The organism is Priestia sp. SB1 (assembly GCF_038898415.1).
In genome coordinates this window covers 333,994-391,097 of the sequence record NZ_JBBJSS010000006.1, presented here as the reverse complement: position 1 = coordinate 391,097, position 57,104 = coordinate 333,994, and the positions used below count along the sequence as shown (strand labels likewise).

Sequence of the window (57,104 nt, the reverse complement as noted above, 5' to 3'; positions counted from 1 at the left end):
TCATCTCCGGACGGGTTATCTTCAAATATCATTTCATCTTCAAACATTCGTCTTCCCCCTTACTATAAATACGGTTCCTGAATGGAAAAAGTTTCATCTTTATAGTAGTCTTATGATAGGATAGCTAGTTACTATTCATACATATGAGTGAACAAGGAAAAGGAGAGATCAACATGGGGAAATACAAAGTTGTTATGTCTGGAAAGACGTGGCCAAACGCTTACGAAAAGCTAGCGGAACACTGCGATATTCAAATGTGGGAAGGAGAAGGGAAGATTCCACAAGAAACGCTGCGCGACTGGCTTCGTGATGCTGACGGCTTTTTTAATATCGGCCACATTACAGTAGATGAAGAGCTGTTAGAAGCAGCCCCGAACCTGCGCGTTATTTCTCAATCAGGCGTAGGGTATGACAGTGTAGATGTCGAAGCGTGTACAAAAAAAGGCGTGCCGTTTAGCAATACGCCAGGAGTGCTAGTAGAAGCAACGGCAGACTTAACGTTTGGTCTCTTATTGTCAGCAGCTCGCCGCATTCATGAAGGCTATGAAAAAGTGAAACAAGGAAACTGGGAAACGGTATTTGGCGTTGATTTATTTGGAAAAACGCTTGGTATTGTTGGAATGGGCGATATCGGAAGCGCCGTTGCCAGACGAGCAAAGGCATCGGGGATGAACATCGTTTACCACAACCGAAGCCGCAAGCATGAAGCCGAAAAAGAGCTTGATGCCGTATACCTCTCATTTGAAGAGCTGCTTCACACAGCTGACTGTATCGTATGCTTAGTGCCGCTTTCAAATGAAAGCAAAGGCATGTTTGGAGAAGCGGAATTTAAAGCTATGAAAAACAGCGCGTATTTTGTGAACGCAGCGCGCGGGGGATTAGTGGATACGGAAGCACTGTACGAAGCGCTGAAACATGAAGAAATTGCGTATGCCGCACTGGACGTAACAGACCCAGAGCCGCTTCCGGCAGATCACAAGCTGCTGCAGCTTTCAAATGTGCTAGTAACGCCGCATATTGGAAGCGCTACGTACGAAACGCGCAATCGCATGGCAGATCTAGCCGTCCAGAACCTGCTTTTAGGTCTTGAGAAAAAGCCTTTAGTGACGTGCGTGAATGAAGAAGTGAACTATAAGTAAGAAGAGATTTTTTGTTAAAAGTATTACAGCTTATTTTTTCAATTATTACCGTTGGACTGGCTCTTTATATGATGCTCACTCACAATGACCAGTTCCTTTCGCTTTTAAATATACTCCTAGGCTTAACCATGCTAGTTTTAGGAGCAATTGAGTGGCAAAAAAGAAAGAAAACCAGCGCGTGGCTGCTGTTTTTCGTTGCGCTATTCAGCTGGTTTGGCGGTCTTTATCGCATGACGATTTAAAAACGCTTGGCATTTGCCAAGCGTTTTTTTAATGTTCTTTTAGCTGCGTTTCTAACACGTTTTCAATAACGGAAGCTACTCCGTTTTCATCGTTTGTTAATGTAACGTCATCAGCTAGTGCTTTAATTTCTGCATGCGCATTTGCCATAGCGATTCCTTTTCCAGCTCTTTGCAGCATCGATACGTCGTTAAAGCTGTCTCCAATGGCAATGGTATCGTGAAGAGAAGCGCCAACCTCTTTTACAACGTAGTTTAATGCGTTTCCTTTTGACGCATCTTTGTGTTCGAGTTCAAAGTTATGATCAGCGGAAGAGACAAGGGTCATGTCGTGCTGCTTGCTAAAGTGATCCCAGCCTTTTTTTCGTTTTTCATCATCAAATGAAAAAGCCAATACGTTATAAAGCTCAGCGTTTGTATTTAAAATATCTTCATACGATGCAACAAAGGCAAATCCCGTTTGGCTGTACTGCTTAGCCGCCGCGTGATGAAGTCTTTCTTCGTCCACGTTTTTATTGGCGCTTTTTACTCGGTCAATTTCAATGGCCAGCAGCTCACGGCCTGAGTTTGGCGTATAAATGGCATGTTCAGCAAACACTTCATAATAAAATTCGTTTGCATCCAGCCACTGAAGCGCTTCTTTTACGTGATGGGCATCAATTGGAACAGAATGTCTGAGCTGTCCGTCCGGGTCATGAATAGTCGCTCCGTTTGCGGCAATCACCCAAAGGTTGGAAAGCTCAGCTTTTTTTAAAATTTCCTGCACGTCGAAATAAGCGCGTCCCGTAGCAACCACGACTTCAACTCCGTGTTTTTGCGCTTTTTTAATTGCTTCTGCATTAATTGTGCTAATTTCACTGCTGCTATTTAAAAGAGTTCCATCTAAGTCTGTAAAAATCATCTTCATAAACTATCTCTCCCTTTGATTATTATTACTTGTTTTTGCATGTTTTATCTTGTTTATCCTACAATAAACGAAAAAACACTGATAATCAAGCGTTTTTACATTGTTTTTACAAAAGAAACAAGTATAATAAAGTAAAAAGCAGAAAGAAAACAGGTGAACAAGCAATGTTAAAACAAGAAAGACGCAAACAAATTATGAATTTGCTTGAAAAAGAAGGGCGCATTGTAGCTACGACGCTTAGCCAAACGCTGAACGTTTCAGAAGATACAATCCGCAGAGATCTGCGGGAAATGGACGCGCTTGGTCTGCTGCAGCGCGTACACGGAGGAGCGCTTCCGCGTTCCACGTCTGCGGTTGATTACAAAGAGCGTAAACGTGAATTGATGGATGTTAAGCATTCACTTGCCGTTGCGGCGCTTCCGTTAATTAAAGACGGGCAGGTGCTCTTGATGGACGGAAGTACAACAAATATTCAGCTCGTCAAAGCTTTTCCAAAGAATTTAAACGTTACGGTTATTACAAACAGTCCGTTAATTACCGTTGCACTAGCGGAACATGACTTTGTAGAAGTTGTTTCTCTTGGAGGAACGTTTCGAAAAGAATCGATGGTTACAGTAGGACAAAGCGTGGTTGATACGCTTAAGCAAATTCGAGCGGATCTTTGTTTTTTAGGCGTATACGCAATCGATCCTAAAATCGGTATGAGCATTCCTTTGCTTGAAGAAATGCACATCAAAAGTCAAATGATAAAAAGCGCGAGTGAAGTAGCGGCTATTGTAACAGCAAAAAAGCTCAATACGTCTTCAACGTACACGTTCAGCTCAGCCAACTCACTAGATTGGCTCATTACAGAAGAACATGTGAACGAAACCGTGTTAAATGCTTATCGCGAAATCGGCATTGAAGTGATCACAAATAAATAGTAGTTTTGGTAAGGAAGTATATGGTAATGTAGAGTAAAAAAGGAGCTTGAGCGATGAGCGAACAAATAGATGTTACGCAGGAATTAGCGAAGCTTCAGCAAAGAGTCGAACACCTAGAGGAAAGAGTGGAAAAAGCAGAGTCCAGGCAAGGCCCTTTATGGTTTCTATGGGAAGCTATACGATCAATTTTAATTGGACTATTTATTGTAGGACCTGTGGTCGCCATTATTTTTGGCGTGTTAGGGGCACTATCCGGAAAATAAAAGACCCGTTTCTTTATTGAAACGGGTTTTTTATTATTATTTGTTTTCTGAATCAGAACGAAACTTCGTGCTGACAAAAATGATAATGGCTAATAGAATCACAATTGGCAGCCAAATAATTTCAAATTTATAAGCTGGCTCTGCAAGTGCGGCGATAACAGCGCCAAAGCAGTAAAGCACAAGAGACAGCGCGCGAAGAATCGCATCGGTGTTAAACGTTTTGCGGTAGCGAGGGCTGCGAAAACGTGCCGTTACGTCTTCAAAGAAGTTAGCAAGCGTCCCTGTTAATACAGTTGTAGAAATTCCGGCTACGCCAAGCTTTCGAGCAGCCGTTGTTTGAAGACCCATTGCTGAGCTTAATAAGAAAATAAATAAGTAAGTTAAGTGTAAAGAAGGAGAAAACGAAGATAAAAGTGCAAAAACAAGTAAAATCAATCCTTCTATTCCAAGGGCAATCGTTACGGCTTTAGGCCAAAACGTTTTTTCTTTGTTTCCAACTAGGATTGCAGCTCCTACAACTCCTACAATAAAACCTCCTAAAGCTGTGAGGGAATGAAAAACAGTTGTTTCAAGCGAGTTTCCGATTGCTAACCCAAGCAGCACGATGTTTCCCGTCATATTTGCAGTAAAGATATGGCCAAGGCTTAAGTAGCCAATCACATCGACGATACCTGCTGTTACGCAAAGAACGAGCAAAATAATGTTTCGATAAGTAGAATTCGTCACGGTAAGTCATCCTTTCTTTTTATACCAACTAAACAGTTTACCGTGAAGAAAAAAATCTGTCCAGAGAGTTGTCCTACAAATTTTCAAGTGTGTCCCACCCAAAAGCCACTTCAGATAGAGATGTACCATCAATGATAACGTCGGCGCTATCGATTCTTTTTCCGCCAAGCGCTTCATAAAATTGACAGGCACCGTTTTGTTCAAAAGCCCATGTGAGCATCGTATGTATATCACGGTCTACAAGCTCTTGCGCTATTTTATGCATAAGCGCTTTGCCAATTCCTTTTCGCTGATGCTCTGTGAGTAAATACATGGCATACAGTTCTCCGGTATAGGAAGGATGCTTGTTGGTTCTTTCTTTACCATAAGAAGCAAAGCCTACGATTTGACCGTTTTCTTCTGCAACGAAAACAGAATTTGATTCCAGCTGCTTTTTCCAGACGGCTTTTCGTTTTTCAGCGTTCAACGAATGTAAAAAAGAATCCGGAACAAGTCCTTTATAAGTCGATTTCCAGCTTTCTACGTGTACGTGGGCAATGCCCGCTTCGTCACCAATTCTCCCTTGACGTATCATCTGCTCACCTCGTTTTTTTTTTTTTTTTTCTATATTTTAACATAAACTTAAAGGTGATATCCCCGTTTTTCCGTTTTCTTTGTATATATATAGTAGCTATTTTACATAACAAAGGAGATGACGTAATGAGTAAATTATTATTAAAAGATCAGCCGTTACTTGTACTGCCGGCGCTTGCAGTCAAAGTAGGAGTGAACGGAGCGCTGTTTCTTCAGCAGCTTCACTACTGGCTTGAAAAAAGCGTGAACGTGCAGGACGGATATACGTGGGTATACAATACCAATCAGCAGTGGCTGCAGCAGTTTCCGTTTTGGTCGCTTTCAACGATTCAACGCATCATTTCAAAGCTTGAAAAAGAAGGGTTGATTATAAAAGGAAAATACAACCGCTCTAAATTTAACAACACGGTTTGGTACCGAATTGATTATGAGCAATTAGAAAAGCTTATGCCAAGCGATGAATTTGAAGAGCTCGGAGATGTCAATTTGACAGAAAGGGCTAGTCAAATTGAAGCAGCGGAGCCGGTCACAGTGAAAGCGTCATTAACAGAGACTACAGCAGAAAATACAAATCAAATAAAAAGAGAAGAAGACGCGCATGACGCTTACGCCCAAACGTTGGAAGTCGCTTTTATTGGTAGAAGAAAGCGAGGGATGTATCCTTCAGCGAATGACTTGAAGCATATGTACGAAGTCGCAAAAAGCGAAATAACACTAGAAACGGCGCTATCAGGACTGCATGAAGCATTCGATCACTACGAGCCTAAATACAGCGGTGATACGATTCGAGCGTTTGCTTATATCAAACAGCATCTTTTTCATAAGCATTATGTAACATCACAGCGTACGCTAGCGAGTCAACAGACTGACAAGCCGATTTCCTACGTCAATAAAAAGCGTGTCGTTCGCAGAGAATTGACGCCGGATTGGCTAAGAGAAAATGAAGAGGCAGCGCCTTTAGCTTCAGCTTTTAAAGACGATGCTCACTTTGAAGAAGAAAAGAAAAAGCTGGCAGAAAGTCTTCGCGAGCTGGAGCAAGAATTAAAAAATAATTGAAAATACCACTGGACTTTTATAAGATAAAAGATAGTAAACCTTTTGAAGACGAAAGGTTTACTTGGTAAAAGAAAAGCGGCTTTTAAAGAAGGTGCGCCATAAACGTGATAAAATTTTTGTTTTTGCTGTTCATGCCTACAATCTTTGTTTTTTTCGGTTTGTGGCTTATCCAAAATGTGTTGGTAACATTTGTTTGCTTTTACGGCTGGATGTTTATGATTTTATATGCGAATAATAAAATTAACTTTAAGGTAGCGCTTACAAAAAAATCTCTGTATGTGGGAACTCTGAGCGGAGTTCTATGTGCCGGTGTGATAATTGGAAGCAGCCTGCTTTTTTCTGGTAAAATCTCTCATGTGAAAGACATGCAAGCGGTTTTGCAAATATGGGGATTTAGCGGGTGGAAAGTTATCGTTTTAGCCGTCGTTTTAATTTTTATTAATCCTGTTTTAGAAGAAATGTATTGGCGAGTGTATATACAAAATAAAGTAAAAAAGCATGTTTCTGTACTTGCTTCAAGCGCTGTCACATCAAGCTTTTATACGCTTTATCACGTATTCATTATCCTTCCTGTTTTTGTATTTCCGTTTAATATGATCTCGGTAATAGGTGTCTTTTCAGCAGGTATGATGTGGGCGTATATAAGAGAGCGATATGGTATCAAAGGGGCCATCATCAGTCATGCGCTAGCGGATGCGGCGATTATGATTGTATACGGATTATATGTAAGATAGTGGTATTATATCAAAAAACCATGAATCGTTATTCATTTATAACTTGTTTTCATGGTATAATAACAATAATAGTAAAATTTTATCAACACATTTGAATTGAAATAATGTATACTTGTAATACAAAGATTGAAGCGTTTACATAAATCGGAATACACATAGTTAATCTGGGTCCGATGAACACTAAAAAAAGAGAGAGAGATAATTACTTGGAGGAGGAATAGAAGTATGTTTGTACCTATTGAGCGTAAAAAAGTATCTAGTCAAGTGCTTGATCAATTAAAGAAGATGATTAAAGAGAAAACGTTCCCGCCAGAGTCTCGTTTACCGTCGGAACATGAACTGTCAAAAATGTTTGGAGTGAGCCGCGCACCAATTCGTGAAGCGCTAAGCGTTCTTTCTGCCAGTGGATTGATTGAATCAAGACAAGGCGGAGGAAGCTACGTAAAGCGTGTAAACTTAGTGGGGATGCTTGATCCAATGACGTTTGAAATGGTTGAAGCAGATCAGGTTCTTGAATTAATTGAAATGCGTATTATCATTGAGTCGCAGGCAGCAAGCTTAGCCGCGCTGCGCCGCACAGATGAAGAACTGATTGAAATTAAAGAATCGTTAGAAGCATTTAAAAAGACGGTTCATAACAGTGAAGAGATTGGACATGAAGCAGACTATCGTTTTCACCATGATATCGTGAAAGCAGCTCATAATTCATTCCTTCTTCATGCTGTAGAAGATTTAGGGCATTTATATCGAAAAGCGCTTGCTTATTCATTAAATAAAAGCCAAAAAGAAAATCGCAAGCAAACGGATGCTGACCATGAACGCATTTTTGAAGCGATTAAAAATGGAGAGCCAGAAGAAGCAGCAGAAGCGGTCCGTGATCACTTAGAGCACGTTCGCCAAAAAGTAATGGTATCTCAATAATAAAAAAACGACAGCCCGAGTGGCTGTCGTTTTTTATTACTCAGACCATTCATGTGAGGAAATAGCACACGATGGAAACGAAAATTTATGCTTAAGCCGGTGCAAATGTGCCGGCTTTTTTGTGTGTGGAAGGAGAAAATATCTAATTATACTCTTTTGTCGTTTGGCTGGCTGATTATCGCAGGGATTTGTATTATTGTCGGGCCTGTGGTGGAGTTCGTGAGGGAGAAGAAGGATAGAGATACAGTTTAATTTGTCAAAACAATACGAATTTCAAATGTGTTAGTTATAAAAAAGATCACAAATCATATTCTAGTGAATGTGGTTTGTGATTTTTTTGTAAAGATATTTAAAATTAGGTTAATTTTATAAAACTCCACCATGGATTTAAGTGGAATTTTATCGCTGTATTTGATGATCTTTTGACGTAAATGAAAGGAGGTGAAGTAATTGCATATCGTCTCTTTAGAAAAAGCATGTTATGCAGAACTTCAAGCAGTAGGTTCAAAAGCTTACAATCTTTCAAAAATGATTCAGCACGTTTCTCATATCCCTAAAGGATTTGTTTTGACATCTCACGCATTACTTTCCTTTTTAACATTTAACCAAATAGAAATAAAAACAGAAGATAGCAGCGTCATAGAAAAGAAGATTCAAAGCGGTACGTTTTCTGCAGCTCTGCAAAAAGAAATTGTTTCTTCGTATGCTAACGTTCAAGGTGCTGGTATAAAAGCCGTAGCCGTAAGATCTTCTTCCGCACTTGAAGATTTGGAAAATGCGTCTTTTGCCGGACAGTATGAAACGATATTAAATGTAAGAAACAGCGAAGAACTTTTGGCAAGTATAAAAAGATGCTGGGCTTCTTACTTTTCATCCATGGTTCAAGCGTATGCCGAAGATAAGGAAATTTCGCTTTCTAATCCCCAGATGGGTGTCCTTGTACAAGGAATGGTTGAAGCCGATGTATCGGGAGTAATTTTTAGCGTAAATCCTATTACAGAAAGTGAAGATGAAGTGGTCATTAACGTGGCGTACGGCTTAGGAGAAGGAATCGTATCAGGTGGTGTTACGCCGGATTTATTTATTATTCATAAACAGACAAGGAATATAATGAAAGAACTAGGATTAAAAGAATATAAGCTAGTGTCAGGTTTTACAGGAATAACAAAAGCGATGACAACGAATAAAGAAAAAAATGAATTTTCTATATCAGATGAAACAGCACTACAGCTGCTTCGTCTAACGAATCAAGTAGAGGAGTATTGCCAGTACGCTGTAGACATTGAATTTGCCATAAAAGATGAAAATATTTATCTGCTTCAAGTAAGACCGGTTACTACATAATGAAAAGGAAAGGGGAAATCAAATGAACGTATTATCTGCATTTCAAAACGACCTATTTTTAAGTGAGGAAGAAAAACAAACGGGGTTTTGGGTACAAGATAATTTACATATCGCACATGCACTAAGCCCTTTATACGCTTCTTTTCAGCTTCCGGCAATGACGTATGGGACAAAGCAAGGTTTTGAAACGTTAAAACTGCCTATTGCTCAATTTGTAGTGAAATTAGCTGATGGAAAAATGTATCAGCAAAATATCCCGTTTCCCGGTGACATAAATTATCGCTTAAAGGAGCACCAAGAAGCAGTGAAGCCGCTGTTGCCTCGACTTAAACCTAGATTATACGAGTACGTTAATGAGGTGTTTTTACCTTTTTATACGGAAGTCAAAAGAAATGCGGAACGTCCTTTATCTTTAAAAGAAGCAGGGAAAAAAGTAAAAGAGCTGCATGATTTTTATAAAAAAGCTTGGCAGCTTCACTTTGAAATTGTCATGCCAAGAAGTGATTTAGGAATGATTTTAGAAGAGCTATATGGAAACTTGACCGGAGACGCGAATACCGCCTACGTATATGATCTGCTGGAAGGCGTGATGAACAAGTCACTTGAAACGGATCAAGCACTGTGGGAACTAACTGACACGGTAAAGCGTTCCGGCCCGTTAAAACAAGCTTTTACGGAACAAAGGTCAGAAGAAATAGAAGCAAATCTATTAGGCACAGCTGAAGGCAGAGAATTTTTAAAGAATCTGCAAAGCTTTTTAAATGAGTATGGCTATCGTTCTGCAAATTCGCACGAGTTTATTGATGAGACGTGGGTAGAAAATCCTTTACATGCGCTATCGATTATTGCTGGCTATGTGCGTAAAGATTACGACTTCAAGAAAAATTATGAAGACGTCGTAAAAAAAAGAGAAGAAAGCTACTTTGATGTACTCGCAAACATGCCGGAGTGCGAAGAAAAAGAGCAGTTTAAGCTGTTTTATGGATGGGCTTTGGACGCATGGGGGTTGGACGAAGATCATCATTTTTATATCGATGCGATGCTGCCTGCTACAGCAAGACTTTTTTTGCTGAATGTAGGAACTCTTTTAGCTGATCACCAAGTGATTCATCAGCCTCAAGATATTTTTCATTTTTATTACGATGAATTGCTGGAAGTATTAAAAAAACCCGTGGCATCTCATGAACTTATCGCCAATAGAAAGCAGGAGTTTAAAGAAAATCGTCATAAAAAAACGCCGCCTGCTTATGGAACGCCTACTCAAACAGGAGAAGATCCTTTATTGGAGCGGGTATTCGGAAAAATGGGGCCTCCAGAAGTAGATGAAACGCAAAAAATCTTTAAAGGAAGTGCCGCTTCAAGAGGTGTTTATACGGGAGTGGTAAAAATCATTTCAGATCCAAGTCAATTTTCTAAGCTTAAACAAGGAGATGTTCTTGTGTGTGAAACAACAGCACCTGCTTGGACCACGTTATTTTCGCTTGCTGGCGCGATTGTAACCAATGCAGGAGGAATTTTATCTCATGCAGGAACAGTGGCTCGTGAGTATAAACTTCCAGCGGTTCTTGGCACAAAAGTAGCCGTGGATCTACTAAAAGACGGAGATGTTGTTACCGTAGACGGAACTAACGGAGTGGTGACTATTGAACAGCAGTAAGCCGTCTTTGATTATCTTTTCTATTTTAACGGGAACTTTTTTAATTCCCGTTAATTCCACTATGATTGCGGTAGGCTTACCGTCTATTGCCAAAGCGCTTCATCTTTCCATCGTACATGTATCAGTAGTGGTAACTATTTATTTAATTGTGATGGCAGTTGCTCAGCCCATTGCGGGGAAACTTGGGGATTTATATGGAAATAAAACGATGTTCGTAGCTGGAATGATTATTTTTCTAGTGGGATCTGCCGCCTGTGTGTTTTCATATAACTTACTTTCGCTCACCGTTTTTCGAACGCTGCAAGCATTAGGAGGTGCACTGGCTACTCCTAATGCAACAGCGATTATGAGACACAGTTTACCAAAAGAAAAGCTTGGAAGAACGCTTGGGTTATTTGGATTATCAATGGGGCTAGGAGCAGCTGTAGGGCCTGTATTAGGTGCTTTTTTAATCAAGTATCTTGGATGGACGTCGATTTTTTGGTTTAACGTTCCTTTTGCTGTGCTATCGCTGATTTGTTCATTTATATACGTGCCGTCTAACGTAAAACAAAAAGCAAAAATGCTGGATATAGGGGGCGCTTTATTGCTTGGAGTAAGCATGACGAGCTTTACGCTAATGCTGACGCACCGTGATTTGTTTAATGCTTGGACTATTTTTATATGCATAGCGTCTATCGTTCTTTTCATTGTGCAAGAACGCAAAGTCCAAGAGCCGCTGATTGATTTTAAGCTTTTTAAGGTTCGTCCCTTTTTTTCGTCAAATCTTTCTATTCTATGCAGTAATTTTATGATGTATAGTACTATTTTGTTTGTTCCTCTTTTGCTAGAGAAGCAGTATGATATTCGTTTAATTGGTTTGCTTCTTTTCTTTTTTTCATTAGCCATGTCTATTTCTTCTTGGCTAGGAGGATTGTTAGCGGAAAAGGTAGGAAAAGAACATCCGATCCGATTATCGTTTCTTATTTCACTGCTTGCGGCGATGCTTTATTTCCACTTAGCGAATGCATCCATTTCTTATACCATTGTATCTTTATTAGTAGGAGGAGTGGGAGCAGGAATTGGTGTTTCATCTATGCAGGCTATGAATATTCAATCTGTCAAAAAAGAGCAATCGGGGACTGCATCGGGCATTTATTCCACTTTTCGTTATATTGGAGGAATGTTAGCGTCAGCTGCGGTGAGCCTGTTAGTAGGTACTACTGGTCTATTGGTGGTTTTGTGTATAGCTGGAATAGCAGGATTCCTTGTGTCGTTAGTTGGAAAAGAAAAGCAAGTTTCCTTGTCCAAAGACGTTTTTAAATAAAAAGGGAATAGCCAGCGGAGAAGCAGACATTCGTTTTATTGCGCGTGCTGAAAATGATGATGTGCTGGTCCAAAGGCTATTCTATTTTTAAGTGATCGCTCTTTTTTCAATTTTACACACCCACCGGTAATACTGCACCACCATCCAAAACAACAGCGGATTTAAGAGGAGCGAATACCACCACGTCCACCATCCGTAGTGAAAATAACCCCAAGGAGCAGGGAGAAGAGCCACTACTTCATAAAGTAAAACAGCAACCGACCAAAATAAAATATAGGCGGCTTTTTTTGTGAGGTTCCCGGCAAGGGGATAGTAGGTAAGAAAAAGCATGTTTACAGGCGGAATGAGAACAGTATAAGCAAAAATACCTTGCCAGTCCGTCTCTTGTGTAAAATACCAGTATCCGTGAAATTTGAAATTAATAAAGACGTCAAAGATGTGCTGAGCAGCAATGGTGAACATCCAAATGTGTACAATTTGATTTGCTGTGAAGCGCTTGTTTGTTTTAAAAGCAAGAACGTTAAATACTAAAATAGAAAGAATTAATCCAATCATATTGGTTCTCCTTTTGGCTTCTTGACTATATTGTATAATTTTAGGAGGTTAAATCCAATAGAGAAATGGACATACTACGAATTTTCTGCGGTCTTTTTCACATTTTTTGTATACGGGAAAATCATTGCAAATACAATCACTTCACCAAAAGGAAAATAAAGCGTTTGGCTGTAGGCAACGCGAAGCACCGGAGCGATGCCTTTTTCAAGAATCGGCCGCAGGCTTGTAAAATCAATGAGGCCGGAAACAAAAATAAGAATAAAGCCAGCAACGGCGAGTACGTAAATGAAGAAAAACAGCAGTTCCGCCGAACGTGCCATTACTTCAATTCCTTGGCGAACGGTATAGATAATTCCGAGCATCAGTAAAGCGTTCACTATAAAAAGCGGCGTATCGGGATAGACGAACGTAAGAAGCATCGCGCCAAAATCGCGCAGCACCCGCGCGGCTCCATTCGCAAAATATAATATGTAAAGAAAAGCAAGTATGCGTCCCGGCACTTTTCCAATAATTTTTTCGATATACTCCGTCAGGGCTAAATCCGGATAATAGCGGTGCAAGCGAGAATACATGAAAATAAGTGCATAGCTGCTGATCATACCAACTAAAATAGCAATCCAAGCATCTTGCTTAGCGTCCATTGCTAAGCCGACCAAAAAGGCGCTGCCAATCTCAAAGAGCGTAATTAACACAAACAGCTGCCATCCGCTAATTCGAGCTTTTTCCACTGCCTATCCGCCTCCTTTTCTACAGCTAGTATGCGCTTTTTAACGTGAAGCATATGCATCATGTAAGTAAAGAGTTGGAAAGGGAATAGGGATATTTTGTTAAAAACTAAGTGCGCTAGCCGAAGATATAAGAGAGAAGTACGTAAAAGGAGAGAGCGTATTGGATTTATTTGAAGTTATATTGAGTATCCATATTGGACTCGGAATGATTTGTTTGCTTTCAGGAGCGGTGTCCATGTTAGCGGCTAAGAAAAAAGGAGGGCATACCAAATGGGGAGAAGTGTACCACGGTGTTTACGCAGCCCTAGCAGCTACAGCTATCATGTTAGCGATTTGGAAATGGAATGAAATTGCCTATTTATTTTATATTGCGGTCTTTTCATACGGATTAGCGGTATACGGGTACTTAGCACGCAAGCAAAAATGGAAGAGCTGGCTTCAGCATCATATTCGCGGGATGCTGGGGTCTTATATCGGAGCGGTTACCGCGCTGCTTGTGAATATTGGAGACAGTATTCCGCTGTTAAATATGCTTCCGCCTCTTTTTTATTGGTTTTTGCCAACGATTATTGGCAGTCCGCTTATTTACATAGTGGGAAGACGCTATCGAAAAAATCCTTCCGTTTCTAAAAAAATATCATACTAACGAAAAAAGCCTTTTCTCTATAAAAGGCTTTTTTCTATGGCGAACATTTGTGCTATGATAGAGAAGCAAGGAGGATACAGCATGAAAGAAAATCATCAGTTTACCATACATACAGATAAAGAAAAGCTTGATATAGATGTCATCTACTCGTACCTTCATCATGAATCGTACTGGGCAAAAGGAATTCCGCTTCATCTTGTTCAAACATCTATTGAACATTCCGTTTGTTTTGGCGTCTATGATGAGTGCGATAAACAAGTAGGGTTTGGACGGATCATTTCAGATTTTGCGACGTTTGCTTACTTGGCGGATGTGTTTATTCTTCCGCACGCGCGAGGCAACGGCCTTGGAAAAGCATTGGTACAAGAAATGATTCGCTATGAGCCGATTCAACACGTACGAAAAATTTTACTAGCGACAAAAGATGCTCACGGTTTGTACAGTCAGTACGGATTCAAAGAAGTCAAAAACAAGCAGCTGTTTATGCAAATTTTTAAAAAAGGCATGTACGAGCGGGCGCTTTATTCAAAGGAAGATAAAATACTGCCTGGAAAAGAGGGATAGGTATGGCTGAAGAGTTACGTAAAAGCGTATTTAATGAAGCGTTGATTACGCACTTAAGCGACACTTTTTCACGTGAAATGAGCTCATTTGATCAAAAAGCGTTTCATAAGCTGGTTTTTCAACAGGACTGGGAAGACTTAGCGCTGAAAGAGCGCATGAGAAGAATTACGCTTTCCATGCATGAAGTGCTGCCAGATGATTATGAAGAAGCGCTTCATATTTTATATAAAGCGGCTCCAACGGTAGGAGGGCTTCAAGGCACGGTTTTTCCAGATTACGTGGAACTATACGGATTAAACGATTGGGAAGCTTCCATAAAAGCACTCGCGTTTTTTACGCCGTTTTCCACATCAGAATTTGGGGTGCGTCCGTTTTTAATTCAAGATAAAAACCGAATGCTTGAACAAATGATTGAGTGGGCAGGAGATGAAAACTATCATATTCGCAGATTAGCAAGCGAAGGGAGCCGACCTAGACTTCCGTGGGGACAATCAGTACCTGCGTTAAAGCAGGATCCAAAACAAACGCTGCCGATTTTAGAGCAGTTAAAACGAGATGAATCGCTCTATGTCCGCAAAAGCGTAGCCAATCATTTAAACGATATTTCGTACATAGAAAAAGATTGGATGCTTGATGTGATGAAAAGCTGGTACGGAAAAGACGCTAAAACCGACTGGATTGTTAAACACGCGTGCCGTTCACTGCTGAAAAAAGGAGATGCTGAAGCTCTGTCTCTTTTTGGCTATGGAGATGACCCAGGCGTAATTGTCACAGGTCTTGGCTTACATCCACATACGATTACAATCGGTGATAGCATTGACTTTTCATTTGAGCTATCCGTGGAAAAAACCATGCCGCTTCGCATAGAGTATGGAATTCATTACGTAAAAGCAAAAGGAAACCGCACTCAAAAGGTGTTTATGCTAAAAAATGTTCAAGCAAAAGCAGGCCAAACGCTTACCGTCATAAAAAAGCATGCATTTAAAGATTTAAGTACAAGAAAACATTACAGCGGTACGCATACGCTTTCTGTTATTGTAAACGGAGTAGTAAAAGCAGAAGCGGACTTTGTGATAGAGTAGCTCTTTCCTTATGGAGAGAGTTTTTATTGAAGAGTTTAACTATATGAAAAAAGGAAAGGTCGATGTGCACTACGATCTGGGCGCGACTGTTAAAAACAAAGAAATGCCTCTCGCTCCGTCCGATCAGAAATTAAAAAACCTCCAAAAGGTGGCGAGGCATGGAAAGCTCGTCATTACAAGAAATAACAAAGAAATTGGTCGATATGATTTAGAGACGTTAGAATCTGTAAAGAAATGATCAATAGCTGCATGGAGTATGGGCAGCTAAATTACGGACAGTGGGGGCTCAATGAAGGGCTAAAGTTTATAGCAGTTCATACATAAAAGAGAGGCTGGACCAAATGTATTTTAGCCGAAGGGAAAAATGAACCATTGATTAACATGTTTGATTAGGGGTTCGTTGTTTTGTTAGGTTGAACAAGAAGTCCGAATTGTTAATCCAGATTATTTGTCTTTAGATTGAATTGATTCTGCTATGTCTCAATCCTTTTTTATATAAATGCACTCATTTGATACATTAAAAATAGTCAAAAAGGTTCAGCTCCCTTATCTTGAAGTTATTTCCTTAAACGGTATAATTATTTATGTAACATTTTAAATATTTAAAAAATTTAAAATGTCTAATCAAGGGGATGGGGAGGAGTAAATGAATGAAAAAAACTGTAAAACGAACGGCCGTGCCGGCGATTTTGTCAATTGGATTATTGCTGTCGCCGCTTGCGGTACAAGCTGAGATGCCTTACTACGGAAAAGACTACAGTCAGCCGGAAAAAATTAAAGCGCTTTATCCAGAAATAAAGGTGGATGAAGCAACGCCGGCATTTCTGAAAGGGCAAGACGCATTTACGACTCAAGAAGAAATGATGAGCTATGTTCAAACGCTTGCTCATAAAAGTCCGTACGTAAATCTGAAGATTATCGGTAAATCACAGCAAGGGCGAGACATTCCGGCTCTATATTTTTCAAAGGAAAAGAAGTTTGCTGATGGAAAGACATCTAAAAAGCCAACGATTTGGCTTCAAAGTCAAATTCATGGTAATGAACCGGCAAGCGGTGAATCCGTACTCGCCGTTGCAACGCGTTTGACACAAGACTTTGGAAAAGATGTGTTAAATAAAGTCAACATTGTCATTGTGCCGCGCATTAATCCTGACGGATCTTATGCATTTAAACGTCAGCTAGCAAATAATTTAGACGGAAACCGCGACTACATAAAGCTTGAAAGCCCGGAAGTACAGAGCGTACGAGCTGAATTTAACCGTTTTTCACCAGAAGTTGTCATCGATGCTCATGAATATACGCCTTACAGCAGCGGATTTAAAAATATCGGTAAAGAAGGCGTGTGGAAGTATCACGATATTTTACTGCAGTCCGGTCGAAACTTAAATATTCCGCAGAACATTCGCGACATGTCGGATGAGTTGTTTGTGAACAGTACGCTTACAGCCATTGAAAAGCAAGGATATTCAGGAGAAGTATACTATACGTCTCAAGTGAATAAACAAGGACAGCTGGAAGTAGAAGAAGGCTCAGTTGAACCGCGAATCGGCCGAAACTCACTAGGCTTGTATCCATCGTTTTCATTTTTAGTCGAAAGCAGAGGAATCGGCATTGGTCGAGAAGATTTTCCGCGGCGAGTGAGTGCGCAAATTGCTACACAAGAAAAGCTGATTACACAAACAGCCAATCACGCCAAACAAATTAAGGCGCTGATTGCCAAAGAAAAAGCGGCGCTTGTCAAAAAAGGCAAAAATGCAAATGATCATGATCCAATTGTGGTGAACAGTGAAAATAAAAAAATACCAAACTCTACGTTAGAAATGGTCGATGTAGAAAGCGCGTCTGTTAAAGAAATTCCTGTGACGTACTACAGTGCAAAGAAAGCAACGCCGACGCTTGTCCGCGAACGTCCGACTGCTTACCTTTTAAAACCGGGACATGAAGAGTTAGCAGAAAAACTGCAGGGACAAGGCGTAAAAGGCTTCAAGTTAACGAAAGAAACGGCTCTTTCAGTAGAAGCGTATAATGTCAGCAGCCGCATTGAAAATGAAGTCTACGAAAATAAACCAAATGTGGACGTGCAAACAATCGTCAAGTCAAAAACGGTGACGTTCCCAAAAGGAAGCTACGTCTTTTTAACATCTCAGCCGCAAAACAATTTATTGTCTCTATCGCTTGAGCCAGAATCTGTGGACAGCTTCACAACGTTTGGTTATTTGCCTTCAGAAGTAGGACAAGAACTTGATGTTTACCGGTTTACGCGTTCCATTGAAAAATCGCCTTTGCAAAAAGAATCCCGTAAATAATGAAAAAGCGTGGAGCTTGGCTTCACGCTTTTTCATTATGATCACGTGACTGCTGTCGGTTTTTTCTTCTTCTAGAAAAGAAATAAATAAAAAAGCCGGCTAATACAAGAAGTGTAATAAGAAGAATACTAGTAGGAAAGTAAAGAGAGCCTATCTGAATGCCCAAGTAGTTTAACATTATCATAACTTCCTTTCTTGATAAAAAATGGTTTATTTTACTAAATACCCTTATAAGCTAATAGAAAACGTTTCAGCTGTTTTAGTAGGGAATGGATTGACTCTGTGCGCCAACAACCACGACATGACCTTGTCTCATCTCTTCTATATACCGGTTTGCCTCCCTGTTAGATAAGCCGAGTGAAGCCATCTTTGAAAGAAGCTCATCTTCTCTTGAAAGAAGCATATTGACCGCCGTTTCAAAAATACCTTGCTCTGCCATTCTGTACTTTTTTGTATGTGTTGCCTCCGTTAAATGCTGAGCCCATTCTTTATCGTAGGCCAGCAGATAAATCTCTTTGCTTGTAAATCCTTTCTTTAAAAAAGAACGGATGACGCAGACTGCCTCCTCTTGGTTTTCTGCTACTTGAATGTGTTTCATACACGAACCAAACCTCCTGATAAAAGATATTTCCGAAATACATCTTCTACTCATCATGTAGCCTTTGTTTCCAACTTTAAACTTGTTTTCTATGAATTTTCTCAGATAGTAAAAGAGAATAGAAACATCATAAATTTTCAAAAAAAGATGTTTGAACTTCAAAACAGAAGGCTAAACCTAGACTATACTAAAAAGTTCCATCAAAAATAGGAGGAGATTAAAATGAATTTACAAGATCAACAAACACAAGGCCAGCCCGAGCAAACGCAAGACCGCCAGCCGGGTATCGAAAGTGAGATGAATCCTCTCCCTATTTATGAGGATGACAATTACATTGGTACAGGAAAATTAAAAGGAAAAGTAGCGCTGGTTACCGGAGGAGACAGCGGAATTGGACGAGCTGTATCCATTGCTTATGCGAAAGAAGGAGCGGACGTAGCCATCGTTTACTTAAACGAACATAGCGACGCCGAGGAAACAAAAGCCCGCATTGAAGAAGAAGGTGTAAGATGCTTGCTGATTGCAGGAGACGTAGGAGACGAATCATTCTGTAACGAAGCGGTAGAAAAAACGGTGAGTGAGCTTGGGAAGCTTGATATCCTTGTGAACAATGCAGGAGAGCAGCATCCAAAAGAAAGCATTAAAGAAATTACGAGTGAACAGCTTGAACGAACGTTCAAAACGAACTTTTATTCATACTTTTATTTTACGAAAAAAGCGCTTGATTATTTAGGAAAAGGCAGTGCCATCATTAATACAACGTCCATTAATCCTTACCGCGGGAATCCTCAGCTGATCGATTATACGGCGACAAAAGGTGCAATTAACGGCTTTACGCGCAGTATGGCGCAAGCGCTTGTCAAAGACGGTATTCGTGTGAACGGCGTAGCGCCGGGACCAATCTGGACACCGCTTATTCCGTCTACTTTCTCAGGCGATAAAGTAGGAGAATTCGGTACAGACACACCGATGGGCAGACCTGGACACCCTGTGGAGCACGTGGGCTGTTATGTGCTGCTAGCTTCAAATGATTCATCTTATATGACGGGTCAAACGCTTCATGTCAACGGCGGAGATTTCATGAACACATAATTGCTTCACCTATTATAAAGGAGGAGAAAACGATGGGAGAGCGCCAGAAAAGATCTATTTCAAATGCACCAAAAAAACGAGATGAAACGGAGCAGCGTGTAACAGATCAAGACGAAACGTTGTTTGAACGTTTCAAAGAAGAAGAAACAGTGGATCCTATGCCAATGGAAGATATAAGACTTGAACAAAAAGAAGAGAAAAATAAAACGAAAACAAAAGATGAATCGGGTTCTGAAAACATTCATCATCGAAAATAAAAAAACAGCCTTCTCGGGCTGTTTTTTTTATCTGTGTTTCTATATTAATGAGCATTAGAAGCAATGACAATTTTTGAATCATCTTCTAATGCCTGAGCAAGATTCGATTTAATTCGTATATGGTCAAAACTTAAACCAAGCTGCATCGCAGTAGTGGCTAATTCAGGACGAATGCCCGATAAAATCGATTTAACGCCAATTAAATCAAGCGCATTTATCAGCTGAAACAGCTCGTGCGCGACCATTGTATCGATCATCACCACTCCTGACAAATCAATATACAAATGAGAGATTTGCTTCTCGGCACACTGTTTTAACGTGCTTTCTAGGATCATTCTGGCCCTTGCCGTATCAATATCTCCAACTAACGGTAAAAGAGCCACGTCTTTTTTAATCACAATAACAGGTGAACTTAATTCATGAATCATTTCCTGCTGAGAGCGAAGGCGGTTTGAGGCATATTCCTGCGCTTCTGTGATGAATTTCAAAATAATAATATCAAATACCCGTACTACTTTTTCATTCCACATATCGATATGCTGCTGAGTGATGTCATCATGAAGTTCTGCAAATCGGCGAATATACTCGCAGTATTGTTTACGGACGTTCATAAATTCTTTAATAATACTTTGAATGGGGGTTCTGAGATGCTGTTGGTCTTTGGCAACTTTATTTAGCCACGTGTTAAAAGATTCAAAAAAGCTTTTTTCATCTTCTATAAAGACGTTGCTAATATATAAATGAAATTCATAGTTTTGCGCTTTTAAGCGTTGAATGACGTCAGGGTCATTAGAGGTATATACGCCTTCAGAAGATGTTTTATCCAAAGATTCATACCATTCTTCCGTCATAGTTGGTGCGCTTTCTAGCAGATAAGAACGTAAAGCGATATCTTTCTTCACTGTTATTCTCCTCTCAAACTGATAAAACATGCGCAGGTGCGCAACGTATTTATTATAGCATCTTTTTTATAAAGATGGATATGAAATGTATGTTTATTTTGCGTGTGAGGTTTTAAGTGATTGTATATAGGGAAAAATTTTAATAAAAGGGGAAAGAGGGAAAGTATGAATACCGTGACGAGCGATCAGTGGAAATGGTATCAGTTTGATTTAGAAGAAGCCGATGGAATAGCTGATATAATCAAAGACTATCAGTATCCAAGAGATGAATGGTTTTGCCATCAGCTTCAAAAGAAAAACTCTAATCATATTCAAGTAGATGTAATAGGAGAAAGTGAGCTCATTTATGGTTCACTCATTTATCATAAGAAGTCATTTGATCAAAGGGATTACGATTCGTTTCATTTTTATATTACCGAGGAGTTTATTATAACCGCGGGACTGGATTTGAAAATCCTCGAACAAACCAACCATGAACGAATGATTGAACGCATGAAGCAGTCTGCTAATACGGCGGAAAGTTTTTTTATTCTTTTAGGTGAAATTATGAAAAAGCACTTAAATGGGTTTGATCAGTTTGAAAGTCATTTCAGAGAGCTTCTGTGGGAAGTGCGCCATAATAATAACATCGACGTGTTAGATGACATTCATAAAGCGCGCTATGACCTGCTTATATGGACAAATTTAATCAGTTCTGTTCGAGAAGTTACCATGGGAATCGAAGAAGCGTTTCATAAAAAAATTAACCAAACGATTCAATATCAGCGGATGTGTAAAAAAATAGAAATTGGCCTCACGCTAATTGAACAATATCAAAAAGAATTTGACGCGTTAATTAAATTAGAAGAAGTTGTGTCTACTCACAGAGGAAATGAGATTATGAAAGCTTTAACGCTGCTGACAGCCATCAGTACGCCTTTAACGGCTTTTGGAGCCCTTTGGGGAATGAACTTTAAAGGGATGCCGGAGCTTGATTTGAAGTTTGGCTATATCTATGCACTCATTTTAATTGTGCTTTCGACCATTGCCATTTATCTCTATTTACGAATGAAAGGGTGGACGGGCGATCTCTTAAAAGGAAGAAAAAAGAACTCATTTTTTAAATAAGCTTTAATAAAAGAGGTTGAGACATAACGAAATGAATCCAATCTAAAGGCGAACAAAGGAGATACATGAGCTAGACTGCTTATGACACCGCAGTTGATTTCCGTACAAGGCTTCGCTTTCCGCGGGCGGCCGGTGAGCCTCCTCGTAGGGTCTCATCTGTTCCGCTTTTCCCGCAGGAGAGTCTTCGCCTTGCCCTCCAATCAACTGCTAGAAGGAACAAAACAGATCAAACTATATTCACCATCACAAAAAAACGAACCACTCATCAAATATATTAATGAGTGGTTTGTTTTTCACTTGGGCTAAATCTCAGCCTCTTTGTTGTTTGTTATCCTCGCCTCCACGTCGTAGGCTCACCTGAACGAAGGCATCTTGGGAATAAATCGTTTTCTTTTAGCTTTACTTGATTGCCGTTTTCGTCGGTATAGCGCCCGGTTTGCGGAACCACTTCTCCGGTTGAAAAGGCGTCATCTACGGGCTTCCACGTCGTTGATTCACGTGTGTGCGGGCAAGGTGTAAAAAGATCATCTTTTTGAAAGAGTTTAATTTCACCTTCCGCACAAATGTAAGCGCCCGATTCTGGTACAGCTTCACTCGTTCGATAAATGTTCTGTACGGTCTTCACATACATCCAACCTTTCTTTTTGATTAGTTGTATTTTAATGTTCCTGTCGTGGCGTCCATGTACGTGCGGTCTTCTATAATATCCGAGTCGTCTAGCTTTCTAAACGGAGCGCAGTAGCAGACAACACCCGTCTCGATTTCAATTTCTTGAAATCCGTATGCACGGCAAAGGTATTCGCCGACCTCGCTTGGAGCTGGATGGGTATCAAGCTCATCTAACGCTTCATTAAACATCTCTAAAAATTCTTTTTTTGAAAATTTTTTCTCATGATGCAGTGTTACTGGATCTCCAGAATCTGTTCCTTGTGCTAACGCGTAAAAATACATCGCCCTCACTCCTTACATATATATAGTCGTGCTTTTGCTGAAATGTAGAAACATTGATTGTTAGTAAGTAAATTCCCTTAAATAAACAAAATAAACGCATCTGGAAGAAAACGGTTTCTTTATGAGCGTTCTCTCAAAGAGAATTCAGTGCTATCAGCGTTTGATAGCAAGCTGCCACAGGGTGATAATCGGTTTTAGGAGCCGGGCTTTTTTTCGAGTTGTAGCGTTCGTTTTGTTGATTTAACAGCTGATACCAGCCTCCATATGTGTGATCGATAAAGTGTTTCTGACAGTAGGAGAACAGGGCGTCGTATGCTTTCCAATATCCGCTGTCTCCGGTTTTTATCCCGAGCAGTGAAGCCGCAGAAATGGCTTCGGCCATCACCCAGTAGTTTTTATCCGGGTCAATGACCTTTTCTTGAGGAGACAGCGCAAAGTAAAGACCTCCGTACTTAGCATCCCAGCCTCGGTTCCAGCCCTTATCAAACAAATACTTTGCACGTTCTGTCATCCAGTTTTCCGAACGGTGCCGATCAAGCCATAAAAGCAGCTTGCTCCATTCAAACTGATGTCCTGGTATAAAGCCGTACGGACGAAATTCATCTTTTGTATTGTTTTTATTGTAGTCCCAATCCGGCTGCCAGTCTGTATTATAATGCTCCCAAATCATGCCGCCAGATCGTTCAGCAAGCTGCTGAGTAACACCTTTTGCAAGCGTGTACGCCCGGTCTACGTATTTTTTATCTCTTGTTGCTTCAAAGGCAGAAAGCATCGCTTCACACATATGCATGTTTGCATTTTGGCCTCGATAGAAAGAAGAAGCTGACCACGATGCGTCCCATTCGTCTCGGTAAAAGCCGTGCGCATCTTCCCAAAAGTACTTTTCCATCACGTCATAGACCTGTTCAATTGTTTCTTTTGCTTCTAAAATACCGGCTTGATACGCGATGGAAGAAGCTAAAAGAGCAAAAGCGTGGCCGTATGCTTGTTTAGAATCATCTTTGACTTTTCCGTCATCGGCTATTTCAAAAAAATACCCGCCGTGCTCTCTATCATAATGGTTGTTTTGTAGAAAACGAATGCCGTGCTGAGCTGCTTCTTTGCACCAATCCTGTCCGTCTAAAAGAGCCCCTACACTGAAGATATAAATAAAGCGCGCCGTACTTACCAAGTGCTTTGAATGCGTGTTGTTGACGGTGCCGTCGTCGTAGTATTCATGGATATACCCGCCGTTTTTTTGGTCAATACAAGCTGGGTAGTAGAAATGAAGCGTATCAAAAATATGCTGTTTTAATGTGTGAGGTTTTCGAAACGCAGTTGAGGAAAAATCCGTTGCCGTGTTCATTTTATCACCATCTCAATCTTTGTTTTTAATTGTTTTTTACCCTAAGCCGTTGGTAGTAAACGTAAGGGTTTTTTTGCTGTTTTTGCTCTATTATTCTATTTTTGTTGAAAATGTATCAGTTTGGAAACAAGTTTGAAATATTTTGATATACTTTTGACACGATTATCCGGTATTCTAAAAGTACGTGCTAGCTGGAACGAACAAATGTACAGAGCCTCTAGACGTCAAATGATTTTATTTAGTGTGGCTAGTTTAAGATTGAGCTTAAACATCGGATCCTGTTTTCACTTAATCTATTAAACTGGCAACATGTATTTCTATTATATTTTGCAAATGAGGTATAAAAAATGACAGAAGTGAACAAACAAAGATTTTACAAAAAATTAGCGGTAACAGGTCTTGCTTTTACACTTGTAGGAGCTGGAACTCTAGGTCTTCATTCCTTACATTTTACGGGTGAGCCAACTGTCGCAAGCGCAGCAGCGGAAACCTATACAACCACGGCGAATTTAAATATTCGAAGCGGTCCATCGACGTCCAACGCGATTATTGCGACAGTTAAACAAGGCACACAGCTAACGGTAGTTGGACAAGCAGCAAGCGGCTGGCTGAAAGTAAGCTATCAAGGCAAAACGGGCTACGTAAGCAGTGAGTATGTTAAAAAGTCAGGGAGTTCAACGACCAAAACTTATGTAACAACGGCAAATTTAAATATTCGAAGCGCTCCATCGACGTCAAGCGCGATTGTTGTAACGGTCAAACAAGGCACGCAGCTAACGTCGACAGCACAAGCAGCGAACGGCTGGCTAAAAGTAAGCTATCAAGGCAAAACGGGTTACGTGAGCACGCAGTACGTAAAAGAATCAACGGGTTCTTCTGAACCGGCTCCAGCTCCAGCTCCGGAGGCTTCTGTCTATGTGGCAACGGCGAATTTAAATGTTCGAACAGCTGCTTCAACTTCTAGTGCGGTTATGGCAACACTGAAAGCCGGCACACAGCTCGACGTAACGGCTAAAGCAGCAAACGGCTGGCTGAAAATTACGTATCAAGGGAAGGTTGGCTATGTAAGCGGTCAATACGTACGAGCATTAGCTGGGATGAAAGTGGTTTCGAACCCTGAAAGTATACAAGTTGTTGTGAATAAACAAAACAAGCTTCCGGAAAACTACGTTCCGAAAGATTTAGTATATACAACGATTCCGTTTACATTCAAAGAACAAACGGAAAAGAAAAAAATGCGCAGTGAAGCAGCCGCTGCTATTGCACAGTTATTTGCGGGTGCGAAAAAACAAGGCGTTACGCTTCTTGGCGTATCAGCTTACCGTTCACATGCAACGCAAAGCGCGCTTTTTAGTTCGTATGTTCAACGAGACGGTTATGATAAAGCGGCAACTTATAGCGCGTTGCCAGGCACGAGTGAACATGAAACAGGTCTTGGAATTGATGTAACAAAAGGAGACGGCACATGTGCTGCTCAAGACTGCTTTGGCGGAACAAAAGAAGCAGCTTGGCTCGATGCCCACGCAGCCGAATATGGATTTATTATTCGTTACCCAAAAGGGAAAGACGCGGTAACGGGCTATAAATATGAGCCGTGGCATTTGCGCTATGTAGGCAAACCAGTGGCGCAGGCGATTAAGAGTAAAGGCATTACGCTTGAAGAATATTACGGAATTAAGTAGGTTTAAAAAAGAGGCTGGAATAAAAGTAGCTTAGTTGACGGAAGATCCGAACGCGTTTGATTTAGAATCAAACGCGTTCGGATCTTTTTATTGTTGTGGTAAAGATAGCTTTCATGTATGTAGGTGCTTCTAGTGGTTTGTTATGCCTCAATCTCTTTTATTTTTGTTCATCATGTTTACCCTTCTTGTGAAGGAGGGTAGGTAATGATACAAAAGAACTACTGTTTGTACATTTAAAGTTGAGTTTGTGTGTGAAAAGATCTAGTGTATATTTCATACAGAAGTGTAAAGTACAGGGGGCGTTCATCTGTGAAAAAACGAAGGAGATGCATCCTATCATGTTGAAAGATCATATGTTTGAATTTTATTTTGATCAAATGAATGAGCTGGTTTTTTTGGCGGAAGTAAAGAACCAACATCTTTATTATAAAAAAATGAATAAAGCGGCTGCTAAGCTTGTACGGTACCATGGAGAAGTGGGCATGCGGCTAGAAAGCGTACTCTCTGAGCGAGCGTATCACTCTCTTTACCCTTACTATATAAAAGCGGTGGAAACAAAAAAGCCAGTTACCTACCATGACATAAATACCTTCTCAGATGAAGCTGAAGCGTTTGAAACAACGCTTACCCCCATTTTTAATGATACCGACAATAGTACGCACCTATTAGTGATGAGTAAAAATATCCAAAAGTTAAAAAAAGATTTAGCCCAAAGTATGGAGCGGTATAAGTCGCTTTTTATGAACCATGAAAACGCCATATGTATGATGGATCTAAGCGGTAAAATTGTTCAAGCAAATCCTGCCTGTGAGCAAATGTTCGGCTACGATACGCAGAATATCATCAATAGTTCTTACATGCAGCTTCTAGAAGAGCTGAAGATTGATGTTCGTGCTTTGCCTCTGCATCACATCATATACGACCAAAGCTACAGCAAAGAAATCCAAGCGTGGCACAAAGAAAAAGGAATGATTTATTTATATGTTACAAACGTGCCCATCATCGTGGAAAATGAATGGATGGGTATTTACTTGATTGCTCAGGACGTTACGAAAGAAAAGGTAGCTGAAATAAAGCTGGAAAACACGGTGAAAGATTTAGCAAACATGAAATATGCCCTTGATGAGTCCGCAATCGTAAGCGTCCTGGATCCATATGGAACGATTAGGTATGTCAATGATATGTTCTGTACGATATTTGGCTATGAAAAAGAAGAGCTAATCGGACAATCATACGAGTTATTTGATGTAAGCTATGATTTTCGGGTTCTTGAAAGTATTGGCCAAGGAAAAGTTTGGAGAGGGCAAGTCAAAAGCATAACAAAAGAAGGCGTTATCGTGTGGAGCCATAAGACCATTGTTCCGCTGACCGATATTCATCACCGAATCTCAAGCTACGTGCTGATTCAAACTGATATTACTGCGCAAAAAAACCTAGAAAATCAGCTGAAGTTTAAGGCATTTCATGACAGTTTGACGGGGGTGCCGAATCGAATGATGCTGCAAAAACAAGTGCAGGCTGCGATCGAGCAAAAGGAAAGATTTGGCCTGCTGTTTTTAGACTGTGATAATTTTAAAGAAGTGAACGATCAATTTGGTCATGATATTGGCGATGCATTTTTAATTCAGTACGCGCATCGGTTAACGTCTTGCATTCGCACATGTGACGAAGTGTATCGCCTTGGAGGGGATGAATTTGTTATCTTGCTTCGGCACATTGAAAGGCGCGAGGAAATCCAGCAGATCATGGAACGAATTCACCGAGAGCTTCAAAAAGAATGGAGTATTGAATCCTGCATCTTTACGGCTACATCGACCATTGGAGCCGCTTATTATCCAGAAAACGTAGGATCGTTTCAAGAGCTGTTAAAACAGGCGGATCAAGCGCTGTACGAAGGAAAACGACAGGGGAAAAATAACGTAAATTTCTATAAAAAAAACCAATCTGTAGCCGATTCTATAGATAAAGAAAGTATTGTCTAATATAGAAAGGGATAAATATGAATAAACATAAGTTAATGGTTGTTTTATCAAGCGGAGCAGTGATACTTTCTCTGCTCATAGATATCATTCATCGTATTTGGCCGATGGAGATGTCCGGCATGTCGATGGAACATAATTCAGCGCCAGGCGAAGTGTCATTGATCTTTTTGATGCTTCCTATTGTTTTTCTTGGTGTGCTGCTTGTACTGTATGTTAAAAAGCATGAGCTAGTACCTGCGTTTGTGACGCTAACGCTCACGTTTTCAAGCATCAGCACGGTTATAGGCGGAGGAGGAATGGTTGAGTATCACTTTTCAATTTTTATGGTGATAGCCATTCTTTCCTACTATGAAAATGTAAAGCTATTATTGTTAATGACGGGTATTTTTGTCGTCGAGCATCTAGTGGGATTTTTCGTGCCATTTTTTACACCGATTATTTTCGGAACGTCTTCTTATTCCTTTTCGATGCTTTGCCTTCACGCGGCGTATTTGCTTTTTACATCAGGGGCGACCGCTTGGCAAATTACTTCAAAGAAAAATTATACAAAACAGCTTCAGCAGCAAAATAAACAAAAGCAGCATATCATTTATGACATGATGAAAAAACTGCATGAAACGAATGGTCAGGTAAGACAAACGGTTGCTGACTTAAAGGAAAGCTTAGAAGAATCGCAAGCAGCGAGTCATCATACGACGGCTTCAATGCAAGAACTAGCCGCAGGAGCGGACCAGCAGGTAATAATGGCTCAAAAAAGCAGTGAGTTTCTAGAAGAGATGACGCAAGGCGTAACCAAAATAGCCGAGGCTTCAGCGGCAGTCAGCGAAGCTTCTGATCAAACAGCAAATGAAGCCGTGCAGGGAAAAGAAAAAATTCAAGAAGCCATTCAACAAATTCATACAATCGATTCTTCTGTTCAGCATGCAGCTAGCGTTATTCATCAGTTAAAAGAACGTTCTGCAGAAATCAACGATATTATGAGTGTGATTTCAGGCATTGCTGCACAAACAAATCTACTGGCGCTAAATGCTGCAATTGAAGCAGCGCGCGCAGGCGAACATGGTAAAGGGTTTGCGGTCGTAGCAGCGGAAGTTCGCAAACTTGCAGAACAATCCAATCAGTCAGCCGAACAAGTAGCAAGACTCATTCAGCATATTCAGCAAGAAACGTCTCAAGCCGTAGCATTTATTCAATCAGGAACTGCTGATGTAAAAAACGGTATTTTACTAGCCAACGAAGCGGAAAATGTTTTTAATCGAATCGCCGACGCATCTACGTACGTTCATGAACAAATTCAGCAAACGGCTGCTTCCGCACAGCAAATAGCAGCGGGATCTACGCAGGTGCTCCATGCCGTCAGCGAGATGACCTCTTTTGCGAACCAATCAGCCGCAAGCAGCAGCAGTATTTCTTCCGCTTCCGTGCGTCAGCTGCAATCACTGCAGACTATCGACCAGACGGCTGAATTTTTAAGTCGGTTAGTTGAAGAGCTTGGCAGCGTAACGGAAAAGTTAGCGAAGCAAGCGTGAGTGAGGTAGAGCAGAAGATGACGTAGACGTACATAATTTTTAGCCTCTTCATTAGAAATACGATTCGCTTATTTTCCAGTTATATGTGATAAAATGGAAGGATAAGTAATTCATCTTTTATATGGGGGAATGGCATATGGATAGAATGGAAGAACTTACACAGGCCGCAATGAGTGGAAATCATGAAGAAATAAAAGTTTTGATTGGTGAAAACCCTGCACTTATTAATGAATTTAATTCAGACGGATGGACACCGCTTCACTTAGCCTCGTATTTTGGGAAAGAAGAAACTGCAAAACTATTGCTATCATTAGGAGCGAACATGAAAGCTCGGGCGAAAAATAGCAATGAAAATATGCCGCTTCACGCAGCTGTTGCCAATAAACAGACAAAAGTGGTAGAGATTTTATTACAGGGCGGTGCAGACAGCAACGCCAAGCAAAGCGGCGGATGGACAAGCCTTCACGAAGCTGCCCTGCTCGGCGCAGAAGACATCGTCAAACTTTTAGTTGAAAACGGAGCTCAGATTCAGGTGAAAAAAGATGATGATCAAACGCCGCTTGATGTAGCGATAGAGAATGGACAAGAAAATGTAATAAATCTATTAAAAAATTATGTAAATACCAACGCTTAAAAAACTTTCTGCCGTTAGATTACTGAATTTAGTACAAATCCCCTTTTTTGAGATATGAAGCTATCTGCAAAAGGGGATTTATACTTTTCTCTAAAAGCTAATGTTCCATTTGTTTAGTTGTTTGTTGGAGAAGGAAATCTTGCTGCTTCAAAATGTGAGCCATCTTCGGATGTGACGATTGTACCGGCTATGCTGCTTTGAACAAAAACTTCAACGCGGTCTCCAGCTTCTAAATTATAAATAGTAGACACGGATACCGCATTAACAAACGGTGTGTTCCCGCCAAAGAAATCGTTATCGATTGCGATAGCGGTTGTCCCATTTACACGTATTTCAATGCGAGTTCTATAATCTAGCATCTGGTCGTTAGGAGAGAATCCAATTGTAGCAATGATGGAATATACGCCATCTTTTTTGGGGCGGAAGGTAGAAGTAATCGGGTTATATTCATTTGCTAAATCAAATTGTTCAGTTGGGAAAACGGCTTTTACAAACGTATTTGCAGGAACATTTTGAGGCATCGTTAAATTGAGCGCTCTAAATGCTGACTCCCGCGTGCTTCCTTTTTTGTCTTTATCTTCTTTACACTTAGAAGCCCAATCATGTGATTCCTCATAGAAATCTTCTGCGCGTCCATAAGTCCAAACTTGTGATTCTTCAGAGCTATCTTCTTCGAGACCATAAGCCCAGCCGCGTGCCTCCTCAGGAGCATCTTCTTGATGCTGCTCTTTCTTATTGTTAAGGGAAGCTTTCTTCTTGTGAGGATAAGATTTTTCTACATAATATTTATCATCTTTATCATTGTAATGGAAATAATACTTTTTTATAATAATCACTCTTTCTTTGCAGTACTCTATACTGTATTCACTCATAGAGGAAATGTTTGGATACTTGTCCGACAACTTTAGAACTGTGTTTTTTAATAGCCACTAGTAAGTAATTTTGAATGTAGAATTAGTTGCATCATAAAAAACACCTCGTTCCAACAAAAGTCGAAGAGGTGTTTTTATTCGAAGAGTATTCGATTCGAGAGTCTACTCATAGCCCGTATGTAAATGTCACTCTATCAGTCAACTGGGTGTACCTTTATAGCGCTGGGTCCTTTAGCTCCTTCTTGGATTTCAAACTCTACTTTTTGTCCTTCTGACAGGTTTTTATATTCCTCACGGTCGATCGCATTGGAGTGAACGAACACTTCTTTTGATCCGTCCTCGGTTGTGATAAATCCAGATCTTTTTGATTCGTTGAACGATTTAACGGTTCCTTTATGTTTGCTCATTGATAAATCCCCCTTATAAGTATAGAAATAATTTCTTAATAGGTTTTTACCCAAACGCTGAAATCTCAATCATTTTTATGGTCGTTATACCGATTAGAAGAGTAGGGAAGAGCAAATAGGGAGGGCTTAACAATTTTTTCATTTCGGTTATATTTTTATATTGTCTGTGACATAACTATTGTTATAAAATGTAATCGTTAATTCTGCTAACTAAAGGAGATAAAGAAAAAAATGAGGGATGAGTTGTTATATATTGGGAAGAAAATTATCGATAATAAACAGGAATTAGCGATACAATTTTCTGATCTGATGGACTCTGAATATAAGCGGAAGCTTGTTTACCATGAAGAAAGCGAAGTTTTAAAATGGAGAGCAGAACTCATTGAGTATTTAGGCGAGTCGTTATTCGAAGAGCACTCGGTCGTTTTAAAGAAAATCATTCAGTGGGGTACAGATATAGGAAAAGTGGCTGTGGAAAACGGACTTTCGTTGAGTCAAACGTTAAAATCACTCGCGCTGTTTCGAACAGTGATATGGGGTGTTTTTACAGAAGAGCTGCAGCAGAAGCAGTTTGCTCCTATTACGATGCTTGATGTAAGTAAAAAAATTGATCCGATGCTTGATCAGCTTAATCATATATTTGTCGAAATTTACGAAGAACATAATACCGAAACCATAAAACGCGCTTATGCAGCGCTAGAAGAATTATCAGTTCCCATCGTTCCTCTTTCTGAAGGAATCGCTGTGATGCCAATCGTTGGACAAATTGATACGCATCGTTCGCAGCTTATTATGGAAACAGCCTTAGAAAAAAGTGCTCAGCTGCAGCTGAGTTATTTAATATTTGATATTTCAGGTGTTCTGATCGTCGATACGATGGTAGCGGACAATATTTTTCAAATTGTAAAAGCTTTACAGCTTATCGGCACTAAAACGATGATTACCGGAATACGTCCGGAAATTGCGCAAACCGTTGTTGATTTAGGCGTCGATTTTGGAACAATCAAAACAAGAGCGACGTTGGAAAAAGGTCTTGAAGAAATAGGCTTCAGTAAACTGCCAGAAAATCCGCAAAGAAAACCGAACAAATGGCTTTTTCAATAAATAAAAAAAGTAAGAGGCTTAGACAAAGTATGTTAGTTGAAGTCAAACCCGAACCATTAATTTAATTGATGGTTCGGGTTTTTTTGTTGTTATGGTTGTTGTTATGGTGAACGTAGGTTTCATGTATGTAACTGCTTCTAGCTGGTGATTGGAGAGCAAGACGAAGACTCCTGCGGGAAAAGCGGAACAGGTGAGACCCCGCAGGAGCATAAGCGACGAGGAGGCTCACCGGCCGCCCGCGGAAAGCGAAGTCCTGCACGGAAATCATCAGCGGTGTAAAAAGCAGTCCAACTCATTTATCTCATTTGTTCGTCTTTCGATTGGGTTGATTCAGTTATGTTTCCATCTCTTCGTTTTCTCGTGTCTCTAAAAAATAAAAGAAAGGCTTATATTACGAAAAATTTAAGAGGAAGTCACGGCGTCACATGTTACATTCTTTGTAAAAAGGGGTACTGGTAAAAAGAAGCATTTCAAGCGCTTTTCAATTACAGTAGCCGTCTAAAATTAATTAATTGTCAATTTCGAATAACATAAATTATTTAAATACTTAGACAAACAAATGAGGAAAATATATACTTATTAGTGTTGTCACGAAAAGATAAAGGGGAGAAACAAGGATGGATATCAAACGTCAAAACGTTGATTTTGGTAACTCAATTTTTCAAACGCTAGTGGATGGTTATTACTATGAAATTCCTACAAACGTAGTAGAAATCACAAAAGATCAGGCAGAGGGTCATTTTCCTTCAAGTGTAAATGAACCGGAATTACTTCTTCAAAATTTACTGATTTCTACCACAATTGAAGGGGTTGAAAAGTATTATTTAGTAGGAGACGCCGCAGAGAAACACGTGCTAGGCAATATCCATATTAATAAGTTACATAATAAAACTGAATCTGATATTCCTTATGTGATGTTTTTAGCTTCAGTTGCTTATTACAACATACTTAAAGGAAAAGACAAAGAGGATAATCATGTGACGATTAATTTTTTCTCGACTATGCTTCCGATTTGGCTGCTTAAGAAAACAAATAAATTCAGTGAAATGCAGCAGAAGATGGCCGAACGTTTTCAAGGAGAGCATACAGTAACGGTATTGACTCCTGGGTTAGAAAAAACGGTCACTGTGAACATTGAAACGAGCAAATGCCGTATTGAAAGCGAAGTGGCTCGCTGGGCGATCAAAAAAGATTTTGAATTACAAGATAGAGAAGAAGCAAATGCATTCAAACATTTTGAAACACTAATTGTAGATTTGGGCGGAGGTACGGTTGACCTGGCACTGCTTCCTGCAGGGCTTCAAGCTCCTAAAAGCAGAAATTCGTTGAAGTGTCTTACGGATATTTCATATTTGAAGCATATTGAAAAGCTAAGAAATGAAAAGCTGCTTGAGTATTTTGATGATGTTCGTTCATTAGAAGAATTTATTATTGCCAATATCCATAAAGCAAAAATGGAGCAAAGAGACGGCAACAGCGGGAAAAAAGTCGATCTCACGGAGCCTATTCACGCTTCGCTTAGAGAATACACGCAAATTTTATTAACAAAAGTTGAAAATCTATTTCCATCGCCAAAAGATAAAGTCTATAAATATATTTATATTGGAGGACTGGCTCCTATCCTTCAACAGTTTATTGCAGAGCAGATTGATAACATGTACGGGGAAGAAATCAGAGAAGAAAACCATCTTTTCTTGCCGGAGACACGAAAGTTAAATTTATACGGTCTTGAAATTTTAAGCAGACATGAAACAAACGCAGCGGTTCACGCTTAAAAAGGGGGAGCATACATGAGTCATCAACACACTCGCCTTAAGGAAGCGCTAGACGATTGGTACGGTCAGCTAAGCTCCCAGGTGGCTGCACCATTTTACTTATTATCAAATGCGTTTCTAACAGCTGGGAATCTATCAGCAGATATGATGGGAGCAAGGGGAAAAAACGTAAGTAATAGAGATGAACATGCAAGTTTTACAATTGAAACTGCTGACATTCCGTCAGAAGTGTCTTCATTTCTAAAAGAAAAACAGCAGGCAAACGAGCTGCAGGACTATATAGTGAGACTCATACAGCAAGACTTGCAAAAAATGAATAAAAAAGATGAAGTCGAGTCGCTCGTTCATTCACTTCGAAAAGAGCTGTTGGGCGAAATTGACTTGCTAAAACAAGAAATGAATTCACGTTTTGCTGCAAATCGTGAGGAGTATGAGTCTAAGCAGTCAAATGAACTTCAGGATTATGTAGCGAAGCTTGTGGAACAAAACGGGCAGAAAGACAGCCGCGAAGAAGATTTTCAATCGTTAGTTCATTCATTGAGAACCGAGCTGTTAGGAGAAATTCACTTGCTTAAAAAAGAGCTTGGCTCTGCATCAGCTCCTTCTTATAAGCAGCTGAAACCCGTTACGGATGAGGAAGAAACGTTTAAAGAAGGTCAGTTAATTAAAAGTGAAAAAGTGACCGGAACCATTCAAGAAGATATCGATGTAGATTTCTAAACAGAAAGTAGAGGCGTGCTATGCCTCTACTTTTATTATTTTTCTATTAAAAATGGAGCTGGGGCAAAAGTATTTTTGCTAAAGGAAGATCCGAACGAGTTTGATTCTTGATTGTGAATCCAACTTGTTCGGTTTTTTATTGGTATGCTGAATGTAGGTTTCATGTGTTTAAATGCTTCTAGCTGTTGATTGGAGGGCAAGGCGAAGACTCCTGCGGGAAAAGCGGAACAGGTGAGACCCCGCAGGAGCGCAAGCGACGAGGAGGCTCATCGACCGCCCGCGGAAAGCGAAGCCTTGTACGGAAATTAACAGCGGTCCGATGTAACAGCTTTAGCGTATAAGTCATAAACCTCTTTTGTTTCTTTTTAGCTTTTTTCGAAAATATAAGCAAATATCAAATGTAACGATGGTACAAATACTGCATTTTATCATAAACCAAAATAGAGCTTCGTTTATGCCAAATCCGCCAATCGAAGCTTTTAGTTCATTTAGCTGTCTGAGAATTAAATTTATGTCGTTTTCATAAGCCACAGTAAAAGATTTAATCACAAGCATGGTCATAATGACTGCTTCTACCGATATATATAGAACTTTTCTTGCTAGTTTAAGGGAAGGATTTACGTTTGATTTAGGAATTTTATAAAATAATTTCATCGCCCGTTTGCCTTTCAGTTATTTTAAGCTGTTTAAAAAGGTTCGTTTATTCTATAATTCTTTCTTTGGCTATAAAATCCTTTATGTATAGCAAGTTAAAAAAAGCTCGCTAGAAAAGGTAGTACACCGATTTTCTAGCGAGCTTATGTTAGTTAATGTTCTTCAGCTAAGGCATTTGCTTTTGTCACATGAACTGTACCGAATGGGTGGTTTGGAGGAGCGTAGATGGAGTAAAGTTTTAGCGGAGTGGTACCGATATTGGTGACATCATGCCATGTTCCGGCAGGGATAAATATCGCATCATCATCGTAGACTTTTCGTTTAAAGGTTAGATTGTTTTTACTTTTGCCCATTTGAACAACGCCTTGCCCTTGTTCAATACGCAGGAATTGATCAACGTTAGGGTGGATTTCTAAGCCGATATCTTCACCTGGCTTTAGACTCATTAACGTCACTTGTAAATGTGTTCCCGTCCATAAAGCAGTGCGGTACGTATTGTTTTGCTTTGACGCTTCATTAATGTTAATCACAAATGGCCTTGGTCCGTAGTCCTTTAATTTACCGTTTCTTTGCTGAAACTGTTCGCTGGTGTGATAGTGATTCGGCACATAATAACTATATGGCTGCCAGCCGTAGTACACTGGGGTCTGCCACTGATGATAATAAGGTGTATAGTGCATACTCATTCTCCTTTTCTCGTTTCATTTTTCTTTTCATCCTATGCTTTTGTCAAAACGGTTGATACCATTTGCCTTTTTGTCCGCGGTCTTTATCCACTTATTTTTTGCCCAAATCATGTAATTAATGATTTCTCTGAGCTCTTTGATTGTTTTTCGGTGGTTAAAAAATACTTTCATCACTTTAATACGATAATTCAGTAAAAAATATATCGTATGAAAACGTTTTATTTGATATAATTTTAGAAGATGAAAATTATTTTAAAGGGTGACGTTCATTGAAAGAAAAAAAACTTCAAGAATTAACTGAACATCTTAATAATTTATTCAACAATTTAATTCATGGATCTATCACAGAAGGTGAATTTAATGAGCTGTCCGAAGAGCTTTACAGGAAGCAAACGAGGCTGCGCTATGAGATAGAGTGTGAGAAAGGTTCGTATTACCGAGAATATTTTAAAGGCTAAGGCTTTGTATTAGACTGCTTTATAAGAAATAAGAAAAGACCTCCATTTAGGGGGCCTTTTCTTCACTTCTAGTAGTAAGTGGAGTGATACTTTCTATTTCAATAAGTATATTAGTATATTTACTTCATAAAAAATACAGCTGTTGAAGGTCTAAAACTCGCTATTCACCCCCAAAAACCTGTATGATAGGTTTAAGATTGCCGCATATGAGATATATGTATAGTAAAAAGGGGTGATGAGCTGTGAAGTGGTATAAAGGAGTTGTCATGCAAGTCTTAATGACAGAAATCGAAACAGCAAGAGAGCACATGGTTATGTTGGGACTTACAGAAGGTCTTACAAGTCGTAATACAGTTCGAATCAGTCAAACCCTTGATTATTTATTAAATGAACTAAGTAAAGTGATGGCCGCAGATTAATCGTATTTTATATATAAATGAAAAGAGCTGCTGACTTCACGGCAGCTCTTTATAAGTTGCCTTAACGCTTTTATGATACTATTTATACAGTTATCTCATAGCAAAGAAAATAGCGGATTTGATTATATATATCGTATAGTAGAAACCTAGAAGATGAGTTGAAAGCACCCTTGAAAAGGGAAGCTTAGATACATAAAGCAAACGCCGTACTAAGAATGGCGATGGAGGGTATAGTGGAATGGAATATCATATTAAAGAGGCCGCTGCAAAGGTAGGGCTGCCTACGCATACGCTTCGATACTACGAGCAGCAGGGGCTTTTGCCTTTTATAAAAAGAGACGAAAACGGAAATCGTATTTTTAGCGAGTCTGATATCGAGTGGCTGGAATTTATTATTTGCTTACGAAAAACAGATATTTCCCTTTTAGAATTACGTAAAATTGTTGAATTAACACAAGAAGGTGATGATACAATCGGTTTGCGCAAGCAGATATTTGAAAAGCATAGAGAGAAAATGATGGAAAAACAAAGAGAGCTGGACGCAGCTTTTAGAAAAGTGGAAACAAAAATCGACTACTATGATAAATTAGAGCAAAAGTATCAGGAAGAGCTTTCATCTAAAGCCTAATTTACCGTTTGTTTTTTATTTTATAAAGAAATAAAAAGCGGGCAGCTAATCCAATTAGCTGCCCGCTTTTTTAAAACTTATAGTGTAGAAATGTCAATAACAAATCGATAGCGAACGTCGCTGCGAAGAACGCGCTCGTACGCTTCGTCTACTTGATTTGCATCAATGACTTCAATCATAGGAGCAACGCCGTGTTCAGCCGCAAAATCAAGCATTTCTTGTGTTTCACGAATGCCGCCTACAAGTGAACCAGCAATGCTGCGACGTCCCATGATAAGAGAGAATACGCTGTATTGATCTGGGTTAGCAGGTGCGCCCACGTTAACAAGCGTTCCATCTACGCGAAGTAAAGATAAATATTGATCCACGTTTAAGTTAGCAGATACTGTGTTTAAGATAAGGTCAAAACGACCAGCTAATTCAGTAAATGTCGCTTCATCACTTGTTGCAAAATAATGATCCGCACCAAAGCTTAGCGCTTCTTCTTTTTTATTGTTAGAACGGCTCAATACCGTCACTTCAGCACCCATTGCATGTGCAAATTGAATCGCTACATGTCCAAGGCCGCCCATTCCCACGATCGCCACTTTTTTGCCAGGGCCAGCATTCCAGTGCTTTAACGGAGAAAATGTTGTAATCCCTGCGCATAGAAGTGGACTTGCTGCATCCATACTTAAGTTATCAGGAATACGAACAACAAATCCTTCTTTTACGACGATTTTTTGGCTGTAGCCGCCGTATGTACGGTTTCCGTCGTAATCCAATGAATTGTACGTTTGAACAACGCCTTTTGTACAGTATTGCTCGTCACCGTTCACACAGTACTCGCACTCTCCGCAAGAGTCAACGAAACATCCAACGCCTACGCGATCGCCAACCTTGTATTTTGTTACGTTTTCGCCAACCGCTTCAACCACTCCTGCGATTTCGTGACCAGGAACCATCGGGAACATCCCGCCGCCCCACTCATCAAATGCACTATGAATATCAGAGTGACAGATACCGCTAAACTTAATATCAATTAAAACGTCGTCTGCTCGCAGTTCTCTGCGTTCAATTGTCGTATTTTCAAATTTTGCCTTTGCGTGCGGTGCACTTAAAACACGTGATGTTGTTGTATGTTGATGATTATTACACATAAGTAAAAACACAATCCTTTCGTATTAAACATAACCAGTTGCTACTACATTTGCATTCACTGACTACGCTTGATGTATTTAAAAACTACAATACTAGCTTAAACGTTAAAGTCGACTTTAAAGCAAGAGTTTTTTGAAAAAAATTTCGTTCTATGACTTTATGAAAAAAGGAAAGGAAGGAATAGCATGGCAGCTTTCTATCTATGTTTAGTTAAAAGAAATTCTTCAAGGGTGCGAGCGGCAGCTTGTTCATCAACTCCATTTGTCAGCAGTGTTATTTCATCTCCTTTCTTAACAGCCAAAGCCATTACCTTCATAATGCTTTTTACACTTACACATTTTCCGTCTTTCCCAAGAAAAATATCACTTTGAAACGAACACGCTTCGCGTACAAACAAAGCTGTATGTCTAGCTAGAAGTCCACCGGAAAGTTGCACCGTTATTCTTTTAATTAGCATAGTGTTTCCCCTTTTTTGTATTTTAAAAACTATAAAACTAGCTTAAACGTTAAAGTTAACTTTAAGGCAAGGGGGAATTTGGATAAAAAGTGGAAAGGGAAGAAAGGATAAGCCTACCGTTAATGCACATAGTGATCCTGTTGTTAGTACGAGGGAATTTGAACGAAGTGTAAAGCCGATTTTAAAGGAGAGTTCTCGTAAATCTTTTTGTTGGATGAGCAAAACACGTAAGAAGAGACCCTAAAAAAGAAAGAAAAATGATGAAATACTAAGCAAATGAGAAGATTTGCCTCTTTTAACAGATATGTGTACGTTTTCATGCGGAATGTTTCCGTTTCCACTGACTTTGTCAAACAGCAGACAATTGTTGATAATAGAGCTATATAAGAGCCGAAGGGGACGATAAAATGAAAAAATCTATTTCAAAAGTAGAGAAGTTCATAACTGAATTTAAAACGTCAATGACAAGCTACGGAGAAGCAATTATAAAAGTAAAAGGAAACTGATTGTAAAAAGATGCAGGTTATTTTTTATAAATCTATTCCATAAATTCATACTAAATAATCATACTATTAAAATAAGAAATATATCTTTGCTCATAAAAGCTTTGTCTATTGTTGAAGTAACAGTAGATAAAGCTTTTTGTGTGGTTACATAAGTGGATATGATATCTTTTATAACTAGCATTTTTAGAAGGAACAAGCTTTTAGACAGTTGCAGTGTATAAAAAATTCTGAAATTTTATTATTGACTGAAAGCGTTTTTAATATTAATATTAATTCAAACTTAACCAATATTTAACCAACACATAACAAACGAGTTTTTTTATTTACAAATGAAATCGATTTCATTTGTAAAGTTATAAGATTGGTAAGTTTTATCACTATCTGTTGCTAGTGAGGCAGCATTACACAATAAGGGGAAAAGAGGAATCAAAATGGGAAACGAAAATATTCTGTGGGGAATTGCTCCAATCGGGTGGAGAAATGATGATATTCCTGAAATTGGTGCAGAAAACACATTGCAGCATCTGTTAAGCGATATCGTCGTAGCGGGCTTTCAAGGAACGGAAGTGGGAGGTTTTTTTCCTGAACCAAGCATATTAAACAAAGAGCTTGAGCTGCGAAATTTAAGAATTGCAGGTCAATGGTTTAGCAGTTTTATCATTCGTGATGGGATAGAGGAGACGTCAAATTTATTTCACAAACATTGTCAGTATCTGCAGGAAGTACATGCTGATGTGGCGGTCGTATCTGAGCAAACTTACAGTGTTCAAGGGATTGAAAGAAATGTTTTCGCTGAAAAACCTTATTTCAGTGATCAAGAATGGGAAGCTTTATGTGCAGGATTAAATGAGCTGGGAAAAATCGCAGCAGAATACGGTTTACGTCTTGTCTATCATCACCATATGGGAACAGGTGTACAAACATTAGCTGAAGTTGATCGGTTATTGGAAGGAACGGATGCAAATCATGTTCATCTTTTATATGATACGGGACATATTTACGTTTCTGACGGAGACTATATGGAGCTATTACATAAACATATAGATCGTATTAAACACGTTCACTTTAAAGATGCAAGAAGAAATGTGCTGGAGCAGTGCAAAAAAGAAGGAAAGTCATTTTTACAGTCGTTTCTAGCCGGTATGTTTACCGTGCCGGGTGATGGGTGTGTAGATTTTACAAACGTGTATAAAGCGTTAGTTGATTACAATTACAAAGGATGGATTGTAGTGGAGGCGGAACAGGACCCTTCTATTGCACATCCATTGGAATATGCTTTAATGGCCCGAAAGTATATTAACGAAAAGTTAGTTATTCATTCTTAAAATAAGACGGGGGAATTAGCATGGGTAAACAGGGAAATCAACATTCATTTTTACGTACGATCATTTTAGTTTCTACGTTTGGTGGACTGCTTTTTGGATATGATACAGGAGTTATTAACGGGGCCCTTCCTTATATGTCTGAATCTGATCAATTGAATCTCAACTCTTTTACTCAAGGTCTTGTAACGAGCGCTCTGTTATTTGGTGCTGCGTTTGGTGCTGTAGTAGGCGGCAGGCTAGCAGATTATAACGGGCGTCGTAAAACGATTCTGTATCTTGCCATTCTATTTTTTGTTTCCACAATTGGATGTACAATTTCGCCAAACGCAGCCGTTATGATTCTTTGCCGTTTTCTATTAGGACTTGCTGTAGGGGGCGCATCTGTTACCGTACCGACATATTTAGCAGAAATGTCACCAGCTGAAAGCCGGGGGAAAATGGTAACTCAAAATGAACTTATGATTGTTACTGGTCAACTTCTTGCCTTTACGTTTAACGCGATTATCGGAAATATGCTAGGAGAAAACCCTCACGTTTGGCGATATATGCTGCCAATCGCTGCCATTCCAGCTGTCTTTTTATTCTTTGGCATGCTTAGAGTACCAGAAAGTCCACGCTGGCTTGTGTCAAAAGGGAAAAATAACGAAGCGCTAACGGTTCTTCAAAAGATACGGGAAAGTAAAAGAGCCAAATCAGAGCTGCAAGAGATTGAGAGCGCTTACGAACAAGAGGCAAAAATGGAAAAAGCAACGTTTAAAGACTTAACAACTCCGTGGGTTCGAAGAGTCGTTTTCCTTGGTATTGGAATTGCTGTTGTACAGCAGATTACCGGCGTAAACTCCATTATGTATTACGGCACTGAAATTTTAAAAGACGCAGGTTTTCAAACAGAAGCTGCTCTTATTGGAAATATCGGAAATGGAGTCATCTCCGTTTTAGCCACGTTTGTAGGAATTTGGCTGCTAGGTAAAGTTGGACGCAGACCAATGCTTATAACAGGATTGGTAGGGACGACTACTGCCCTGCTGCTGATTGGTATATTTTCTCTTGTATTTGAAGGGTCTGCGGCACTTCCATATATCGTATTAGCACTAACGATTACGTTTCTCGCGTTTCAACAAGGAGCTATATCTCCGGTAACGTGGCTAATGCTTTCAGAAATTTTCCCTTTACGATTAAGAGGCTTAGGGATGGGTGTTACCGTATTTTGTCTGTGGGGAATTAACTTCCTTGTAGGTTTAACGTTTCCTGTTTTATTGGCCAGCATTGGCTTATCCACTACGTTTTTTGTCTTTGTTGTACTCGGCATCGGAGCGATTTTATTTGTTAAAAAGTTTTTGCCGGAAACAAAAGGGCTTACACTTGAAGAACTGGAACAAAGGTTCCGTAGCTATGATAATGAAGACGCTGACGTCATGAATGACAATAAAATTATTTAAGTAAAGAATGGAGAGAATCATTATGAAACTATGTTTTAACGAAGCAACAACATTAGAAAATTCAAATCTTGTAAAGGACCTTGAGTATTGCAACAAGCACGGATATGATTATATCGAAATTCGCACAATGGATAAACTCCCTGAGTATTTAGAAAGTCACTCAATGGATGATTTAGCGCAGTTTTTTAATACAAATCATATTAAGCCGCTAGCGCTGAACGCTTTAGTTTTCTTTAATAACCGCGGTGAAAAAGAGTACCAGGAAGTGATAGAAGAGTTTAAGAGTATGCTAGAAACCGCTCAAAAGATAGGCGCTCAGTATATCGTAGCCGTTCCTTTAGTAACAGAACAAAAAATCGTAAAAGCAGAGATTAAAAATAGCTGCGTACAAGTGTTGAATGAATTATCGGAATTGGCTGAACCTTACGGAGTTAAAATCGCCGTTGAGTTTGTAGGTCATCCTCAGTGTACGGTTAATACGTTTGGTCAAGCGTATGACATTGTGCAAACTGTGAACCGAGATAACGTAGGATTAGTACTTGACTGCTTCCACTTCCATGCGATGGGATCAAAACTAGAAGACTTAAAACAAGCGGATATTTCTAAAATATTTATTGTTCATATTGATGACACGGAAGATTTTCCTATTGGCTTCTTAACAGACGAAGACCGAGTATGGCCAGGTCTAGGAGCAATTAATTTAGATGCTATTTTCTCAACATTAAAAGAAAAAGGCTATGATGACGCGGTATCTGTAGAGCTATTCCGACCTGAATATTATCAATTAAACGCGGAAGAAGCAATTAAGACGGCTAAAGAGACAACCATTAAGGCTATCTCGGAATACTACAGCTTTCAAACAACAAAATCATATTCATGATAAGGAGTGTCAGTCAGTGACGTTAGTATCTTCAAAACTAGTATCAATGAAAGATATGCTTCAAGCAGCTAAAAAAGGAAACTATGCGGTTGGTCAGTATAATATTAACAGCCTGCAGTGGGCACAGGCTATTTTACAAGCTGCCGAAGAGGAAAAAGCCCCTGTCATTGCGGCCGTTTCAGACAGGCTTGTGGACTATTTAGGCGGATTTAAAACCATTGTAGGCATGATGGAAGGCTTGTTAGAGGAAATGAATATTACAGTTCCTGTTGCGCTTCACTTAGATCATGGTATGAGTGTAGAAAGATGTAAAAAAGCTATCGACGCTGGATTTAGCTCGGTCATGTTTGACGGTTCTCATTACCCAATTGATGAAAATATTGCCATGACTAAGCAAGTAGTAGACTATGCTGCTGCTCAGTATGTCTCCGTTGAAGCCGAAGTTGGAACAGTCGGAGGGATGGAAGACGGACTTGTTGGCAACATCGTGTACGCTGATCCCAGTGAATGTCTGCGTCTTGTAAAAGAAACGGGAGTCGATGCTTTGGCGGCCGCTTTAGGATCAGTTCACGGACAGTATCAAGGTGAACCGCAGCTGGGCTTTGATGAAATGAAGGAAATAGCTGACTTAACAGATGTACCGCTGGTTTTACACGGCGGTTCCGGTATACCAAACTATCAAATTCAAAAAGCAATAGCTCTTGGACACGCGAAAATTAATGTGAACACCGAGTGCCTTCAGGCCTGGACGCGTGCGGTTCGTCACACGTTGGAAAGGGACAGTGACGTGTATGATCCCCGAACCATTCTTACACCGGGAAAACAAGCGGTAATGGCGACTGTAAAAGAGAAAATGAGAGAGTTTCATACAAGTCATAAAGCTTAATAAAAAAGAGGCTGGAATAAAAACATTACAGTTGAAGCAAGATCCGAACGATGAATGGAGATTCTTGATAGAAAATCCAGCTCGTTCGGATTTTTTTCTTTGGTAGGGTTTTAATCCAATGAGTTGCTTCTAGCTGATGATTGGAGGGCAAGGCGAAGACTCCTGCGGAATGCGAAGCCTTGCATGGAAATCAACAGCGGTGTAACAAACGATCCCTACTAGCTTATGTATCTAACTTGTTTGCCTTTAGCTGGAATTGATGTAGTCATGTCTCAATCTCTCTTTGTTTTAGCGGTTACACTTCTAGAAAATGCCTTTTGTAAAGGTTATAATAGTAAGTAACAAAAAAGCGAAAAGAAAGGTAAACGGGGGAGGTAGAAATGTTAAAAACGAAGCGAATTCAACAAATTCAAGAGTATGTTTTTGAACATGAATCTGTCTCATTAGATGATTTGGTTTCAGTGTTTGAAGTCTCCAAAAACACGATTCGACGCGACGTTCAAAAGTTAGTGGATGAAGGGCATATAAAAAAAGTATATGGCGGCGTAGCTGTTAACCATGTGAAGCTTGAATCATTTAATGAAAGACAAACAAGAAATCAGTTTCAAAAGCGTTTGATTGCCAAAACGGCAGCTCAGTATGTAGAAGACGGAGACGTGATCTTTATTGATTCAGGAACCACTACGTTAGAAATGATTGAATTTCTAAAAGACAAATCGATCACGATTGTTACTAATAGTTTAGACGTTATAGTAAAAGCCTTGCCTTTTGATGCGTTAAAAGTAATTTCTACAGGCGGCTACCTTGAACGTGAAACTCAATCATTTTCAAGTTTTAACCATGCCAACCCTGTAAAAAACTACAACTTTGATAAAGTATTTATGGCTTCTACGGGTATTTCCATATCAAATGGAGTTACCAATTCATCGCCCGTTGAAAGTGAAATTAAAGAAACTGTCATAAAAAGAAGTACGAAAGTGTTTTTATTAGCAGATCATACAAAATTTGATAAGTATGCAATGGTTACGTATTGTCAGTTGCATGAAATTGATTATTTAATTACAGATAAAGTGGACGTCAGCTATCAGCACTATGCAAAAGAAAATGAGATTACGTTTGTCCTTGCGGAAGAATAAATGTTTTTGAGTGATTATACATACGCTTAGACTAAGAGCTAGTAGGCATACAAAAGAAGTATGCCTTTTCTTTTTTCTTCACATCGGGCTTATCTAGAAAGCGATTACAGTGGATAAAAAGATAAACTAACAAAATTTTTAAAAAAGTGTTTACAAAGTAAACTGAATATTATAAACTAGGTTCATAGATAAGAAAGCGCTTTTAAAATTAGATGAAATCGATTTCATCAAACGAAGCTACATGTATAATAAAACTGGTTTTACAGGTAAGACAGAGTATGGAAAAATGATGGGGAAGTTAAAGATGGAGTTTGAAAAATATTTTTTTAACACCAAATGAAATCGATTTCATTTGAAAGTAGAATTTATGATGAATTTTCGAGCTTTTTTCCATCTTTAAGCGTTAAAAAGTGCAGGGGCTGAAAGTATTTGTCTCATCGCTAAATAGCAGCTGAAACAAAGGAAAGAGCTAGGAAGTAAAAGGATAGAACCTCATTTATTATACTAAATGAAATCGATTTCATTTAAAAATGTGAAAAAGGGTAGAAAAATCAATCTGATGGTGATTAATTTCAGAAGATAAGGTAGGAAGGTATATGAAAACGATAAGGTTAACAACTAGTCAAGCTTTAGTAAAATTTCTAAATCAGCAATATGTAGAGTTTGATGGGAAAAAAGAGCGTTTCATTAAAGGAGTATTCACCATTTTTGGACATGGAAATGTGGTGGGGATCGGGCAAGCGCTGCAAGAAAACCCAGGCGAGCTTGAAGTGTATCAAGGTAGAAACGAGCAGGGGATGGCTCATGCTGCAGTAGCCTTTGCCAAACAAAAACATCGAAAGCAAATCATGGCCTGCTCTTCTTCCGTTGGTCCAGGCTCAGCGAATATGGTTACATCGGCTGCGACAGCTACTGCAAACAATATTCCGGTGCTGCTTTTGCCAAGCGATGTGTTTGCCACTCGCCAGCCGGACCCGGTTCTTCAACAAATTGAACAGACGCATGATTTATCTCTTTCTACAAATGATGCTTTCCGGTCCGTCAGCAAGTACTGGGATCGAGTCAGCCGTCCGGAACAGCTGATGTCGGCTATGATCAATGCGATGCGTGTATTAACAGATCCGGCAGATACAGGAGCCGTTACAATTGCGCTGCCGCAGGATGTACAAGGGGAAGCGTGGGATTTTCCAGAAAGTTTCTTCCGTGAGCGTACCCACCTTATTGAACGCCGCGAGCCTTCGCAAGAAAGTATCAGAAATGCAGTAGAGCTGATTAAATCAAAGAAAAAGCCTCTTCTTATTTTAGGCGGCGGCGTTCGTTATTCAGAGGCTGCGGATACATTTGCTGCATTTGCTGAAAAGTTTCATATTCCATTTAGCGAAACGCAAGCTGGAAAAAGCGGTCTTGAAAGCAATCATCCTTTAAATCTAGGAGGAGTTGGCGTAACGGGGAATAGCGCTGCTAATAAAATAGCGCAATCAGCGGATTTAATTATTGGCGTGGGTACACGTTTTACAGATTTCACAACTTCTTCAAAGCTGTTTTACGCTGAGACGGATGTGTTAACCATTAACATTTCTGAATTTCACGCATCAAAATTGGAGGCTACTAAAATTGTCGCGGATGCCAAAGTGGGTCTTGAAGCTCTTTCGTCTGCATTAGAAGGCTATAAATCAGACTATGAAACTGAAATTGAAGAAGCCAAATCAGAGTGGAATCAAGAGCTGGCTCGACTAAAAAATATTGCATACACAGGCGAAGAATTTATTCCGGAAATTAAAGGGCATTTTGATCAAAGCCTGTCGGAGTATAAAGATAGCCTAAGCACCGAACTTGTCCAAACCACTGTGCTTGGTAAAGTAAACGAACTCATTGCACCTGATTCTATTATTACATGTGCAGCGGGAAGCCTCCCGGGTGACCTTCAGCGCATGTGGATCTCAAATGAACGTAATACGTATCACCTTGAATACGGATATTCATGTATGGGCTATGAAATTGCTTCTGCCTTAGGCGCTAAGATGGCTGAGCCGGATAAAGAAGTGTATGCAATGGTAGGAGACGGAAGCTACTTAATGCTTCATAGTGAGCTGGTAACGAGCATTCAAGAAGGAATTAAAATAAATATTGTTCTTTTTGATAATTCCGGCTTTGGCTGCATCAACAACTTGCAGATGGATAATGGAATTGAAAGCTTCGGCACAGAGTTCCGCGTTCGTAACCCGCGGACGGGGCAGCTTGATGGAGATATTATGCGCATCAACTTTGCTCAATCTGGAGCTGCGTACGGAGCCAAAACATACGAAGTGTATACGATGGAAGAACTTGAATATGCCATTGAAGATTCAAAAAAACAAAGTGTTAGTACACTGATTGACATTAAAGTTCTTCCAAAAACAATGACGGACGGCTACGATTCTTGGTGGCATGTAGGAGTAGCAGCTGTATCTGAAAGCTCAAACGTTCAAACGGCGTTTGAAGGCAAAGAAAGCCAGTTACAAAAGGCAAGAAAATATTAATCTTTTAAAAAGCTAGAATATCCAGTTTGCTTGATTAAAGAGTGTCCCTAGCATAAACACGTTAAAAAATAAGAAATAGAAAGGTGTGGAAAGGAATGGCTGATTTAATCGTACCAACACAAACAGCTGACAGTGATGGAAACGTACTAAGCATCACCCCACAATCTGCAGGATGGGAGTACATTGGCTTTGACGTTTACTCATTAAAAAAAGGCCAAAAGCTAAAAAAAAATACGGAAAATCAAGAGATTTGTATTGTGATTTTAACCGGTAAGTCCAACATTTCTACAAAAGAAGAGAAATGGGAAAACATCGGACAGCGAATGAATATCTTTGAAAAAATCCCTCCGTACTCCGTATATGTATCGAATGATGATCACTATGAAGTAGAAGCTGTAACCGACTTAGAAATTGCAGTTTGCGCAGCACCTGGAAAAGGTACATACCCTGCTCGTTTAATTACGCCGCAGGATGTAGGTGTAGAGCATCGCGGAGCAGGAAATATCGCGAGACAAGTCCATAACATTCTTCCAGAACAAAAGCCGGCCGATAGTCTGCTAGTAGTGGAAGTGTTTACGCCGGAAGGAAACTGGTCAAGCTATCCTCCTCATAAGCACGATCAAGACAACTTGCCGCATGAATCGTATTTAGAAGAAACATATTACCATAAAGTCAACCCAGGACATGGATTTGCAATTCAACGAGTATATACGGACGATCAATCTCTAGATGAAACAATGGTCATTAAAGATGGAGATGCAGTCTTGGTTCCTAAAGGGTATCACCCGGTATCTGCGCCTCCAGGTTATGAAGTTTATTATTTAAACGTCATGGCTGGTCCTGTGCGAACATGGAAATTTAATAATAGCAAAGATCATGAATGGGTTATGGAAGAAAAATTAGCATTAAAGTAAGGAGACGACGCGAGTATGAGTTATTTAACATTTGATTCACAAAAGCGATTTGACCTTCTTGCAGTAGGAAGGCTTTGCATCGACTTAAATGCAAATGAATTTAATCGCCCAATGGAAGAAACGATGACGTTTACAAAATACGTAGGAGGATCTCCTGCTAACATCGCCATTGGTCTTTCAAGGCTTGGAATGAAGACAGGCTTTATTGGAAAAGTGTCAGATGATCAAATGGGGCGGTTCAGCACTAGATATTTAAATCAAAATAACATTAACACTGAAGGCATTGTAATTGATCAAACAGGAGCCGTAACGGGACTTGCCTTTACTGAAATTAAAAGTCCTGAAGAGTGCAGCATCCTGATGTACCGTGATAACGTGGCAGACTTAAAGCTCCATCCAACAGAAGTTTCTGAAGAGTATATTAAGCAATCAAAAGCGCTGCTTATCTCTGGAACTGCTCTTGCTAAAAGTCCTTCAAGAGAAGCCGTGTTTCTTGCTCTTGAATATGCGAGAAAACATAGCGTAGTTGTATTCTTTGATGTGGACTACCGTCCGTATACGTGGGAATCAGAAGCTGAGACTGCCGTCTACTATAATTTAGCGGCAGAAAAATCAGACGTAATAATCGGTACGCGAGAAGAATTCGATATGATGGAAAAGCTTTTAAATTATGAAGAATCAAATGATCAAGTTACAGCTGAACGATGGTTTTCCCATCATGCTAAGATTGTCGTAATCAAGCATGGAGGAGAAGGGTCGATTGCTTATACAAAAGACGGCCAGTCTCATCGAGGCGGCATCTTTAAAACGAAAGTGCTTAAAACATTTGGAGCTGGCGACTCTTACGCATCTGCTTTTATCTACGGGTTAATGCAAGGGTTTACAATTCCTGAAGCGATGAGATTTGGCGGTGCTTCTGCTTCCATCGTTATTTCAAAACACAGTTCTTCAGATGCAATGCCAACTGTAGAAGAAATTAAGCAGTTTATGGATACAGCCGAAGAAGTTCTGCAACAAGCGTAATCAAAAATTGAGAGGAGAATGAACATGACACAAACAACAGTAAAAACAGTAAAAAACTATATTGGCGGCGAATGGGTGGATTCATCTACAAGTCTGACAGAACCAGTTTATAATCCTGCAACGGGTGGAGTCATTGCAGAGGTACCTCTTTCCACAAAAGCAGATGTAGATCAAGCGGTACAGGCTGCAAATGAAGCCTTCAAAGGATGGGCAAAAACTGCGGTGCCAAAACGTGCACGTATTCTATTTAAATATCAGCAGCTATTAGTAGATAACTGGGACGAGTTAGCGAAGCTTGTGACGCTTGAAAACGGAAAGAGCTTTAATGAAGCGCGCGGAGAAGTACAGCGCGGAATTGAATGTGTAGAATTCGCAGCGGGTGCTCCTACGTTAATGATGGGAAAACAGCTTCCTGATATTGCAACGGGCATTGAGTCTGGCATGTATCGCTATCCAATCGGTGTTATTGGCGGGATCACGCCGTTCAACTTCCCGATGATGGTTCCTTGCTGGATGTTCCCTCTTGCAATTGCTTGCGGTAATACATTTGTATTAAAGCCGTCTGAGCGCACGCCGCTTTTAGCAGCAAGATTAGTAGAATTATTTGAAGAAGCTGGATTGCCAAAAGGCGTATTAAACATTGTCAACGGCGCGCATGATGTGGTAAACGGCCTTCTTGAACATAAATTAGTGAAAGCAATTTCGTTTGTAGGTTCACAGCCAGTAGCTGAATATGTGTATAAAAAAGGTACAGAAAACTTAAAGCGTGTTCAAGCATTAGCGGGTGCTAAAAACCACTCAATCGTATTACACGATGCAGATTTAAACGTAGCAACAAAACAAATTATCGGAGCTGCTTTCGGTTCAGCAGGTGAACGCTGCATGGCAGCATCTGTCGTGACGGTGCAAGAAGACGTGGCAGATGAATTAATCTCACGACTTGTTCAAGAATCAAACAATATTGTCATTGGAAACGGATTAGAAAAAGATGTTTTCTTAGGGCCGGTTATTCGTGAAAACCATAAAGAACGTACGCTTAGCTATATTGAAGCTGGCGTAGAAGAAGGAGCTCGCTTAGTTCGTGACGGCCGAGAAGATCACGCGGTAAAAGAGAACGGCTATTTTGTTGGACCCACTATTTTTGATAACGTTACACAAGAAATGAAAATCTGGCAAGACGAAATCTTTGCACCGGTGCTTTCTATCGTGCGTGTAAAAACATTAGGAGAAGCAATTGACATTGCTAATAATTCTCGATTCGCAAACGGAGCTTGTATCTATACAGACAGCGGCGCAAGCGTACGTGAGTTCCGTGAAAATATTGATTCAGGCATGCTAGGAGTGAACGTAGGGGTGCCGGCACCTATGGCGTTCTTCCCATTCTCAGGCTGGAAAGACTCTTTCTATGGCGATCTTCATGCCAACGGTACGGACGGCGTAGAGTTTTATACAAGAAAGAAAATGGTTACGGCACGCTACTAAGAATTTACTTATCGTACGATGGGATACTAGCGACATTTGCTAGTACCCTGTAGTACAATCGTATAAAAAAATAAAAGTCGGTTTTTGCGTCGCAACAAAATGGAAGTGATTAGTTGAGTGCTATAAGTACCGTCAAAGGTAAGTATCTTTTTGCAGCCGTTTCATTTATCTTTTGGTTCTCACAGTTTATTTACGTACCTATTTTGTCTCCTTATATGGAAGGGCTGGGAGGCAAGTATGCCTTTATTGGTGTAGTGTTAAGCAGCTATGGACTCATGCAGCTATTATGTCGCTTGCCGCTCGGGATCTTTTCAGACTTTGTGAAAGTGAGAAAACCGTTTGTTATCTTCGGCATGATAGCCAGCATGTCAAGCTGCCTGCTATTTTCGTTGACCGATAGCTTAATAGGCGTGTTTATATCACGCTGCTTGGCTGGATTGGCAGCTGCAACGTGGGTTGCCTTTACGATTTTATATTCAAGCTACTTTGAACGTGAAAAAACGACTCGTGCTATGAATATCATTTCGTTTATAGTGGTTTTGGCTCAGCTTTTGGGTATGAGTTTAAGCGGTTACATTGTAAGTGAGTGGGGATGGCATGCTCCGTTTTGGATAGGAACAATCTTGAGTGTAATAGGCACTATTCTTTCTCTTTTCATTTACGAGCCCAAAGAGAACGTAAAGAGATCGCCTATAAAGCTTAAAGAATTAATGAGCGTAATAAAAGAGCCGTCGCTATTAAAAATTTCGCTGCTGTCTATTCTAGCACACAGCTTTATTTTCACGACCATGTTTGGTTTTACTCCTGCGTACGCATTAAGCGCAGGATTTAAAGAGAGCGAGCTGAGTTTGATTGTCTTTTCCTTTATGATCCCTCATGCGGCTGCTCCTCTTATTATGGAAAAGCTATTTGTTTGGCGCTTTGGAAAATGGAGCATCTTGAAGGCCGCTTTTTTTCTGGCTGCATTCTTTACCTGTATGATTCCTATGACGGAAAATAAACTTTTGCTTTGTATCATTCAAAGCGTGAACGGGTTTTCATTAGGATTAGTGTTTCCTCTTATGCTAGGAATGTCTATTGAAAGAATAGCTGCAGAAAAAAGAGCTACGGCGATGGGAGGCTATCAAGCTCTGTATGCGTTAGGGATATTCGGAGGTCCTTTTGCTGCAGGAATATTAAATTCTTGGACGGGACTTAAAGCAGGCTTCTTTTTTGCAGCAGCCTTAGGGTTAACCGCTACTGTTTTTGCAGCGGCATGGGATAAGAAAGAAGCGTCAAATAAAGTTTTTAAAGCAAAATAAAACGTGGAACCAAGCATTTATTTCTATTTTTAAAGCTCACATATTAAAGGAGGCCATAGATTATGGTGTTGAAAATTGGTGTTATTGGAACAGGAGCAATCGGACAAGATCATATTAGAAGAATTACAAACACGTTATCAGGCGGAAAAATCGTTGCGGTTACGGATGTAAACCAAGAACAAGCAAAAGCTGTGGTAAAAAATCAAAGCTTGGATGCCGTTATTTACGATGATGGACATGAGTTAATTAAATCAGAAGAAGTAGATGCAGTTGTTGTGACTTCTTGGGGGCCGACGCACGAGGAGTTTGTGCTGGCAGCGATTCAAGCCGGAAAACCTGTATTTTGCGAAAAGCCGCTTGCTACAACGGCAGAAGGCTGTAAAAGAATCGTTGACGCTGAAATTACACACGGCAAGCCGTTGGTGCAAGTTGGTTATATGCGCCGCTACGATACAGGGTATCGTGCTTTAAAGAAAGTGATTGAAAGCGGGCAAATTGGTGAAGCATTAATGGTTCACTGCGCACACAGAAATCCTACGGTACCTGATACATACACGGGCGATATGTCAATTGTTGATACGTTCATCCATGAAATTGACGTTTTGCGCTGGTTATTAAATGACGATTATGTATCTGTTCAAATCGTGGCACCGCGAAAAACGAGCAAGGCACTTGAACATCTGCAAGATCCAATTATGGTGCTGCTTGAAACAAAGCAAGGCGTTCGAATTGATGCTGAGGTTTTTGTAAACTGCCAGTACGGCTATGATATTCAATGTCAAGTAGTAGGAGAAACAGGAATCGCTAATTTACCTGAGCCTTCAAGCGTCGTGTTGCGCAGTGAAGCAAAAAAATCTACTGAAATTTTAGTAGATTGGAAAGATCGATTCATTGACTCTTATGATACAGAGCTGCAAGACTGGATTAACTCAACGCTTAAAGGCGAAGTGAATGGACCTACTGCTTGGGACGGTTACGTTGCGGCCGTTACTTCAGATGCTTGCTTAGAAGCAAAAAAATCAGGAAACATTGTTCCTATTTCGTTAGGTGAACGTCCTGATTTCTACCATAAAACGTTAACTGCAGCAGGCAAACTGTAATTGTAAAAACGGTTTGCTTACAAAACAGCTTAACTAAAACTTAGGGGATGGACACGTCTGGTGTGCATAAAAGAAAGGGGAGCCTTACATTGCGTTTAGCATATGATCCGTCACATTACCGTGACAATACAAGTTTAAAAGATACGATTGATACAGTTGCAAGATTAGGCTATGAATACGTAGAGTTATCTCCGCGCAAAGATTTTATTTGGTTTTATGAATATCCAAAAGTTGATAGACAGCGTATAAAAGACTTAAAAAGATACTGTGCCGATGCGGGGGTAAAGATTTCGTCTGTGCTTCCGGTACAGCAGTGGTCTTCACCAAATGAGCAGGAACGTGAAGCGGCAGTAAGGAACTGGAAGCGTACAATCGAAATTACTTCTGAGCTGGAAGTAGATTTAATGAACAGTGAGTTCAGCGGCGACAAGAGCCGCCCTGTTGAAAGCGAAGCGGCTTTTGTTAAATCGATGGAAGAGCTGATGCCGATTTTTGAAAAAGAAGGAATTAAGCTTAACCTTCAATCGCATCCAAATGATTTTATTGAGTTAAACACAGAAGCAATTGCAATGATTCGTGCGCTGGACAAAGACTGGATTAAATTAGTTTATTCTGTCCCTCATGCTTTCTTTTATGACGATGGCATTGGCGATGTAGCAAAGCATATTGATGAAGCAGGTGATTTGCTTGCACACGTTCTGATTGCCGATACTCTTAACCATAAAGCAGCGTTTGGACTGCGCTATATTGTAAATCCACCTGATGCGAAAGTAACGATTCACCAGCATTTAAATCCTGGTGAAGGAGAAATTGATTTTGACGCACTGTATCGCAAATTAAGAGAAATTAAATTTGACGGCATCGTAACAAACTCTGTATTTGCTTACCCTGATCGACCGGAATGGTCAAACGAAGTAACGTTAAAGTCAATTAGAGAAGGATTAAATATTAAAGAAGGCCTAAACATTTAACGTGATTGACTGAAGTGATGCAAAGCATAACGAGATATGTTTTGCATCACTTTTCATGGTTTATGCTTGAAAGAAGATCAGAACTTGTGGGCATAGCTAGTTTAAAATAGCCTTAATTGTTCTATCCGGACTCCATCATGATGATAAAGAGAGGCTTTATTATGCTAGTAATGTATAATAAAGATAGATGCAAAACGGATAGAACTTTTTATTATAAAATGTTAATTACTACAGATAAAGGTGAGTGAACATATGTCAGTTAAAATGAGTGATGTGGCCAAACTAGCTAATGTAGCTCCAGCTACTGTCTCGCGAGTTCTTAGTCAGCCCCACCTAGTAAGCAAAGAAACGCAGGAAAAAGTTTTAAAAGCCATTGAAGAATTAAATTATCAGCCCCATATCATCGCAAGACAGTTTAGAAAAAAAGAAACAAAAACCATTTTAGTAGTTGTTCCTGATATTACTCATCCGTTTTTTTCTGAAGTTCTTAAAGGAATTCAGCATACGGCGATTAACAGCGGTTACCGAGTAATTTTAGGAGATACAGAAAATGACATTGAGCGAGAAGGAGAGTTTGTTGATTTATTATTCCAAAAGCAAGCGGACGGCATGATCCTTCTAACAGCCCGTATGGATAAAGACAGAATTGAACAAGTCTCCAGACAGTTCCCTACGGTTCTTGCGTGTGAGTACATTGATGGCTTAGATATTTCTACCGTATCTATTGATAATATTAGCGGGGCGCGAAAAATAACGGAGCATTTAATAAGCCTTGGGCATACCAAAATTGCGCATATCACTGGTCCTATGAATGTTATCTTAAGCCGTGATCGATTAAAAGGATACCGCCAAGCGATGATTAGCCACGATTTACCCGTGGATTCCGCTTTTATTCAAGAAGGAGATTTTAGCCTAGAGTCCGGTTATCATCAAATGATTCGCTTATTATCGTTAGAACAACGGCCAACTTCCGTATTTGTTTTTAACGATGAAATGGCGATCGGAGCGATAAAAGCCGCAAAAGACAGCGGGTTAAAAGTGCCTGAAGATATAGCTGTAGTCGGATTTGATAACTCAAAAATGTCGGATATCATTGAACCACATATTACAACAATTGAGCAGCCTAAATATGAAATTGGAAAAAAAGCGATGGAATTACTGCTTGGATTGATGAGCGGAAAAGCCTTAGAACAAAAAAAGTTTGTATTAAAAGATGAACTAATCGTACGCGAGTCTTGCGGAAGTAAAGCTACAGTGAAAAATTTTATCCAGCTTGAAGGCTCAGCTAAGAAAATTAACTAGTGCTGTTTACATGCTATGATGTTTTTTGCTGAGAAGTAAACAAGAGAGACCATCACCTTTGTCTTCTCTTGTTTACAGCAAAGCGGAAGGAATACTCTGATAAAAAAGAGAAGGTGACTTTAGTGAGGATTAAGGGAACAGTATTCAAAAAAAGAACATATCCAAAGCATCACTATAAAAGAATGGATCATCTTTCTTTTTTAGAGGTGAAAGATAACATCTCCTTTGATGGCGATGCACTGAAAATTCTTCCTGTTCTTAGCCAAAAATCAATGGAATGCTGGAGTATCGGAGATGAAATTGATGTGGAAGGTGAAATGAAGTATATTCGCATCATTACTTCATTAGGAAAACTCAGCTTGCTGCCTGTTCCGGTGTTTATCGTCAAAACAATTAAAGAAATAAAACCATCTTCTGTAACTAGTTAAGCTGTCAGACATAAAACGGCTAATCATCGTCATCAATCATGTTCACATTTTAACGGAATTTAAATTCTGAAATTTCTTATAAATTACAGATTCCTTCAGATAAGAAGGGGGTGAAGCATATGACAGCTAATCTTATCGCGGGGAAAATTTCTTTAAATGAACGTGTTCATCGTACACAAGGAAACGGAGCGTCTTTTCACGTTCATTATTGGGGAGTTATGCCCAAGCACTATGATAATGTCTCTCATAAACATTCTTTCTTTGAGGTGTGTTACGTGCTTGAAGGGAAAGGAATTTATATAGACGACGGGCATCCCTATCCGGTAAAAGAAAATACACTATTTCTTTCAAAGCCCGGCGTATTACACCACATAAAAAGCGATAGGGGGCTTTTTCTCTTGTATGTAGGCTTTGAACTGGTTGAATCAGAATCAACTGAAAAGTGCATCAAGCTAATAGAAGAAGCTAAACGATGTTCTAAAGTAGTAATAGATGTAAAAGAAGATGGAACGGCTCCATTCATTTGGAAGTTTCTTTTGAACCATGCCGCAAAAGGAGAAGATGTCTTTTTTGAAGAAATACTGACAAATTTAGCTCATTCTCTTATTCTTTCGCTCATAAATACTTTTGTTTTGCCTTTAAATTACCATTATCAGAAAGCTGTTCAAAAGACATCTTCTTTAACCCTTAATCTAGCAAAATTATACATTAAAGATAATCTAGCCAATTCTATTAAACTTACGGAGACAGCGACTCATTTACACCTATCTAGCCGGCATCTGTCTCGTCTCTTTAAAACTGAATTAGGTGTCAGCTACTCGGAA

63 protein-coding genes and 1 pseudogene (2 of these 64 only partly in view) are annotated in these 57,104 nt (G+C 39.8%); 45 read left to right on the top strand and 19 right to left on the bottom strand.

Translation table 11 applies throughout. From position 1 onward, the window contains the following. A protein-coding gene (locus WKH56_RS23915) for a DUF2500 domain-containing protein (RefSeq protein ID WP_221832339.1) crosses the window boundary here: on the bottom strand, positions 1 to 47 show its start. The gene continues 436 nt to the left of window position 1, outside the view; 47 of the gene's 483 nt are visible here — the first part of the coding sequence; the start codon lies at positions 45 to 47; the stop codon falls past the left edge of the window. Positions 48 to 173: 126 nt separating this feature from the next. Between WKH56_RS23915 and WKH56_RS23910 the strand changes: the two genes are divergently transcribed. Then, a complete protein-coding gene (locus WKH56_RS23910) occupies positions 174 to 1,139 on the top strand; it encodes a 2-hydroxyacid dehydrogenase (protein WP_028414711.1) in 966 nt (321 codons plus the stop codon). Positions 1,140 to 1,150: 11 nt separating this feature from the next. Beyond that, positions 1,151 to 1,381, top strand: a complete 231-nt coding sequence (locus WKH56_RS23905) for a DUF3953 domain-containing protein (protein WP_080968608.1) — start codon at positions 1,151 to 1,153, stop codon at positions 1,379 to 1,381. A gap of 28 nt (positions 1,382 to 1,409) precedes the next feature. Here WKH56_RS23905 and WKH56_RS23900 read toward each other — a convergent pair whose 3' ends face one another. Beyond that, positions 1,410 to 2,285: a Cof-type HAD-IIB family hydrolase gene (locus WKH56_RS23900; protein WP_048019417.1), complete on the bottom strand. Its 876-nt coding sequence runs from the start codon at positions 2,283 to 2,285 to the stop codon at positions 1,410 to 1,412. Positions 2,286 to 2,449: 164 nt separating this feature from the next. On the opposite strand from WKH56_RS23900, the gene WKH56_RS23895 reads away from it, so the two are divergent. Then, a complete protein-coding gene (locus WKH56_RS23895) occupies positions 2,450 to 3,208 on the top strand; it encodes a DeoR/GlpR family DNA-binding transcription regulator (RefSeq protein ID WP_014458988.1) in 759 nt (252 codons plus the stop codon). 53 nt (positions 3,209 to 3,261) lie between these two features. Then, entirely contained in the window at positions 3,262 to 3,471 is a 210-nt protein-coding gene (locus tag WKH56_RS23890; protein ID WP_028414708.1) for a hypothetical protein, read from the top strand. A gap of 36 nt (positions 3,472 to 3,507) precedes the next feature. On the opposite strand, the gene WKH56_RS23885 is transcribed toward WKH56_RS23890, so the two are convergent. Further along, the gene (locus tag WKH56_RS23885; protein ID WP_028414707.1) at positions 3,508 to 4,197 is read right to left on the bottom strand and encodes a YoaK family protein; all 690 of its coding nucleotides are present in this window, start codon (positions 4,195 to 4,197) and stop codon (positions 3,508 to 3,510) included. A gap of 73 nt (positions 4,198 to 4,270) precedes the next feature. Then, complete coding sequence (locus WKH56_RS23880; protein WP_168761080.1) at positions 4,271 to 4,771, bottom strand: GNAT family N-acetyltransferase; 501 nt, start codon at positions 4,769 to 4,771, stop codon at positions 4,271 to 4,273. Between the two features lie 125 nt (positions 4,772 to 4,896). Between WKH56_RS23880 and WKH56_RS23875 the strand changes: the two genes are divergently transcribed. The 6 genes from WKH56_RS23875 (at position 4,897) to WKH56_RS23850 (ending at position 11,788) form a co-directional block, all read left to right on the top strand. Then, a complete protein-coding gene (locus WKH56_RS23875; RefSeq protein ID WP_310884009.1) occupies positions 4,897 to 5,826 on the top strand; it encodes a hypothetical protein in 930 nt (309 codons plus the stop codon). 104 nt (positions 5,827 to 5,930) lie between these two features. Further along, on the top strand, positions 5,931 to 6,560 hold the full coding sequence (locus WKH56_RS23870; protein WP_255902027.1) for a CPBP family intramembrane glutamic endopeptidase: 630 nt from the start codon (positions 5,931 to 5,933) through the stop codon (positions 6,558 to 6,560). 225 nt (positions 6,561 to 6,785) lie between these two features. Continuing rightward, positions 6,786 to 7,481, top strand: coding sequence for a FadR/GntR family transcriptional regulator (locus tag WKH56_RS23865; protein WP_013058211.1), 696 nt, complete (start codon positions 6,786 to 6,788; stop codon positions 7,479 to 7,481). Positions 7,482 to 7,931: 450 nt separating this feature from the next. Then, on the top strand, positions 7,932 to 8,825 hold the full coding sequence (locus WKH56_RS23860) for a PEP/pyruvate-binding domain-containing protein (RefSeq protein WP_243494964.1): 894 nt from the start codon (positions 7,932 to 7,934) through the stop codon (positions 8,823 to 8,825). 22 nt (positions 8,826 to 8,847) lie between these two features. Next, on the top strand, positions 8,848 to 10,482 hold the full coding sequence (locus tag WKH56_RS23855) for a PEP-utilizing enzyme (RefSeq protein ID WP_310884008.1): 1,635 nt from the start codon (positions 8,848 to 8,850) through the stop codon (positions 10,480 to 10,482). Continuing rightward, positions 10,469 to 11,788 carry an MFS transporter gene (locus WKH56_RS23850; RefSeq protein ID WP_260505718.1) on the top strand — a complete coding sequence of 440 codons (1,320 nt, stop codon included), beginning with the start codon at positions 10,469 to 10,471 and terminating at the stop codon, positions 11,786 to 11,788. Before WKH56_RS23855 ends, WKH56_RS23850 begins: the two co-directional genes overlap by 14 nt. Positions 11,789 to 11,875: 87 nt before the next feature. On the opposite strand, the gene WKH56_RS23845 is transcribed toward WKH56_RS23850, so the two are convergent. Together WKH56_RS23845 and WKH56_RS23840 are read right to left on the bottom strand one after the other, a co-directional pair. Then, positions 11,876 to 12,343, bottom strand: a complete 468-nt coding sequence (locus WKH56_RS23845) for a hypothetical protein (RefSeq protein ID WP_221832353.1) — start codon at positions 12,341 to 12,343, stop codon at positions 11,876 to 11,878. Positions 12,344 to 12,435: 92 nt separating this feature from the next. Beyond that, positions 12,436 to 13,071: pseudogene (locus WKH56_RS23840) on the bottom strand (GerAB/ArcD/ProY family transporter); the annotation flags it as partial. Positions 13,072 to 13,231: 160 nt separating this feature from the next. On the opposite strand from WKH56_RS23840, the gene WKH56_RS23835 reads away from it, so the two are divergent. The 5 genes from WKH56_RS23835 (at position 13,232) to WKH56_RS23815 (ending at position 17,669) form a co-directional block, all read left to right on the top strand. After that, positions 13,232 to 13,717 carry a hypothetical protein gene (locus WKH56_RS23835; RefSeq protein WP_063247482.1) on the top strand — a complete coding sequence of 162 codons (486 nt, stop codon included), beginning with the start codon at positions 13,232 to 13,234 and terminating at the stop codon, positions 13,715 to 13,717. An 81-nt stretch (positions 13,718 to 13,798) separates the two neighbouring features. Then, positions 13,799 to 14,281: a GNAT family N-acetyltransferase gene (locus WKH56_RS23830; RefSeq protein WP_063247481.1), complete on the top strand. Its 483-nt coding sequence runs from the start codon at positions 13,799 to 13,801 to the stop codon at positions 14,279 to 14,281. 2 nt (positions 14,282 to 14,283) lie between these two features. Then, positions 14,284 to 15,363, top strand: coding sequence for a DNA alkylation repair protein (locus WKH56_RS23825; RefSeq protein WP_063247480.1), 1,080 nt, complete (start codon positions 14,284 to 14,286; stop codon positions 15,361 to 15,363). Positions 15,364 to 15,373: 10 nt separating this feature from the next. Continuing rightward, positions 15,374 to 15,601, top strand: a complete 228-nt coding sequence (locus WKH56_RS23820; RefSeq protein WP_310884006.1) for a hypothetical protein — start codon at positions 15,374 to 15,376, stop codon at positions 15,599 to 15,601. Between the two features lie 412 nt (positions 15,602 to 16,013). After that, positions 16,014 to 17,669 carry a M14 family metallopeptidase gene (locus WKH56_RS23815; protein ID WP_342836845.1) on the top strand — a complete coding sequence of 552 codons (1,656 nt, stop codon included), beginning with the start codon at positions 16,014 to 16,016 and terminating at the stop codon, positions 17,667 to 17,669. 22 nt (positions 17,670 to 17,691) lie between these two features. Here the strand turns inward: WKH56_RS23815 and WKH56_RS23810 are convergent, their stop codons facing one another. Together WKH56_RS23810 and WKH56_RS23805 are read right to left on the bottom strand one after the other, a co-directional pair. After that, positions 17,692 to 17,847, bottom strand: a complete 156-nt coding sequence (locus WKH56_RS23810) for an intracellular growth attenuator family protein (protein ID WP_141483553.1) — start codon at positions 17,845 to 17,847, stop codon at positions 17,692 to 17,694. Positions 17,848 to 17,928: 81 nt separating this feature from the next. Then, positions 17,929 to 18,267: a YflT domain-containing protein gene (locus WKH56_RS23805; RefSeq protein ID WP_033580172.1), complete on the bottom strand. Its 339-nt coding sequence runs from the start codon at positions 18,265 to 18,267 to the stop codon at positions 17,929 to 17,931. Positions 18,268 to 18,489: 222 nt separating this feature from the next. Between WKH56_RS23805 and WKH56_RS23800 the strand changes: the two genes are divergently transcribed. Next, positions 18,490 to 19,359 (top strand): SDR family oxidoreductase, encoded by an 870-nt coding sequence (locus tag WKH56_RS23800; RefSeq protein ID WP_047750323.1) that lies wholly within the window; start codon positions 18,490 to 18,492, stop codon positions 19,357 to 19,359. Between the two features lie 32 nt (positions 19,360 to 19,391). Then, positions 19,392 to 19,616, top strand: coding sequence for a hypothetical protein (locus tag WKH56_RS23795; protein ID WP_029323273.1), 225 nt, complete (start codon positions 19,392 to 19,394; stop codon positions 19,614 to 19,616). Between the two features lie 44 nt (positions 19,617 to 19,660). On the opposite strand, the gene WKH56_RS23790 is transcribed toward WKH56_RS23795, so the two are convergent. Then, positions 19,661 to 20,518, bottom strand: a complete 858-nt coding sequence (locus WKH56_RS23790; RefSeq protein ID WP_098999166.1) for an STAS domain-containing protein — start codon at positions 20,516 to 20,518, stop codon at positions 19,661 to 19,663. A 165-nt stretch (positions 20,519 to 20,683) separates the two neighbouring features. Here WKH56_RS23790 and WKH56_RS23785 point away from each other — a divergent pair, with 165 nt between their 5' ends. After that, on the top strand, positions 20,684 to 21,625 hold the full coding sequence (locus WKH56_RS23785) for a magnesium transporter CorA family protein (RefSeq protein ID WP_048019434.1): 942 nt from the start codon (positions 20,684 to 20,686) through the stop codon (positions 21,623 to 21,625). 79 nt (positions 21,626 to 21,704) lie between these two features. On the opposite strand, the gene WKH56_RS23780 is transcribed toward WKH56_RS23785, so the two are convergent. From WKH56_RS23780 to WKH56_RS23765, 4 genes are all read right to left on the bottom strand, one after another. Further along, a complete protein-coding gene (locus WKH56_RS23780; RefSeq protein WP_342836841.1) occupies positions 21,705 to 21,845 on the bottom strand; it encodes a hypothetical protein in 141 nt (46 codons plus the stop codon). 108 nt (positions 21,846 to 21,953) lie between these two features. Beyond that, entirely contained in the window at positions 21,954 to 22,256 is a 303-nt protein-coding gene (locus WKH56_RS23775; RefSeq protein ID WP_342836839.1) for a hypothetical protein, read from the bottom strand. A gap of 17 nt (positions 22,257 to 22,273) precedes the next feature. Next, complete coding sequence (locus tag WKH56_RS23770) at positions 22,274 to 22,576, bottom strand: hypothetical protein (protein ID WP_048019436.1); 303 nt, start codon at positions 22,574 to 22,576, stop codon at positions 22,274 to 22,276. Between the two features lie 133 nt (positions 22,577 to 22,709). Then, positions 22,710 to 23,921 (bottom strand): AGE family epimerase/isomerase, encoded by a 1,212-nt coding sequence (locus WKH56_RS23765; protein WP_342836837.1) that lies wholly within the window; start codon positions 23,919 to 23,921, stop codon positions 22,710 to 22,712. A 347-nt stretch (positions 23,922 to 24,268) separates the two neighbouring features. Here WKH56_RS23765 and WKH56_RS23760 point away from each other — a divergent pair, with 347 nt between their 5' ends. The 4 genes from WKH56_RS23760 (at position 24,269) to WKH56_RS23745 (ending at position 29,748) form a co-directional block, all read left to right on the top strand. Continuing rightward, positions 24,269 to 25,603, top strand: a complete 1,335-nt coding sequence (locus tag WKH56_RS23760) for an SH3 domain-containing protein (RefSeq protein WP_342836835.1) — start codon at positions 24,269 to 24,271, stop codon at positions 25,601 to 25,603. Positions 25,604 to 25,941: 338 nt separating this feature from the next. After that, positions 25,942 to 27,585: a diguanylate cyclase domain-containing protein gene (locus WKH56_RS23755; protein ID WP_342836834.1), complete on the top strand. Its 1,644-nt coding sequence runs from the start codon at positions 25,942 to 25,944 to the stop codon at positions 27,583 to 27,585. A 17-nt stretch (positions 27,586 to 27,602) separates the two neighbouring features. Beyond that, entirely contained in the window at positions 27,603 to 29,114 is a 1,512-nt protein-coding gene (locus tag WKH56_RS23750; protein WP_342836833.1) for a methyl-accepting chemotaxis protein, read from the top strand. A gap of 136 nt (positions 29,115 to 29,250) precedes the next feature. Then, entirely contained in the window at positions 29,251 to 29,748 is a 498-nt protein-coding gene (locus WKH56_RS23745) for an ankyrin repeat domain-containing protein (protein ID WP_154990075.1), read from the top strand. Positions 29,749 to 29,861: 113 nt separating this feature from the next. Here WKH56_RS23745 and WKH56_RS23740 read toward each other — a convergent pair whose 3' ends face one another. Both WKH56_RS23740 and WKH56_RS23735 read right to left on the bottom strand, forming a co-directional pair. Beyond that, positions 29,862 to 30,584 carry a hypothetical protein gene (locus WKH56_RS23740; protein ID WP_342836878.1) on the bottom strand — a complete coding sequence of 241 codons (723 nt, stop codon included), beginning with the start codon at positions 30,582 to 30,584 and terminating at the stop codon, positions 29,862 to 29,864. Between the two features lie 230 nt (positions 30,585 to 30,814). Then, on the bottom strand, positions 30,815 to 31,027 hold the full coding sequence (locus tag WKH56_RS23735) for a cold-shock protein (protein ID WP_048019439.1): 213 nt from the start codon (positions 31,025 to 31,027) through the stop codon (positions 30,815 to 30,817). Positions 31,028 to 31,258: 231 nt separating this feature from the next. Between WKH56_RS23735 and WKH56_RS23730 the strand changes: the two genes are divergently transcribed. The 5 genes from WKH56_RS23730 (at position 31,259) to WKH56_RS23710 (ending at position 34,967) form a co-directional block, all read left to right on the top strand. After that, the gene (locus WKH56_RS23730) at positions 31,259 to 32,131 is read left to right on the top strand and encodes an STAS domain-containing protein (RefSeq protein ID WP_063247475.1); all 873 of its coding nucleotides are present in this window, start codon (positions 31,259 to 31,261) and stop codon (positions 32,129 to 32,131) included. A 144-nt stretch (positions 32,132 to 32,275) separates the two neighbouring features. Beyond that, complete coding sequence (locus WKH56_RS23725; protein WP_255906673.1) at positions 32,276 to 32,410, top strand: hypothetical protein; 135 nt, start codon at positions 32,276 to 32,278, stop codon at positions 32,408 to 32,410. Between the two features lie 338 nt (positions 32,411 to 32,748). Further along, entirely contained in the window at positions 32,749 to 33,906 is a 1,158-nt protein-coding gene (locus WKH56_RS23720) for a ParM/StbA family protein (protein WP_034268326.1), read from the top strand. A 15-nt stretch (positions 33,907 to 33,921) separates the two neighbouring features. Next, positions 33,922 to 34,626 carry a hypothetical protein gene (locus tag WKH56_RS23715; RefSeq protein WP_342836830.1) on the top strand — a complete coding sequence of 235 codons (705 nt, stop codon included), beginning with the start codon at positions 33,922 to 33,924 and terminating at the stop codon, positions 34,624 to 34,626. 185 nt (positions 34,627 to 34,811) lie between these two features. Then, on the top strand, positions 34,812 to 34,967 hold the full coding sequence (locus tag WKH56_RS23710; RefSeq protein WP_165636103.1) for a hypothetical protein: 156 nt from the start codon (positions 34,812 to 34,814) through the stop codon (positions 34,965 to 34,967). A 1-nt stretch (position 34,968) separates the two neighbouring features. Here WKH56_RS23710 and WKH56_RS23705 read toward each other — a convergent pair whose 3' ends face one another. Continuing rightward, positions 34,969 to 35,280 (bottom strand): hypothetical protein, encoded by a 312-nt coding sequence (locus WKH56_RS23705; RefSeq protein ID WP_047750338.1) that lies wholly within the window; start codon positions 35,278 to 35,280, stop codon positions 34,969 to 34,971. Between the two features lie 152 nt (positions 35,281 to 35,432). Next, on the bottom strand, positions 35,433 to 35,960 hold the full coding sequence (locus tag WKH56_RS23700; RefSeq protein ID WP_063247472.1) for a cupin domain-containing protein: 528 nt from the start codon (positions 35,958 to 35,960) through the stop codon (positions 35,433 to 35,435). 275 nt (positions 35,961 to 36,235) lie between these two features. On the opposite strand from WKH56_RS23700, the gene WKH56_RS23695 reads away from it, so the two are divergent. The 3 genes from WKH56_RS23695 to WKH56_RS23685 all read left to right on the top strand — a co-directional run bounded on the left by WKH56_RS23695 (position 36,236) and on the right by WKH56_RS23685 (position 37,471). Further along, positions 36,236 to 36,424 (top strand): hypothetical protein, encoded by a 189-nt coding sequence (locus WKH56_RS23695; RefSeq protein ID WP_028414680.1) that lies wholly within the window; start codon positions 36,236 to 36,238, stop codon positions 36,422 to 36,424. Positions 36,425 to 36,666: 242 nt separating this feature from the next. Further along, entirely contained in the window at positions 36,667 to 36,843 is a 177-nt protein-coding gene (locus WKH56_RS23690; protein WP_223260221.1) for an aspartyl-phosphate phosphatase Spo0E family protein, read from the top strand. Between the two features lie 238 nt (positions 36,844 to 37,081). Beyond that, positions 37,082 to 37,471 carry a MerR family transcriptional regulator gene (locus WKH56_RS23685; protein WP_033580184.1) on the top strand — a complete coding sequence of 130 codons (390 nt, stop codon included), beginning with the start codon at positions 37,082 to 37,084 and terminating at the stop codon, positions 37,469 to 37,471. Between the two features lie 77 nt (positions 37,472 to 37,548). On the opposite strand, the gene WKH56_RS23680 is transcribed toward WKH56_RS23685, so the two are convergent. Together WKH56_RS23680 and WKH56_RS23675 are read right to left on the bottom strand one after the other, a co-directional pair. Beyond that, positions 37,549 to 38,610: an NAD(P)-dependent alcohol dehydrogenase gene (locus WKH56_RS23680; RefSeq protein ID WP_028414678.1), complete on the bottom strand. Its 1,062-nt coding sequence runs from the start codon at positions 38,608 to 38,610 to the stop codon at positions 37,549 to 37,551. 197 nt (positions 38,611 to 38,807) lie between these two features. Next, positions 38,808 to 39,068, bottom strand: a complete 261-nt coding sequence (locus WKH56_RS23675) for an HPr family phosphocarrier protein (protein WP_063247471.1) — start codon at positions 39,066 to 39,068, stop codon at positions 38,808 to 38,810. A 937-nt stretch (positions 39,069 to 40,005) separates the two neighbouring features. Between WKH56_RS23675 and iolE the strand changes: the two genes are divergently transcribed. From iolE to WKH56_RS23600, 15 genes are all read left to right on the top strand, one after another. Beyond that, entirely contained in the window at positions 40,006 to 40,899 is an 894-nt protein-coding gene (gene iolE / locus WKH56_RS23670) for a myo-inosose-2 dehydratase (RefSeq protein ID WP_063247470.1), read from the top strand. 20 nt (positions 40,900 to 40,919) lie between these two features. Then, entirely contained in the window at positions 40,920 to 42,338 is a 1,419-nt protein-coding gene (locus tag WKH56_RS23665; RefSeq protein ID WP_045290907.1) for a sugar porter family MFS transporter, read from the top strand. Between the two features lie 22 nt (positions 42,339 to 42,360). After that, positions 42,361 to 43,218, top strand: a complete 858-nt coding sequence (iolI, locus tag WKH56_RS23660; RefSeq protein ID WP_048019445.1) for a 2-keto-myo-inositol isomerase — start codon at positions 42,361 to 42,363, stop codon at positions 43,216 to 43,218. A 46-nt stretch (positions 43,219 to 43,264) separates the two neighbouring features. Then, positions 43,265 to 44,104, top strand: a complete 840-nt coding sequence (fba, locus tag WKH56_RS23655) for a class II fructose-1,6-bisphosphate aldolase (RefSeq protein ID WP_048019647.1) — start codon at positions 43,265 to 43,267, stop codon at positions 44,102 to 44,104. A 380-nt stretch (positions 44,105 to 44,484) separates the two neighbouring features. After that, positions 44,485 to 45,240 carry a DeoR/GlpR family DNA-binding transcription regulator gene (locus tag WKH56_RS23650; RefSeq protein WP_048019446.1) on the top strand — a complete coding sequence of 252 codons (756 nt, stop codon included), beginning with the start codon at positions 44,485 to 44,487 and terminating at the stop codon, positions 45,238 to 45,240. Positions 45,241 to 45,836: 596 nt separating this feature from the next. Beyond that, positions 45,837 to 47,759 carry a 3D-(3,5/4)-trihydroxycyclohexane-1,2-dione acylhydrolase (decyclizing) gene (gene iolD, locus WKH56_RS23645; RefSeq protein WP_048019447.1) on the top strand — a complete coding sequence of 641 codons (1,923 nt, stop codon included), beginning with the start codon at positions 45,837 to 45,839 and terminating at the stop codon, positions 47,757 to 47,759. A gap of 95 nt (positions 47,760 to 47,854) precedes the next feature. Further along, the gene (gene iolB, locus WKH56_RS23640) at positions 47,855 to 48,673 is read left to right on the top strand and encodes a 5-deoxy-glucuronate isomerase (protein ID WP_048019448.1); all 819 of its coding nucleotides are present in this window, start codon (positions 47,855 to 47,857) and stop codon (positions 48,671 to 48,673) included. Positions 48,674 to 48,688: 15 nt separating this feature from the next. Beyond that, complete coding sequence (gene iolC, locus WKH56_RS23635; RefSeq protein WP_048019449.1) at positions 48,689 to 49,696, top strand: 5-dehydro-2-deoxygluconokinase; 1,008 nt, start codon at positions 48,689 to 48,691, stop codon at positions 49,694 to 49,696. Positions 49,697 to 49,720: 24 nt separating this feature from the next. Beyond that, a complete protein-coding gene (locus tag WKH56_RS23630) occupies positions 49,721 to 51,178 on the top strand; it encodes a CoA-acylating methylmalonate-semialdehyde dehydrogenase (RefSeq protein WP_048019450.1) in 1,458 nt (485 codons plus the stop codon). Positions 51,179 to 51,291: 113 nt separating this feature from the next. Next, positions 51,292 to 52,479 carry an MFS transporter gene (locus WKH56_RS23625; protein WP_048019451.1) on the top strand — a complete coding sequence of 396 codons (1,188 nt, stop codon included), beginning with the start codon at positions 51,292 to 51,294 and terminating at the stop codon, positions 52,477 to 52,479. Between the two features lie 62 nt (positions 52,480 to 52,541). Further along, positions 52,542 to 53,579, top strand: coding sequence for a bifunctional inositol 2-dehydrogenase/D-chiro-inositol 1-dehydrogenase (gene iolG, locus WKH56_RS23620; protein ID WP_048019452.1), 1,038 nt, complete (start codon positions 52,542 to 52,544; stop codon positions 53,577 to 53,579). An 89-nt stretch (positions 53,580 to 53,668) separates the two neighbouring features. Continuing rightward, entirely contained in the window at positions 53,669 to 54,550 is an 882-nt protein-coding gene (locus WKH56_RS23615) for a sugar phosphate isomerase/epimerase family protein (protein WP_043981194.1), read from the top strand. Between the two features lie 252 nt (positions 54,551 to 54,802). Next, positions 54,803 to 55,852, top strand: a complete 1,050-nt coding sequence (locus tag WKH56_RS23610) for a LacI family DNA-binding transcriptional regulator (RefSeq protein WP_048019454.1) — start codon at positions 54,803 to 54,805, stop codon at positions 55,850 to 55,852. A 122-nt stretch (positions 55,853 to 55,974) separates the two neighbouring features. Beyond that, positions 55,975 to 56,280, top strand: a complete 306-nt coding sequence (locus WKH56_RS23605) for a hypothetical protein (protein ID WP_043981198.1) — start codon at positions 55,975 to 55,977, stop codon at positions 56,278 to 56,280. Positions 56,281 to 56,399: 119 nt separating this feature from the next. After that, positions 56,400 to 57,104 carry the 5' portion of an AraC family transcriptional regulator gene (locus tag WKH56_RS23600; protein ID WP_048019455.1) on the top strand. It continues 198 nt past the right edge of the window, so only the first 705 of its 903 coding nucleotides appear in the window; it begins with the start codon at positions 56,400 to 56,402; its stop codon lies off the right edge, out of view.

Bases quoted from the DNA above. Each gene is read 5' to 3' on its own strand.
- WKH56_RS23910 (WP_028414711.1), top strand. From the start codon at position 174: ATGGGGAAATACAAAGTTGTTATGTCTGGAAAGACGTGGCCAAACGCT.
- WKH56_RS23900 (WP_048019417.1), bottom strand. From the start codon at position 2,285: ATGAAGATGATTTTTACAGACTTAGATGGAACTCTTTTAAATAGCAGC.
- WKH56_RS23895 (WP_014458988.1), top strand. From the start codon at position 2,450: ATGTTAAAACAAGAAAGACGCAAACAAATTATGAATTTGCTTGAAAAA.
- WKH56_RS23890 (WP_028414708.1), top strand. From the start codon at position 3,262: ATGAGCGAACAAATAGATGTTACGCAGGAATTAGCGAAGCTTCAGCAA.
- WKH56_RS23880 (WP_168761080.1), bottom strand. From the start codon at position 4,771: ATGATACGTCAAGGGAGAATTGGTGACGAAGCGGGCATTGCCCACGTA.
- WKH56_RS23875 (WP_310884009.1), top strand. From the start codon at position 4,897: ATGAGTAAATTATTATTAAAAGATCAGCCGTTACTTGTACTGCCGGCG.
- WKH56_RS23865 (WP_013058211.1), top strand. From the start codon at position 6,786: ATGTTTGTACCTATTGAGCGTAAAAAAGTATCTAGTCAAGTGCTTGAT.
- WKH56_RS23855 (WP_310884008.1), top strand. From the start codon at position 8,848: ATGAACGTATTATCTGCATTTCAAAACGACCTATTTTTAAGTGAGGAA.
- WKH56_RS23845 (WP_221832353.1), bottom strand. From the start codon at position 12,343: ATGATTGGATTAATTCTTTCTATTTTAGTATTTAACGTTCTTGCTTTT.
- WKH56_RS23830 (WP_063247481.1), top strand. From the start codon at position 13,799: ATGAAAGAAAATCATCAGTTTACCATACATACAGATAAAGAAAAGCTT.
- WKH56_RS23825 (WP_063247480.1), top strand. From the start codon at position 14,284: ATGGCTGAAGAGTTACGTAAAAGCGTATTTAATGAAGCGTTGATTACG.
- WKH56_RS23820 (WP_310884006.1), top strand. From the start codon at position 15,374: ATGGAGAGAGTTTTTATTGAAGAGTTTAACTATATGAAAAAAGGAAAG.
- WKH56_RS23815 (WP_342836845.1), top strand. From the start codon at position 16,014: ATGAAAAAAACTGTAAAACGAACGGCCGTGCCGGCGATTTTGTCAATT.
- WKH56_RS23810 (WP_141483553.1), bottom strand. From the start codon at position 17,847: ATGTTAAACTACTTGGGCATTCAGATAGGCTCTCTTTACTTTCCTACT.
- WKH56_RS23805 (WP_033580172.1), bottom strand. From the start codon at position 18,267: ATGAAACACATTCAAGTAGCAGAAAACCAAGAGGAGGCAGTCTGCGTC.
- WKH56_RS23800 (WP_047750323.1), top strand. From the start codon at position 18,490: ATGAATTTACAAGATCAACAAACACAAGGCCAGCCCGAGCAAACGCAA.
- WKH56_RS23795 (WP_029323273.1), top strand. From the start codon at position 19,392: ATGGGAGAGCGCCAGAAAAGATCTATTTCAAATGCACCAAAAAAACGA.
- WKH56_RS23785 (WP_048019434.1), top strand. From the start codon at position 20,684: ATGAATACCGTGACGAGCGATCAGTGGAAATGGTATCAGTTTGATTTA.
- WKH56_RS23775 (WP_342836839.1), bottom strand. From the start codon at position 22,256: ATGTATGTGAAGACCGTACAGAACATTTATCGAACGAGTGAAGCTGTA.
- WKH56_RS23770 (WP_048019436.1), bottom strand. From the start codon at position 22,576: ATGTATTTTTACGCGTTAGCACAAGGAACAGATTCTGGAGATCCAGTA.
- WKH56_RS23765 (WP_342836837.1), bottom strand. From the start codon at position 23,921: ATGAACACGGCAACGGATTTTTCCTCAACTGCGTTTCGAAAACCTCAC.
- WKH56_RS23760 (WP_342836835.1), top strand. From the start codon at position 24,269: ATGACAGAAGTGAACAAACAAAGATTTTACAAAAAATTAGCGGTAACA.
- WKH56_RS23755 (WP_342836834.1), top strand. From the start codon at position 25,942: ATGTTGAAAGATCATATGTTTGAATTTTATTTTGATCAAATGAATGAG.
- WKH56_RS23750 (WP_342836833.1), top strand. From the start codon at position 27,603: ATGAATAAACATAAGTTAATGGTTGTTTTATCAAGCGGAGCAGTGATA.
- WKH56_RS23745 (WP_154990075.1), top strand. From the start codon at position 29,251: ATGGATAGAATGGAAGAACTTACACAGGCCGCAATGAGTGGAAATCAT.
- WKH56_RS23735 (WP_048019439.1), bottom strand. From the start codon at position 31,027: ATGAGCAAACATAAAGGAACCGTTAAATCGTTCAACGAATCAAAAAGA.
- WKH56_RS23730 (WP_063247475.1), top strand. From the start codon at position 31,259: ATGAGGGATGAGTTGTTATATATTGGGAAGAAAATTATCGATAATAAA.
- WKH56_RS23720 (WP_034268326.1), top strand. From the start codon at position 32,749: ATGGATATCAAACGTCAAAACGTTGATTTTGGTAACTCAATTTTTCAA.
- WKH56_RS23715 (WP_342836830.1), top strand. From the start codon at position 33,922: ATGAGTCATCAACACACTCGCCTTAAGGAAGCGCTAGACGATTGGTAC.
- WKH56_RS23705 (WP_047750338.1), bottom strand. From the start codon at position 35,280: ATGAAATTATTTTATAAAATTCCTAAATCAAACGTAAATCCTTCCCTT.
- WKH56_RS23700 (WP_063247472.1), bottom strand. From the start codon at position 35,960: ATGCACTATACACCTTATTATCATCAGTGGCAGACCCCAGTGTACTAC.
- WKH56_RS23685 (WP_033580184.1), top strand. From the start codon at position 37,082: ATGGAATATCATATTAAAGAGGCCGCTGCAAAGGTAGGGCTGCCTACG.
- WKH56_RS23680 (WP_028414678.1), bottom strand. From the start codon at position 38,610: ATGTGTAATAATCATCAACATACAACAACATCACGTGTTTTAAGTGCA.
- WKH56_RS23675 (WP_063247471.1), bottom strand. From the start codon at position 39,068: ATGCTAATTAAAAGAATAACGGTGCAACTTTCCGGTGGACTTCTAGCT.
- iolE (WP_063247470.1), top strand. From the start codon at position 40,006: ATGGGAAACGAAAATATTCTGTGGGGAATTGCTCCAATCGGGTGGAGA.
- WKH56_RS23665 (WP_045290907.1), top strand. From the start codon at position 40,920: ATGGGTAAACAGGGAAATCAACATTCATTTTTACGTACGATCATTTTA.
- iolI (WP_048019445.1), top strand. From the start codon at position 42,361: ATGAAACTATGTTTTAACGAAGCAACAACATTAGAAAATTCAAATCTT.
- fba (WP_048019647.1), top strand. From the start codon at position 43,265: ATGAAAGATATGCTTCAAGCAGCTAAAAAAGGAAACTATGCGGTTGGT.
- WKH56_RS23650 (WP_048019446.1), top strand. From the start codon at position 44,485: ATGTTAAAAACGAAGCGAATTCAACAAATTCAAGAGTATGTTTTTGAA.
- iolD (WP_048019447.1), top strand. From the start codon at position 45,837: ATGAAAACGATAAGGTTAACAACTAGTCAAGCTTTAGTAAAATTTCTA.
- iolB (WP_048019448.1), top strand. From the start codon at position 47,855: ATGGCTGATTTAATCGTACCAACACAAACAGCTGACAGTGATGGAAAC.
- iolC (WP_048019449.1), top strand. From the start codon at position 48,689: ATGAGTTATTTAACATTTGATTCACAAAAGCGATTTGACCTTCTTGCA.
- WKH56_RS23630 (WP_048019450.1), top strand. From the start codon at position 49,721: ATGACACAAACAACAGTAAAAACAGTAAAAAACTATATTGGCGGCGAA.
- iolG (WP_048019452.1), top strand. From the start codon at position 52,542: ATGGTGTTGAAAATTGGTGTTATTGGAACAGGAGCAATCGGACAAGAT.
- WKH56_RS23610 (WP_048019454.1), top strand. From the start codon at position 54,803: ATGTCAGTTAAAATGAGTGATGTGGCCAAACTAGCTAATGTAGCTCCA.